At 69.3% G+C, this 57,671-nt stretch carries 46 protein-coding genes and 2 pseudogenes (1 of these 48 running past the window's edge); 38 read left to right on the forward strand and 10 right to left on the reverse strand.

Going from position 1 to position 57,671, the window contains the following annotated elements; translation table 11 throughout:
- Positions 1-2,727, reverse strand: a 2,727-nt coding sequence (eccCa, locus tag GWK61_RS10830) for a type VII secretion protein EccCa (protein WP_194907999.1), incomplete at its 3' end; no start/stop codon positions are given.
- Between the two features lie 154 nt (positions 2,728-2,881).
- Between eccCa and eccD the strand changes: the two genes are divergently transcribed.
- The 13 genes from eccD to GWK61_RS10895 all read left to right on the forward strand — a co-directional run bounded on the left by eccD (position 2,882) and on the right by GWK61_RS10895 (position 19,884).
- A complete protein-coding gene (gene eccD / locus GWK61_RS10835; protein ID WP_194908009.1) occupies positions 2,882-4,357 on the forward strand; it encodes a type VII secretion integral membrane protein EccD in 1,476 nt (491 codons plus the stop codon).
- 1 nt (position 4,358) lies between these two features.
- Positions 4,359-5,918, forward strand: coding sequence for a type VII secretion protein EccB (gene eccB, locus GWK61_RS10840; RefSeq protein WP_194908011.1), 1,560 nt, complete (start codon positions 4,359-4,361; stop codon positions 5,916-5,918).
- Positions 5,919-6,100: 182 nt separating this feature from the next.
- Positions 6,101-6,433, forward strand: a complete 333-nt coding sequence (locus GWK61_RS10845) for a WXG100 family type VII secretion target (protein WP_194908020.1) — start codon at positions 6,101-6,103, stop codon at positions 6,431-6,433.
- A gap of 74 nt (positions 6,434-6,507) precedes the next feature.
- Positions 6,508-6,810 carry a WXG100 family type VII secretion target gene (locus GWK61_RS10850; RefSeq protein ID WP_194908022.1) on the forward strand — a complete coding sequence of 101 codons (303 nt, stop codon included), beginning with the start codon at positions 6,508-6,510 and terminating at the stop codon, positions 6,808-6,810.
- Between the two features lie 49 nt (positions 6,811-6,859).
- Positions 6,860-7,366: a hypothetical protein gene (locus tag GWK61_RS10855; protein ID WP_194908023.1), complete on the forward strand. Its 507-nt coding sequence runs from the start codon at positions 6,860-6,862 to the stop codon at positions 7,364-7,366.
- Positions 7,363-9,183 carry a hypothetical protein gene (locus GWK61_RS10860; RefSeq protein ID WP_194908026.1) on the forward strand — a complete coding sequence of 607 codons (1,821 nt, stop codon included), beginning with the start codon at positions 7,363-7,365 and terminating at the stop codon, positions 9,181-9,183. Before GWK61_RS10855 ends, GWK61_RS10860 begins: the two co-directional genes overlap by 4 nt.
- A 131-nt stretch (positions 9,184-9,314) precedes the next feature.
- Positions 9,315-9,770 carry a YbaB/EbfC family nucleoid-associated protein gene (locus tag GWK61_RS10865; protein WP_194908029.1) on the forward strand — a complete coding sequence of 152 codons (456 nt, stop codon included), beginning with the start codon at positions 9,315-9,317 and terminating at the stop codon, positions 9,768-9,770.
- Positions 9,767-10,057, forward strand: a complete 291-nt coding sequence (locus GWK61_RS10870; RefSeq protein WP_194908032.1) for a hypothetical protein — start codon at positions 9,767-9,769, stop codon at positions 10,055-10,057. The genes GWK61_RS10865 and GWK61_RS10870 overlap by 4 nt, the downstream gene beginning before the upstream one ends.
- A gap of 14 nt (positions 10,058-10,071) precedes the next feature.
- Positions 10,072-14,961 (forward strand): WXG100-like domain-containing protein, encoded by a 4,890-nt coding sequence (locus GWK61_RS10875; RefSeq protein WP_194908034.1) that lies wholly within the window; start codon positions 10,072-10,074, stop codon positions 14,959-14,961.
- Positions 14,962-14,964: 3 nt separating this feature from the next.
- Positions 14,965-16,650 (forward strand): hypothetical protein, encoded by a 1,686-nt coding sequence (locus GWK61_RS10880; protein WP_194908035.1) that lies wholly within the window; start codon positions 14,965-14,967, stop codon positions 16,648-16,650.
- Positions 16,651-16,684: 34 nt separating this feature from the next.
- Complete coding sequence (locus GWK61_RS10885; protein WP_194908037.1) at positions 16,685-17,038, forward strand: hypothetical protein; 354 nt, start codon at positions 16,685-16,687, stop codon at positions 17,036-17,038.
- Positions 17,039-17,152: 114 nt separating this feature from the next.
- Complete coding sequence (locus GWK61_RS10890; protein ID WP_194908039.1) at positions 17,153-18,391, forward strand: tetratricopeptide repeat-containing glycosyltransferase; 1,239 nt, start codon at positions 17,153-17,155, stop codon at positions 18,389-18,391.
- Positions 18,392-18,573: 182 nt separating this feature from the next.
- Positions 18,574-19,884, forward strand: coding sequence for a hypothetical protein (locus GWK61_RS10895; RefSeq protein ID WP_194908041.1), 1,311 nt, complete (start codon positions 18,574-18,576; stop codon positions 19,882-19,884).
- A 64-nt stretch (positions 19,885-19,948) separates the two neighbouring features.
- On the opposite strand, the gene GWK61_RS10900 is transcribed toward GWK61_RS10895, so the two are convergent.
- On the reverse strand, positions 19,949-21,460 hold the full coding sequence (locus tag GWK61_RS10900) for an MDR family MFS transporter (protein ID WP_194908045.1): 1,512 nt from the start codon (positions 21,458-21,460) through the stop codon (positions 19,949-19,951).
- Between the two features lie 117 nt (positions 21,461-21,577).
- Between GWK61_RS10900 and GWK61_RS10905 the strand changes: the two genes are divergently transcribed.
- From GWK61_RS10905 to GWK61_RS10915, 3 genes and pseudogenes are all read left to right on the forward strand, one after another.
- Positions 21,578-22,246, forward strand: a complete 669-nt coding sequence (locus GWK61_RS10905) for a TetR/AcrR family transcriptional regulator (protein ID WP_194908046.1) — start codon at positions 21,578-21,580, stop codon at positions 22,244-22,246.
- Positions 22,243-22,462: pseudogene (locus tag GWK61_RS10910) on the forward strand (FAD-dependent oxidoreductase); the annotation flags it as partial. The gene GWK61_RS10905 and the pseudogene GWK61_RS10910, both read left to right, overlap by 4 nt.
- 103 nt (positions 22,463-22,565) lie before the next feature.
- Entirely contained in the window at positions 22,566-23,495 is a 930-nt protein-coding gene (locus GWK61_RS10915) for a DUF6924 domain-containing protein (RefSeq protein WP_194908048.1), read from the forward strand.
- Positions 23,496-23,548: 53 nt separating this feature from the next.
- Here the strand turns inward: GWK61_RS10915 and GWK61_RS10920 are convergent, their stop codons facing one another.
- Positions 23,549-24,271, reverse strand: coding sequence for a GntR family transcriptional regulator (locus GWK61_RS10920; RefSeq protein WP_194908050.1), 723 nt, complete (start codon positions 24,269-24,271; stop codon positions 23,549-23,551).
- A gap of 192 nt (positions 24,272-24,463) precedes the next feature.
- Here GWK61_RS10920 and GWK61_RS10925 point away from each other — a divergent pair, with 192 nt between their 5' ends.
- From GWK61_RS10925 to GWK61_RS10945, 5 genes are all read left to right on the forward strand, one after another.
- Positions 24,464-25,660 carry a hypothetical protein gene (locus GWK61_RS10925; protein WP_194908052.1) on the forward strand — a complete coding sequence of 399 codons (1,197 nt, stop codon included), beginning with the start codon at positions 24,464-24,466 and terminating at the stop codon, positions 25,658-25,660.
- 727 nt (positions 25,661-26,387) lie between these two features.
- Positions 26,388-28,019 carry a TIGR02677 family protein gene (locus GWK61_RS10930; RefSeq protein WP_323747497.1) on the forward strand — a complete coding sequence of 544 codons (1,632 nt, stop codon included), beginning with the start codon at positions 26,388-26,390 and terminating at the stop codon, positions 28,017-28,019.
- Entirely contained in the window at positions 28,016-29,242 is a 1,227-nt protein-coding gene (locus tag GWK61_RS10935; protein ID WP_194908054.1) for a TIGR02678 family protein, read from the forward strand. Before GWK61_RS10930 ends, GWK61_RS10935 begins: the two co-directional genes overlap by 4 nt.
- Before the next feature lie 35 nt (positions 29,243-29,277).
- A complete protein-coding gene (locus GWK61_RS10940) occupies positions 29,278-33,402 on the forward strand; it encodes a TIGR02680 family protein (RefSeq protein WP_323747498.1) in 4,125 nt (1,374 codons plus the stop codon).
- Between the two features lie 5 nt (positions 33,403-33,407).
- Complete coding sequence (locus GWK61_RS10945; protein WP_194908056.1) at positions 33,408-34,784, forward strand: TIGR02679 family protein; 1,377 nt, start codon at positions 33,408-33,410, stop codon at positions 34,782-34,784.
- Positions 34,785-35,091: 307 nt separating this feature from the next.
- Here GWK61_RS10945 and GWK61_RS10950 read toward each other — a convergent pair whose 3' ends face one another.
- Positions 35,092-35,439 carry a hypothetical protein gene (locus GWK61_RS10950; protein WP_194908057.1) on the reverse strand — a complete coding sequence of 116 codons (348 nt, stop codon included), beginning with the start codon at positions 35,437-35,439 and terminating at the stop codon, positions 35,092-35,094.
- 327 nt (positions 35,440-35,766) lie between these two features.
- Here GWK61_RS10950 and GWK61_RS10955 point away from each other — a divergent pair, with 327 nt between their 5' ends.
- From GWK61_RS10955 to fxsT, 5 genes are all read left to right on the forward strand, one after another.
- On the forward strand, positions 35,767-35,949 hold the full coding sequence (locus GWK61_RS10955; RefSeq protein WP_194908058.1) for a hypothetical protein: 183 nt from the start codon (positions 35,767-35,769) through the stop codon (positions 35,947-35,949).
- Positions 35,950-36,004: 55 nt separating this feature from the next.
- Positions 36,005-38,104 carry an FxsB family cyclophane-forming radical SAM/SPASM peptide maturase gene (locus GWK61_RS10960; RefSeq protein ID WP_323747502.1) on the forward strand — a complete coding sequence of 700 codons (2,100 nt, stop codon included), beginning with the start codon at positions 36,005-36,007 and terminating at the stop codon, positions 38,102-38,104.
- 90 nt (positions 38,105-38,194) lie between these two features.
- Entirely contained in the window at positions 38,195-38,851 is a 657-nt protein-coding gene (locus tag GWK61_RS10965; RefSeq protein WP_194908061.1) for a TIR-like protein FxsC, read from the forward strand.
- Between the two features lie 19 nt (positions 38,852-38,870).
- The gene (gene fsxC / locus GWK61_RS10970) at positions 38,871-40,058 is read left to right on the forward strand and encodes an FxsC protein (RefSeq protein WP_194908063.1); all 1,188 of its coding nucleotides are present in this window, start codon (positions 38,871-38,873) and stop codon (positions 40,056-40,058) included.
- Positions 40,055-44,125, forward strand: coding sequence for an FxSxx-COOH system tetratricopeptide repeat protein (fxsT, locus tag GWK61_RS10975; protein ID WP_194908065.1), 4,071 nt, complete (start codon positions 40,055-40,057; stop codon positions 44,123-44,125). The genes fsxC and fxsT overlap by 4 nt, the downstream gene beginning before the upstream one ends.
- Positions 44,126-44,228: 103 nt before the next feature.
- Here fxsT and GWK61_RS10980 read toward each other — a convergent pair whose 3' ends face one another.
- The 4 genes and pseudogenes from GWK61_RS10980 to GWK61_RS58460 all read right to left on the reverse strand — a co-directional run bounded on the left by GWK61_RS10980 (position 44,229) and on the right by GWK61_RS58460 (position 46,809).
- Positions 44,229-45,197, reverse strand: a complete 969-nt coding sequence (locus GWK61_RS10980) for an alpha/beta hydrolase (protein WP_194908067.1) — start codon at positions 45,195-45,197, stop codon at positions 44,229-44,231.
- Positions 45,198-45,469: 272 nt separating this feature from the next.
- Positions 45,470-45,979 (reverse strand): RipA family octameric membrane protein, encoded by a 510-nt coding sequence (locus GWK61_RS10985; RefSeq protein WP_194908101.1) that lies wholly within the window; start codon positions 45,977-45,979, stop codon positions 45,470-45,472.
- 612 nt (positions 45,980-46,591) lie between these two features.
- Positions 46,592-46,696: pseudogene (locus GWK61_RS60665) on the reverse strand (AlbA family DNA-binding domain-containing protein); the annotation flags it as partial.
- Positions 46,687-46,809 carry a hypothetical protein gene (locus tag GWK61_RS58460; RefSeq protein ID WP_267254246.1) on the reverse strand — a complete coding sequence of 41 codons (123 nt, stop codon included), beginning with the start codon at positions 46,807-46,809 and terminating at the stop codon, positions 46,687-46,689. The pseudogene GWK61_RS60665 and the gene GWK61_RS58460, both read right to left, overlap by 10 nt.
- A 301-nt stretch (positions 46,810-47,110) precedes the next feature.
- On the opposite strand from GWK61_RS58460, the gene GWK61_RS10995 reads away from it, so the two are divergent.
- From GWK61_RS10995 to GWK61_RS11010, 4 genes are all read left to right on the forward strand, one after another.
- On the forward strand, positions 47,111-49,978 hold the full coding sequence (locus tag GWK61_RS10995) for an SCO1167/SCO6262 family helicase (RefSeq protein WP_194908103.1): 2,868 nt from the start codon (positions 47,111-47,113) through the stop codon (positions 49,976-49,978).
- Positions 49,979-50,126: 148 nt separating this feature from the next.
- On the forward strand, positions 50,127-51,359 hold the full coding sequence (locus tag GWK61_RS11000; RefSeq protein WP_228562102.1) for an SWIM zinc finger family protein: 1,233 nt from the start codon (positions 50,127-50,129) through the stop codon (positions 51,357-51,359).
- 636 nt (positions 51,360-51,995) lie between these two features.
- On the forward strand, positions 51,996-52,235 hold the full coding sequence (locus GWK61_RS11005) for an AbrB/MazE/SpoVT family DNA-binding domain-containing protein (RefSeq protein ID WP_323747500.1): 240 nt from the start codon (positions 51,996-51,998) through the stop codon (positions 52,233-52,235).
- 2 nt (positions 52,236-52,237) lie between these two features.
- Positions 52,238-52,531 carry a hypothetical protein gene (locus tag GWK61_RS11010; RefSeq protein ID WP_194908073.1) on the forward strand — a complete coding sequence of 98 codons (294 nt, stop codon included), beginning with the start codon at positions 52,238-52,240 and terminating at the stop codon, positions 52,529-52,531.
- A 42-nt stretch (positions 52,532-52,573) separates the two neighbouring features.
- Here GWK61_RS11010 and GWK61_RS11015 read toward each other — a convergent pair whose 3' ends face one another.
- Positions 52,574-53,257 carry an HAD family hydrolase gene (locus GWK61_RS11015; RefSeq protein ID WP_323747501.1) on the reverse strand — a complete coding sequence of 228 codons (684 nt, stop codon included), beginning with the start codon at positions 53,255-53,257 and terminating at the stop codon, positions 52,574-52,576.
- Positions 53,254-54,099 carry a GntR family transcriptional regulator gene (locus GWK61_RS11020; protein WP_194908075.1) on the reverse strand — a complete coding sequence of 282 codons (846 nt, stop codon included), beginning with the start codon at positions 54,097-54,099 and terminating at the stop codon, positions 53,254-53,256. The genes GWK61_RS11015 and GWK61_RS11020 overlap by 4 nt, the downstream gene beginning before the upstream one ends.
- 168 nt (positions 54,100-54,267) lie before the next feature.
- On the opposite strand from GWK61_RS11020, the gene GWK61_RS11025 reads away from it, so the two are divergent.
- The 8 genes from GWK61_RS11025 to GWK61_RS11060 form a co-directional block, all read left to right on the forward strand.
- Complete coding sequence (locus tag GWK61_RS11025; RefSeq protein WP_194908077.1) at positions 54,268-54,486, forward strand: hypothetical protein; 219 nt, start codon at positions 54,268-54,270, stop codon at positions 54,484-54,486.
- 294 nt (positions 54,487-54,780) lie between these two features.
- A complete protein-coding gene (locus tag GWK61_RS11030) occupies positions 54,781-55,155 on the forward strand; it encodes a hypothetical protein (RefSeq protein WP_194908079.1) in 375 nt (124 codons plus the stop codon).
- A 92-nt stretch (positions 55,156-55,247) separates the two neighbouring features.
- Positions 55,248-55,601, forward strand: a complete 354-nt coding sequence (locus GWK61_RS11035; RefSeq protein WP_194908081.1) for a WhiB family transcriptional regulator — start codon at positions 55,248-55,250, stop codon at positions 55,599-55,601.
- A 4-nt stretch (positions 55,602-55,605) separates the two neighbouring features.
- Complete coding sequence (locus GWK61_RS11040; RefSeq protein ID WP_194908083.1) at positions 55,606-55,947, forward strand: hypothetical protein; 342 nt, start codon at positions 55,606-55,608, stop codon at positions 55,945-55,947.
- Positions 55,944-56,441: a hypothetical protein gene (locus GWK61_RS11045; protein ID WP_194908085.1), complete on the forward strand. Its 498-nt coding sequence runs from the start codon at positions 55,944-55,946 to the stop codon at positions 56,439-56,441. The genes GWK61_RS11040 and GWK61_RS11045 overlap by 4 nt, the downstream gene beginning before the upstream one ends.
- The gene (locus GWK61_RS11050; protein WP_228562103.1) at positions 56,438-56,908 is read left to right on the forward strand and encodes a hypothetical protein; all 471 of its coding nucleotides are present in this window, start codon (positions 56,438-56,440) and stop codon (positions 56,906-56,908) included. The genes GWK61_RS11045 and GWK61_RS11050 overlap by 4 nt, the downstream gene beginning before the upstream one ends.
- Positions 56,905-57,636 carry an NUDIX domain-containing protein gene (locus GWK61_RS11055; RefSeq protein ID WP_194908088.1) on the forward strand — a complete coding sequence of 244 codons (732 nt, stop codon included), beginning with the start codon at positions 56,905-56,907 and terminating at the stop codon, positions 57,634-57,636. The genes GWK61_RS11050 and GWK61_RS11055 overlap by 4 nt, the downstream gene beginning before the upstream one ends.
- Positions 57,633-57,671 carry the beginning of a hypothetical protein gene (locus GWK61_RS11060; RefSeq protein WP_194908089.1) on the forward strand. 504 nt of this gene lie beyond the right edge of the window, so only the first 39 of its 543 coding nucleotides appear in the window; its start codon is at positions 57,633-57,635; its stop codon lies off the right edge, out of view. The genes GWK61_RS11055 and GWK61_RS11060 overlap by 4 nt, the downstream gene beginning before the upstream one ends.

Consider the following 57,671-nt stretch of genomic DNA (forward strand, 5'->3'; position numbering starts at 1 on the left):
GACCTCGGCGACCGTCCGCCGCACCGCCTCCGGCCGCAACCGCGACGCCACACTGCCGACGTGCGGCAGCCCCTCCAACGCTCCCAGAGAACCGCCGAAGTCCAGGCAGTAGAACTGCACCTCGGCCGGCGTATGCGTCAAAGCCAGCGAGCTGATCAGCGTCCGCAGCAGCGTGCTCTTCCCGCTCAACGGCGCACCGACGATCGCCACGTGCCCGCCGGCCCCGGACAGATCCACCACCAGCGGATCACGCCGCTGCTCGAACGGCCGATCCTCGACACCCACCGGCGCGCACAACGTCCCCCGCCACGGCGAATCCAGCGCGAGCAGACCGTGCTCCGGGTCCTCGACGACCGGACCGACCAGCTCGCCCAACGTCACCGGGACGTCCAACGGCGGCAGCCACACCCGATGCGCGGGACGTCCGTGCCCCTGGATCCGGTCGAGCAAGACGTCGAACATCCGCGGCGCCCGCGCGTCGGAGCCGGTGCCGGTGCCGGACCCGGAACCCGAAGCGACCGGGTCTGACGGAGCAGGCCCCGCAACCGGCACAGCCGGATCGATCCAAGAAGTCCCGAACGGCACAATCCGCGACTCCCGCACCGCCTCCCGCATCACCGACCCGCTCCGCCGCTGATGCGCCCCGGACACATAGGCCGCCTTGAACCGCGTCAACGTGGACACATCAGACTTCACAAACCCATGCCCCGGCTCCCCGGGCAGCTCATAAGCGTCCGCCACCCCGATCACCATCCGGCTCTCCATAGCCGAGAACGTCCGCAGGCAGATGCGATACGAAAGGTGCGTCTCCAGCCCGCGCAGCTTGCCCTCCTCAAGCCGCTGCGACGCCAGCAACAGATGCACCCCGAGACTCCGCCCGAGCCGCCCGATCATCACGAACAGCTCGGCAAACTCCGGCCGCGTCGACAACAACTCGCTGAACTCGTCGACGACCACCAACAACGTCGGCAACGGCTCCAGCAGCGCACCCTGCGCCCGAGCCCGCTCGTAGTCGTAGACCGAAGTGAAGTTCCCCGCCGACCGCAACAGCTCCTGCCGCCGCACCAGCTCCCCTCGCAGCGCATCCTCCATACGCGCGACGAGCGGCAGCTCCTCGGACAGGTTCGTGATCAGCGCCGAGGTGTGCGCCAACCGCTCCAACCCCAGGAACGTCGCGCCGCCCTTGAAGTCGACGAGCACGAAGTTCAACGTCTCCGACGAATGCATCACCGCCAGCCCGAGGACCAGCGTCCGCAGCAGCTCGCTCTTCCCCGACCCGGTCGCCCCGATGATCAGTCCGTGCGGCCCGACACCGCCCTGCGCCGACTCCTTGATATCCAGCTCCACCGGCGCGCCATCGGCACCGACACCTATAGGAAGCCGCAGCCGATCCCGCGCAGTGCGGTGCCGCCAGAACTCCTCGGGATCGTAGGAATCCAGGTCGTACAAGCCGAGCAACGTAGGCAGATCACAGGTCGCGTCCAGCGGTTCCGGAAGCGCAGCGCCGCTCCCGATCCGAACCCGCGCCAACACCCGAGCCAAAGCCTCGGCCTGATCCACCGACAACCGATCCGGACGCCCGATCGGCTGCACGTCGTCAGTACCGTCGGCATTGCGTCGCAGCAGCCCGACACCATCGGCATCTGCCTGCAACCGCAACAGATTCCGGTCCCCGTCTCGCGACGTCGCGCCGGTCAGATCCAGCAACATCACGCCTGCGGCGTCCCCGATCGCCAGCTGCGTCTCCGGCGGCACTCGGCCGCCGTCGAGCACGACCACCCACTGCGCCGCCTCCGGATGCCCGGACCCGCCGGGCCGGAACCGCGGCCGCTCTGCCAGGTCGCCGCCCAGCATCTCCTCCAGGTCGCCGAGGTCCTCGGCGACCATGCGCACCGGGCCCGCGCCGTCGACCAGCGTCGGATGCTGCGCGTGCGGGAGCCACTTCACCCACGACCACTCCGCGGCCCGCGTCCGCGACGTGCAGACCGCGATCCGCAGATCGGCCGGGGCGTGGAACGTCGTCAGCTGGCTGAGCAGCGCGCGGGCCAGATCGCGGGCGACCACCTCGTCGCCGCGCAGCGCGATCCGCGCGTAGGACCGCAGCGCGACGCCGACCGGCAGCTCCGGGACTTCGGCGTGCGCGCGGATCAGGGAGCGCAGCGCCACCGCGCCGATCGGGTCCAGGTCCTCCAGCGGCTTGGTGTCCGGGGCGACCAGGCGCATCGCCAGCCGCTGCGGGCCGACGGCGATGCGCACGTTGCCGAAGTCGGGGTCGGTGGCGCGGCGTTCCCACAGCCGGGACGTCATCGCCAACGACCACAACGCGTCCGGGTCCGGGCTGTCCCAGTACGCGGCCTCCCGCTGCCGCGAGGCCGTCGCGCGAATTCGGGCCCGGGCCTGGGAAAGGTAGCGAAGGTAGTCGCGGCGCTCGCCTTCCAGCCGCCGCTTCTTCTCCCCCGATCCACGGCCCAGCTGCCCGACCATCATGCCCATCGTGGACATGCCGTAGAGCCCGCCGGCGAGGTACGTGGCCATGGAGCCGCCGGGGCCGGCGAACATGAAGACCATCGCCGCGCCGCCGGCCGCCATCGGCAGGTACACCAGCAGCTGTCCGAAGTTCCCCGCGACCGTCTCGGGGAGTTCCGGGGGCGACTCCAGAAGGAGATCGCCGCGGGGGCGTTCGGGGCCGGGGCGCCGGGCGGGACGGTGGAACGGTCGGGTCGTCAAGGTGTTGCCCCCATGGTCGGCGGCTCTCCGGGCGTCGCCGCCCCTCCTGCCGAGTCAGGAGTCCGCTACTGTACCGAGGCGACGGGAGGTCACAGCGTTTTGCGCACCGTGGCCGTCGCCGGACCCAGACTATTCGCAGGGGGCGAGCTAGGCCATGGAGAGCAGCCCGGCACTGTCCTTCTCAGAGACCTGCCGCATCACTGTGGTCGCGCCGCGCATGAAGCTGGACATCGCAGTACCGGCCGACGTCCCGCTGGCGGCGCTGGTCCCGACGCTTCTGCTGCACACCGGCGAGCAGGCCGTCGAAGCCGGAGCGGCGCACGGCGGGTGGGCGTTGCAGCGGCTCGGCGAGCCGCCGCTGGACACGAATGGGACCTGTGCTGGGCTCGGCATTCTGGATGGCGACATCGTCTACTTCCGGCCCCGGGCCGCCGCCGCACCGGAGGCCGTCTTCGACGATCCGGTGGACGGGATCGGGACGATCCTGCGCGACCGCACGCGGCGCTGGACGCCGGAGGCGACGCGGCGGTGCGCGCTGGCGTGCGCCGCGCTGCTGCCGCAGGTTGTGCTGTATCCCTTGCTGCATGCGGGCCCGAGCTGGTCGGGGCCGGCGCTTACTGCCGGGATCATCGCGCTGGCCTTGCTTCTGACTGCGGGGGCGCTTTCGCGCGCGGTCGGCGATAGCGTCGCGGGAGCCTTTTTCGGTGTCGCGGCCGTGCCGTTCGCTGCGGTTGCTGGGCTGCTGGCGCCGCTGGGGGACCATGCGCTGAGCGGGGTCGGTGCGGCGCATTTGGCGACCGGGGGTGCGGCGGCTTTTGCGGCTTCGGTGCTTGGGGCTTGGTTCGTTGGTGTTGGTGTTGGTGCTGGGGCTGGTGTCGGCGCGGGCGTTCGTGCTGGTGCCGGCGCTGGACCACAGCCCGAGAAGCCGCCGGCTGGCGCGACGCTGCTGGCCCCTGCGATGACTTCCGCCGCAGTGGCGCTGGCCGCATTGGCCTCGCTGCGCTGGAATCCCGAAGGCTGCGCGGCTCTCGCGGCCGCGTTGATGCTGGCCATCAGCGTCCTGATACCACGCATCGCCTACCGCTCCGCCGGACTGCCCGGCGCGGTAGTCCCGTTGAACGCCTCAGACCTGCGTGCGCAAAGCACCCCGCTGTCCACGGCAGCTCTGGCCGGACGCAGCGTCACCGCCGACCGGCTCGTCACCTCCCTGGTCGCCGGCTCGGCGCTGGCGGTGGCCGCGTGCACGGCCTTCGCGTTGCGCTGGCCCGGCTGGACGCCGCCGGTCCTGGCCGCGGTGATCGCGATTCTACTCGCGTTGCGTGCGCGGCTGTTCGGCGGCGTCACGCAGCGGTGGTGGCTGATCGGGGCCGCGCTGGCCGTCGCGATACCGACCGCCGCCACTGTCGCAGAGCGCTGGCGCAGCGGCGATGTCGGGCTCGGCGTGGTCGTGGGTGTGGTCCTGCTCGCGACCGCGGTCATCGGCCGGATCGCGGTTCAGCCGGAACGCCGCTTCGCCCCGACCCTCGCGCGCTGGGCCGACCTGCTGGAACTGACCGGCGTCATGGCGACTGTGCCGCTGGCGCTGCTGATGTTGGGAACGTTCGGCTACTTCCGGTCCCTCGGCAGCTGACATGGCGGTCCAGAGCAGACGAGACCAGGTCCTGGCGTACCGATTCCTACTGCGGCGGCGACACGCGACGCTGCTGAGCGGTGACCCGGACTCCCCAGAAGCACCACTTCGCAAGCTGAGCACGGCGACCTTCGCGAGCATCATGCTCGCGACGCTGATGGCCGCCGGTGCCGGAGTCCTCGGCGCACTCAGTCCGGGGCACAGTGCGTCGTGGCGGGACCCGAACGTGGTCATCGTCGCGAAGGAGACCGGCAGCCGCTTCATCTACGACCCGACGCCGGCTCCGCCCGGATCGCCACCCGCGCTGCACCAGATTCTGAACTACACCTCGGCCCGGCTGCTGCTGGGTTCGTCGGGGTGGAAGACGGTGTCGGTGTCGGAGAAGTCGCTGGCCGACGTTCCTCGTGCCGCCGACATCGGGATCGTCGGCGCGCCCGATGATCTGCCGAGCGCCGGCAACGTGCACGGCGGCCCATGGACCGTGTGCTCGCTACCCGGAACCAACGCTCAGAACCAGCCAGTGACGCTGACCCGCCTAACCATCGGCGCGACCGCCGACACCCCGGCCGGCGCCGCACTCGGTACCCCGCTCGGCGACCAGGGCCTGGTGGTGCAGGCCGGCGGCGGTTACTGGCTGGTCTGGCACGGCCACCGGTTCCAGATCGGCGACCCCACCGCGGCGGCCAACAGCGACACCCCGGCCCGGGTCCTCACCTTCCTTGGCTGGTCGCCGGGTCAGGCGCTGCCGGTGAGCCAGGCGTGGCTGGACAGTCTCAGTGCCCTGGCTCCGCTGCGTGCGCCGCATCTGGACAACGGCACGCCGCCGGCGAACGTGACGGTGACCGGGCAGAAGGTGTCGGTCGGGCAGCTGGTGCGGGTGCCGGCGCAGAACGGCGTGGCCGAGCGGCTGTTCGTGGTCACGGTGAAGGGGTTCGTGCAGATCGACAACCTGCAGTATCAGCTGCTTGCGACGGCCTCGGACCTGCAGCCGATGACCGGCACCCCGCTGGACGTCGGCAACGGCCAGTCCGGCGACGCCGCGACGGTGTCGTCCGGCGACGGGCAGTGGCCGCAGACGCCGCCGACGTTGGTGAACGCTGCGGCGGCTGGTCCGTCCACAGCCTGTGCAAGCACGGCGGGTGCGACTACTTCGGGTGCGACTACGTCCGGTGCCGACGGCACCATGTCTGTGTCGGTCGCCCCGGCCACGACCGGGCAGCCGGCCTGCTACCGCCTGCCGCCGCAGACGCCGTCCGCGACGTACCTGGCCGACTGCGTTGATGTGGCGCCCGGGACTGCGGCTGTGGTGCGGAGCCGGACGAACGCAGGTGTGGCAGCGGCGGTATATCTGGTCAGCGGCAACGGGGAGTACACCGCCAAGGACTCCCTCGGCCCAGATCCGGCGACCACGCTCAAGGCCCTCGGCTACGCTGCGGTGGTCCCGGTCACGGTCCCGCAGATGATGCTGGATCTGTTGCCCGACGGCCCGGCACTGACCGCGGATGCCGCGCGGGAGGCGGTTGTGCCGCCGGGGCCTGGGGCGAGTGGCTCGGGATCGTAGGGCCGGTCTGTCCCGTCGCTCCAAGACGCCGGCTCTCGCCGATCGCCGCCCGAAACCGGTTACACCCGCGTCGCCGCACGAATATCAACGCCCTGTAGGGCGACTCAGACGCCTGTGGCCTCGTATGGTATTGAGCAAATGGAACGGCGTGCGCCGGTCTGGTTCGTAATCGAGGAGGCGACATGAGCGACGGTGCGAGCGGCCTGGTCGGAGCGGATCTCCATGGGATGCAGTCGGGGCAGACCGCGATCCAGGACGCGATCGACAACCTGCAGAACCTGGCGAGCCGCCTGGACGCGGCCCGGGATGCCACCCACGGGGGTTGGCAGTCGCAGGGGGCGGACCTGATGCGCGAGGTCATGCTGGAGTTCCACAACGAGTACCAGTCCATGGTCCGCGATCTGGAGAACATCCTGCACAACATGGGTGCCAACCAGCGGAACTACGCGGTCAGCATCGAGAACGAGACCGCGGGTGTGAAGCGCCTGTCGAGTCTTCTCGGCGGCCAGGGCTGACGATTCCGCCGGGCCGGTTCTCCGGTTCGCGGCAGGCAGGCTTCTTCCATTCCATTCGAAAGGCGGGGAACACCGTGGGCAACCCGGACTTCATGAACATCCAGTACGCGACGATCTCGGACTTCGTCACCGAGCTGACCGCCATCAACACCGCGGGTCGGCAGCTGATCGAGGACCTGACCACCACGCTGCAAAGCAACACCGAGCTCTGGAACGGCATCGCGAAGCTGGGCTACGACGACGTGCACCGCAAGTGGAACGGTCAGTTCGAGCGGATGAGCACGATCCTCAGCGAAGTGCAGAGCCACGGCAACCAGACGCAGGAGCTCTACCAGGAGATCGAGGCCCAGAACATCTCCCTGTGGGGCGGTCAGTAGACCGGCGGGTCCAGCACGTCGACAGAGGAGCCGGAAGTGAGGTGGAAAGGTGACCGGCGGCAGCCCCGACGGTGACATCACCGCGGAATTCACCGCACTGCAGAGGCTGGCCGGCGGGGGGCCGGGGGCGGGGGCCGGAAGCGGCCTGCCCGCGGTCATCACGTCGCTGAGCTCGCTGCAGAAGGACTGCAGCACACCGTTGCAGTTCGCCAACGGTGTGGCGTTCCCCGACGCCGGCACGTTCGGGGACTACTACACGTCAGTGCTCGACCAGCTGGTCGGCCCGCAGCCGAACGCGGGCATGCAGCTGCTGGTCACGCACGTGACCGCGCTGTCCGACGTCGCACAGTGGACGACGACCAACTACCAGAGCGCGGCGGATCTGGAGAAGGCCGGCGCGAGCGTCATCAACGAACGGCTCAACCAGGTGCTCACCGGCCCGACCGGGACGACGACCGGAACCACCGGAACCACCGGGACAACTGGAACGACTGGCACAACCGGCACGACCGGCACGACCGGCACCACGCCGACCCAGACGGGAGGCGCGAAGTGAGCCGCCCCGACCCGGGTCCCACCTACAGCCCCAGCCGCTCGACCAGCACAGCTCCGTCGGCGGCCAACGCCGCGCTGGCCAACCAGCAGATCGAGGCGATCTTCCGGCCCAACGGCAAGTCCACCCCGATCGACGACTACATCGGCCAGCTCAACACCGTGGCGCAGAACTGGAGGATCAACGCCGGCGTCCTGCAGCAGACGGTCAGCGATCCGGCGACGCCGACCTCGATGGCTGGCCTGATCAGCGCCAACACCGGCGACCTGAAGTGGACCGGAGCGGCGGCCAGCGACTACGGGACCAAGGCCACGGCGACCGCCGCGTACGGGGACCAGATCGCGCAGACCATGCCGAAGATCCAGACCGTGCTGGCGGGCCTGGCCGGCAACCTCGGCAAGAGCAAAACCGCCTTCCAGCCGATCTTCGACGCCTGGGGCACCCCGAGTTCGGGCAGCAAGGCGGTGGTGCCGAACGCCATGGCGACAATCGTCTCGACCTGGCTGCCGGCCAACTGCATCTGGGTCCAGACCCAGCAGAGCGAGCAGTACACCAGCTACTCGGACCAGTCCGGGCCGATGAGCGTCAGCGCCATGATCTACATCCCGGCGCAGAACATGCACGCGGACCCGTCGAACCCGTACATAGCCAGCACTTTCGACCTGTACGCGCCGAACCAGAACGGCTCCGGCGACTACGGCTACTCGGGCCTGGTGTGGTGCTCCTACAACCCGAACGACACCTACCCGCAGGTCCAGAAGATCACGGTCTTCGACTCGGCCGACGGCAACAACATGGTCACCGAGAAGGACCCCAGCGTCTTCACGGCCGGGTACCTCCAGCAGCACTTCTGGCAGCAGTACGGCACGCATCTGCAGGACCTGATGACGATCACCGGGCAGCACTTCACCGACGCCCGGTCCCAGTTCCCGCCGCTCCCGCAGCCGGACAAGGCCCTGAAGCCGCCGACCGGTGACGCGACCGGCCCCGGCGGAAAGGGCGGCCTTGGCACAGGCGGTCTGGGCGCTGGTGGCCTGGGGACCGGCGGCCTCGGCACCGGCGGCAAGATCGGCAGCCCCGGCGCCACCGGCCTCAAGCAGCCCCCGCTGCCGAAGACGCCGACCGGTGTGACGACGCCTCCGCCCTACCACCTGCCGACGCCGAATCCGCCGGCCACCGGCCTGCCGGGCCCGGGCAACGGCGGCCTGCCCGGCGGCAACAACGGCCTGCCGAACCCGCCTGGAAGCGCGAACGGCGGCTTCCCGACACCGACCGGGCTCCCGAATCCGGTCGGCACACCGGGCGGCTACACCTCCACGCAGACCGCCGGCTTCAACCCGAACCAGCTCCCGACGATGACCTCGGGCCTGCCCGGCGGCGGACCCGGTGGGCTCGGTGGTCTCGGCGGGCTCGGTGGCGGTGGCGGCCTCGGCCCCGGCGGCGCGGCCACCGGCCTGGCCGGGACCGGCGGCGGCCTCGGAGGACTCGGCGGCGTCGGCGGCCTCGGAGCTCTGGGCACCGGCGGATACGGCGGCGGCACACCGACCGCCGGCGCCAACGGCGGCCTGGGCACCACAGCCTCCGGCGCGCCGCTGGCCGCCGGCGAGACCGCAGCAGCGCAGGGCGCGCTCGGCGAACAAGCGGCGATGGCCGAGGCCGGCACAGCCGGCCGCATGCCGATGATGCCGCCGATGGCTCCGATGGGGATGAACAGCGGCAACGGAGATCGCAACCGCAAGTCCTGGCTTCCAGAAGAGGAGGACCTGTGGGGTCTGGCCGAGGGTTCGGCCGCCCCACCGGTCATCGGTAGCGAGCCCTAGACGGCATAGATCAATACCGAACACAGATCAAGACAGAACAACGCCGACGGCGACCCGCCGCCTGCGACGCCCACCAAGACGTCGCAGGCGGCGCCGGGCTCGGCTCCACCACTTGGCGGAAGGCAGGCACCGTGAGCGAGTTACCGACATTCGCCACCGCGCAGTCTGTAGCGCAACTCAAGGCCCTGTATTCGCAGCTGCTCGACGAGGCCGACGACGTCAAGGCCCGGGTGACCGACTTCAAGCAGCGCAGCGCCGCCGTCGAGGGCCGGGCCCGCACCCCCGAGGACGACATCCGGGTAACCGTCGGCCCGCACGGCGACCTGCGCACCCTGGAGATCGACCCGCGCGCCTACCGCAAACTCGGCCCGACCGAACTCGCCCAGGAGATCGTCGAGCTCTGCGAAAGGGCGCACCGCGACGCCGGCGAGAAGGTCGGCGACCTGATGAAGTCCGCGCTCGGCCGCGACTTCGACGTCGAGGCGTACCTGCGCGGCGACGCGCAGCCGCCGCGGCCCTCGCGGCTGCCGTCCTCGGACCTGGATCTCGGCGACTGGCTCGACCGGCTCAAGGAGGGGAACCTGTGACCGGCGGAGGATTCACCGTCGTCCCCAGCGAGGTCCAGACCAACGGCGCCGAGTTCGCCGCGGTCGCCGACCAGGTGCGCGCGATACAGACGACGCTGCTGGCCAAGCTCAACGCCGAGGGCACGTGCTGGGGCAACGACGAGGTCGGCGCGCAGATCGCCAAGACCTATGTCGAACCGGCGATGAAGTCGCTGGAGCAGATGGACGCGGTCGACGGCGGCGTGTCCGCGATGGCCGACGCCACCGCCAGCTGGGCCAAGAGCTACCAAAGCGTAGAGAAGGCTTAGGGAGGGGCCAGGCCATGTCCGTCCCGCAGTTCGTCCCACCCTGGGGCTGGGCCCAGGAGATGCTGGGGCTGTCCTGGCCGGCGGGCGACGAGGACGCCCTGCGCCGCTGCGGTGAGGCCTGGCAGGAGGCGTGCGACTCGCTGCTGAACGCCGCCGGCTACGGCAACGACGTGGTCTCGAAGGTCAACTCCGCGATCACGTCGGTGTCCTGCGACGAGTTCAACAACTACTGGTCGAAGTACGTCCAGGGCAACGGCATCCTGGAGCAGCTGGCCGGCCAGTGCGCCGCGATGGCCAACTACGCCGACGCCGCCGCCCTGCAGATCGAGGCGACGAAGATCTCCGAGAACGTCGTCGCGGTCATCCTCTACATCCAGATCCTCGAAGCGCTCGCGGAGATCGCAGCCACCTTCGGCCTGGACACCCCGCTGGTCGCGGTGCAGGTGGCGGCCGAGCGCTGGGCGGCCCAGAGCGCGCTGCGGATGCTCATCAAGGGCCTGATAGAAGCGTTGGCGTTCACCCTGCTGCCGGACCTGATCTCCGAGACGGTCCAGATGGTCGAGGGCCACCGGGGCTGGGGCGACTACGACGGCTCGCTGCTGCTGCACGACTTCGAGCACGGCCTCCTGCTCGGCGGCCTGTTCGCGCTGCCGGGCCTCGGCGGGCAGTTCGCCAAGCGGTTCGACCTGGCGATGCCGGCCTTCGCCAAGCCCCTGCTCGACAACTCCTTCACGAACAACCCGTTCGTCCGCAAGGGCGCCGGCATGCTCTACGGCGGCGCGTCGATGGTCGGCGGCAACGCGGCGACCTACTACGCCGACCAGGGGATCCAGGACCTCGGCGCCAAGAACTGGGCGGCCGGTGAGCAGGGTCCGTTCGCGAACTGGCAGAAGTCCTTCCTGCAGGGCATGTTCCAGAGCGGGATCCACGGCGCCAAGGACCTCGCGAAGGACCAGATCACCGCCCCGCGCATGACGATCGACACCACCGGCGGCGACAACCTGCTGCTGCACCGCTACGGCGGCGCGATCGACCCGAACGGCGCGAACGGCCTGACCGTCTACCGCACCGGGTCGGACCCCTCCCAGCCGCCGACCCGCCTCGGACGCGGCAGCTTCGACGGCGAGACCGGGACCCTGACCGTCAGCGACAAGAACGGCACCACGACGGACTACCAGGCGGTGCGCGCGCAAACGCTCGACCGCGGCGGCAGCCCGACCGGCAGCGTCACGTACGCGCCCTCGGAGGGCGGCGGCGCGTACGAGCCGACCGGCATCGTTTCGCACGGCGGCGACAAAGGCCCGCTGCCCGCAGGAACATCAGAGCTTTACGACTCGAACGGCCAGTACCAGGGAACGGCAGTCCGCAACGACCCGACGCCCGACTCGGCCCCGGACTCTGCCCCCAACTCCGCGCCGGTCTACGACCCGGCCATGCGCCCCGTCGATCCCGGGGCCTCGCACGTCTTCCAACAGGGCAAGGACCCGGTGGTCGTGGTCTCCGGCGACGGGCAGACCGTGCCGCCGGGCTTCAACCGTCCGCTGGGCGCCAACGAGGCCGCGGCCTACAACTACGACACCGGGCAGCTGCGGGAGGTCTACACCTACCCCGGCGACAACCCGATCCCGCCGGGCCACCAGGCCGTGTTCAACGCGGACGGCTCGTTCCAGGGCGTCCAGCCGCTCAACGACTTCCTGCGTCCGCAAGGCGCACCGGCCGACATGGCCGCCGCGCACAGCCGCGCTGCCGGCGGGATCAGCGATCCCACAGCTGTGCCCGGCGACATCACACAGGACGCGACCTTCCACGGCCAGAACGACCTGGAACGGTACCAACAGCAATACGCCGCCGAGCACCAGCAGGCCACGCAGGCGCTCAGCGATCAAGCCCAACGCTTCGAATCCCAACTCAATACCGAGGCACAGCAGCGAGAACTGGTAGGCATCGGCGCCGTCCATGCTGCGGCGTTCACGACGGCAGGCAGCCACGGCGGAAACGGCGGCGGGCGCTCGGATTTCGGTGGCGGCGGCCCCAACCTCCCCGACCGCTCCCCACACATCACCTCCGTCACCCCCGAAGGTGACCACCACCTGCTGACCGTCACCAACGGTGAGCACAGCGCGCAAGTCCGGCTGGACACCACAGAATCCGGCCTCGTCGTGAGCACCCTCGACACCAACGGCGACATCCTGCGCCAGATGGCCGCCTCCGCAGACCCCCACTCCGGCGCCTTCACGATCTTCGCCCACTCCGACGCGGACGGCATCGTCGTCGACGGCATGCACCTGCCGTTCTCCGAGCTCGCCGACCATCTCGCGGACGTGCCGAAGGACGTCCCGATCCGGCTCTACGGCTGCGAGGCCGCCGGCGGCGCGGCCGAGCTGGCCCGGGTGTCAGGGCACGATGTCATCGCCGCCGACGCGCCGGTCTGGATGGACCACCGGGGGAACGTCGTCGCGACGGCCCACCAGGTCGACAGCGCACACGGCCCGCGCCCGGACCTGGTCGACGACGGCACCGGCACCGGGCACCTGGCCGGCGACGGCAGCTGGAAGCTCACGCACCCGACCTCCGACGGCCGCGTCGAGACCCGCGACCTGCCGCCCGGCGACCCGCTCCGTCCGCCCTCGGCGCAGTTCGATCCGACTGGCGACGTCCTCCAGCTGGCCGGGGACAAACAGCCGGCGCCCTGGGGCTTCAAAGAGCTGCGGCGCATCGACCGCGAGGGCTCGCTCCAGGAATCCACCGGCTTCGAACAGAAGCTGGGCGCCTTCGACTTCAAAGACCCTGCGGTCCTGGACCAGACTCGCAGTGCCCTGCGAGACCTGCGCACAGCCCTGCGCGCACTCAACGACAAGCTGCCGGACGAGTCCCAGAGCGCCTTCGAGCACCGGATCGACAGCCTCTTCCTCAGCGACAAGGCGGGGAACGCGGGCAACGTCGGCACACACGTCTCGGTCGACACGATCCTGGAGCAGGGCGATGTCCGGGAGACCATGACAGCCCTCTACAACGCCTTCTACATGAACTACGACCGCCCGGAGGTCTTCAAGAACGCCATCATCCGGGTCGCCGACGCCGGGGACTGGAACCGGCTTCAAGACGCCGGCGTGAACATCGAGAGCCTGCGAGCCCGCTACCGCCAGCTCAACAGCCCGCTGCGGCGCGCGCTCGGCGCCTTCGAAGCCGGGCCCCTGGGAGAGAAGCTCCTCGGAGCCGGCGGCCACCGCTTCGACCGCGACCCGGTGGCCACCGGCAACGTGATCCTCACCTCCGACCACCCGGTCGAGAACCAGCTGGCCACGATCCAGAGCCAGAAGGGTCGGAACGACCGCCCGAAGACCGAGCAGGAAGCGTTGGCACGCACCGCGCAGCACTACGAAGACCTCGGCGCTCCTCTGGGCCGGCTCTCCCGCGACTTCGTCCAGCAGCACATGGACCTGCCGGTCGACGACCCGAACGCCAAACTGCCCTGGCGCGAAGGCGTCACGGTCCACGACACCAAGAGCGCCTGGACCGACGCGACCGAAGAAGCCGGCCTGCCCACGGCCGACGGCATCTCCCTGACCACCACGAAGATGCTCACCTCGGCCGAGTTGCTGGGCCTGGATCCGGCGCAGCGGGACCAGTTCCTCAAGGGCCTGATGGCCTGGATGCTGCCGGGCCGGGACCACTCGCTCTACGAGATGGCGCTCGGCGCACAGATCGCCCGGAGCGGACCGCTGGCCGGCGGCCGGATCCGCGACGGCGTGGACCCGGTGGAGTTCTACCGGCGGGTCCTGGACTGGCACGGCGAGTCCGGGCTGGCCCCGGACGTCCCGTTGCCGCACCAGACCCACTACCAACACCTGGCCACGGATCCCCAGGGGTTCACCGAGGCCCAGCACAACCGAGCCGACGAGCCCGAGCTGAACGAGCTGGTCCACGAGATCTGGCAGCAGCTGTCCGACGGGCACATCACCGACGGCGAGCCGCCGGCCAGCCGGCTCCCGGAGCACACGCCGCCAGCCGCGCACATCCCTGAGTACACGCTGCACGCCTGGGCCGAGCGCAACGGCATCGACCCGAACGACCCCGAATCCGTGCGCGCGGCCGTCGCCGGGCTGTCCGAGGCGCATCTGACCGCGCTGGCCGTCTACACCACGCACAGCCACACAGCCATCAACCACGCTCTGACCATGGACTCGTTCACCGGATCGCTGCCGGCGTCCGTTTCGGACCGGCTGATGCGCACCGAGTTCGGCCACACGGCGCGGGTCTCCGTCGAGCGCTACTTGTCAGCCCTCGCCAAGGGTGAGAACCCGGGCCGGCTGCCGATCTCCCTGCGACCGATCGTCCACACCGGTCCCGAGCCGTTGAACAAGAACTCCCCGCTGACTCCCGAGGCCCAGCTGTGGATCGACGGCGCGTCCGACGAGCGGGCCTACGCCTGGACCGGCATCAAGGAGCAGGTGAACGAGCGGCTGCCCGCGCTGTTCGACGAGATCCGCGTCCACACCGACATGTTCATGGAGGCGCTGCACCAGCTGCCGGCGATGGGCAGTCCGGAGCACCCGATGCTGGTTTTCCGCGGCGACAAGGTCAACCTGCTGAGCCGGGGACGCTACGGCGACCAGGCCACCACCCGGCAGGTGTTCAGCCTCAGCCCGGACTTGGCCACGGCGGTCCACTTCATGGAGACCAATCCCGGCAGCGGGACGCCAATCCTGGTGCTGTACGAACTCACCGGCAAGAACGCCCGCGACCTGTCGCCGTTCACGGTCTACCGGGGCACCCGCGAGTACGTGTTCCCGCCCGGCGCCCGGACCCACCGGGTCACCGATCCCGAGCGGATCGCCGCGATCCTGGCGCGAGTGCCCGGTCTGCCCGATGGATGCGAGATCATCGTCATGGAGGAGGGCTGATCCATGACCGAGCAGGAACCCGCGGACAGCGCGAGCGGAAGCACGGCCGCCGACCGGTGGCGGATGCTGGCCCGCGTCCACCGGCTGGTCTCGGGGCTGGCCGGACGGCTGCCCGATCCGCTGATCACGCAGGCCCGGGAGTGGCTCGGCCAGGAGGACGTCGTCGGGCTCGCCGAGGTCGTCGTCAACGCCGCGATGACGCTCGGGGTGGGCGTGACGCCGCAGGAGGCCGAGGCGCTCGCCGCGCTCCCGGCCGCTCCCGGCCGCCGACCCGGGCTTCCCTCCGGGCTCCAGATCTCTGACGCCGCCGCGCAACTGCCTCCTGCCTTGGCTTTCCGGACCGGACCGCCCGCGATCGCCGACGACCTCGACCGGGCGATGGTCGCGTCGGTGTTCCGCGATCCGAAGGTCGTGGCGATCCGTCGGTCGACGAGATCCGGGACCGGCCACGGAGACCGGCGCGTGTATCTCCTGGAGGCCGCGTCCGGCGCCGAGCTGTGGCGGCTGGCGGCCGAGGCGGGGCGGGCGCTTCAGGCGCGGGGCGAGGGAGCACCGCAGATCGAGGCGTACTGGACCGGCGAGCCGCAGAGCGGATATCAGCAGGCTGCGCTGGCCGGGTCGCTGCGGCTGTGGGCCCGGCCCGAGCTGCCGGCGCGGGGCGCGTCGGTGTTCGGCGCGGCGGTCGACCGCGAGCGGGCCGCCCGGGTGACCGAGTGGTTCCAGTGGTCCGGGGAGGTCTGGGCCACGATGACCCGGCTGCACCGGTTGCTGCTGCGGCTGGCCGCGGACCTGCCCGCCGAGCGGCTGGCCGGGCTGCGGCGTTCGCTGGCCGAGGGCGAGTTGGCGGCGTTCTCCGTCGGGCTCGTCTCGGTCCTGGCCTCATCCAACCTGGCGCTGACCTCGGCGGAAGTCGCGCTGCTGCGCGAGATTCCCCGGCAGATCGCGGAACCGGGACTGGACCTGTCGGCGCTGGACCGGGTCCCGGTCAGCGTCACCGACCCCCCGAAGCCGGTGACCGCCTTCGACCTCCGTCCGGCCCCGGCCCCGGACCAGGGCTTGGACGCCGGTCCCACGCTGGTGCTGATGATGGCCTCGCAGCCGGGCGTGATGCAGGTGTGGCGGGCCTGGCGGGGCGGCGGCGCGGCCGTGATCCCGGTGTTCCTGATCGAGGTCGATCCGGGGTCGGCTGCCTGGGACGTCGCCCTCGACGCGCAGCTGGCGCAGGCCCCGGCCGGACCCGCGCAGGTCGAGGTGTTCTGGAGCGGCGAGGCCCTGCCGGAGTTCCACCTGGCCGCGCTGAAGGACGCCGACCCGCTGTGGATCGCCACGCTGGAGGAGTCGCCGCACACCGGCGGCATCCGGACCACCGGCGTCTACGACTTCGCCGACGACGACGGCGTGCCGCGCTTCAGCGCCGACCACGTGCGGCTGCCCGACCGGGCCGAATGCGATCGCCTGGCCGCGCGGATGATGTCCGGGGACGTCGTGGTGTCGAACGTCGCGGCGGCCGAGGACGTGATCGATCCGGACCGCGGGCACATCGTCCCGCAGGAGCACCGGACCGACGGGGAGTGGATCTGGCGCGCGTCGGCCGCGTATTACCTGGCCGAGTACCAGCTCGCGCCGCATCCGGATCTGCTCGCGCACCTGCGGCGGATGGAACGAGGAGCGGACGTCGCCGATGCCTGAGAAGCTGGATATCGCACATGGGGGGCGATCCCCTGTGCGTATCGCCCAAGTCCCGGTGGACAGCGGCATCGTCGGCCCGGTTCTCGAAGACAGTGAACGCGAGCGCGTCGCCGCGTTCCTGGCGGCCGGCGCGCCGATCCTGATGACCACGGCCCTGAGCCCGGACAAGCTCGATCCGTCGCGCGGCAAGGTCGTCGGCGCCTCGTTCCGGACCGACGGCACGTGGATCTGGAGCGACACGCTCACGTACTACGTCCGGGTGCACGGCCTGGCGCCCGAGGACGATCTGCTGGTCTGGATCAGAGGGCTGAACTACCGGTGCACGACGCCCGACAAGGCCGCGATGGACGAGGCGCTGGACGCGTTGTACGCGTCGTTCAGTTCCTGATTCCGCGACACGCCCCAGCACGCGGGGAGGCGTCGTCCTGCGCATTTCCCGGATGGCGGAGCGCTACGGTATGTGCGCGTAACGGACATACCGCCCGCCTGAAGGGATGCCGCCGTGAGCCAGCCGACACCCGCGCAGCTGCCGTCGATCCTGCCGGGGCCCAGGCCCGACGGCCTGGCCGGGGCGGCGACCCCCGAGGAACGGGGCCTGGCCGACACGGCGGCGGCGTTCCGCCTCACCCGGCGCGCGTCGATCTGCCTGTGCATGATCGTGAAGAACGAGGCCGCGGTCATCGAACGCTGCCTGGCCTCGGTGCGCGGGCTCGTCGACTACTGGGTCGTCTCGGACACCGGATCGACCGACGGCACCCGGGACCTGGTCCGCGCGGTGATGGCGGACGTCCCCGGCGAGCTGCACGAGGATCCGTGGCGCGACTTCGGCCACAACCGCTCGCTGAACCTCGAACACGCCCGGGGCAAGGCCGACTACCTGCTCCTGATCGACGCCGACATGGTCCTGCGCCTGCACGGCGAACTGCCGGAGCTGACCGCGGACTCGTACCTGATCCGGCACGGCGGCGACCAGGAGTACCGCAACAAGCGGCTGGTCCGCGGCGACCTGCCGTGGCGCTACGTCGGCTCCACCCACGAATACCTCACCGCCGACCGTGCCGACCACGCCGCCCACACCACCCGGGAACTCCACGAACTCCACGAACTCCACCTCGACGAGCTGGTGGTCGAGCACTTCGCCGACGGCGGCTCGCGCGCCGACAAGTACGAGCGCGACATCCGCCTGCTGTCCGCGGACCTCGAACGGGATCCGGGCAACACCCGCACGGTGTTCTACCTGGCGCAGACGCGGCGCGATCTCGGCGAGCGCGAGGCGGCGATCGCCTTGTACCGGCGGCGCGTGGAGATGGGCGGCTGGCCCGAGGAGCTCTACTTCTCGCTGTTGCAGATCGCGGAGCTGACCGCAGACGTGGGCGACTGGCCGCGCGCGATGGACGCCTTCGTCCAGGCCTGGGAGTACCGGCCGCAGCGGCTGGAGGCGCTGTACGAGCTCACCTCGCGGCTGAGGCTGCGGTCGCAGTATCAGGCTGCTTACTCGTTTGCGAGCGCCGGGATCGGCGAGCCGCAACCGGACGACGTGTTGTTCGTACGGCCATGGGTGTACCGGTGGGGGCTGCTGTTCGAGCTCTCCATCAGCGCGTACTGGGTCGACGACTTCCTCGGGTCGGTGCGGGCCTGCGACATGTTGCTGGAGATGCCGGACCTGCCGGAACCGCACCGGGAGCAGACGATCGCCAATCGCGAGATGTCGTTGCGGCGGCTCACCGAATCCCGTCGTTGATATGAGGAATGCGGTGCGCTTTCGTGGGCTGAGCGCGCCCTGAGCGCGGCCTGACCTCGGCAGATCGGCCGAGCGAGTGAGGAAGACGGCGATGCCGTTTCGGTCGAACACGTCCTCGGGCATCCAGAGGCCTGAGGCCAGTCGCCGATTTTCAGATTCACTCCGGAAAGGGCTACTCCAGCATGCCGCAAGACTCTCAGAGGTCGGTGGGGACGCTCCAGAAGTGCGTCATGGTGACCACCGGCCTGACGGTGCTCGCCGGTGCGACGCTGACCGTCGTCGGCGTCCAGCACGGCACGGCGCACGACCACCACACCCGTACGGAGGCCGCGGCGAGCACCGCGCCGCTCAGCGCCGCCGCGTTCTCGGCGCGGCCGGCGGCACGGGTCGCGGACCGGACGACGCTCAGCGCGGCCGTACACCCGGCACTGCACCAGGCGGCGGTCCGGCACCCGTACACGCCGAAGGCCGACGGGATGCCGCTGCCCTCCCCGCAGCCGCCGCACGTGTTCGTGCCCCGGCGGCACTTCGTGCACCACATGACGCACCAGCCGTGCCACCACAGGCCGCACGAGAAGTGCGAGTGCGTCGGGAAGCAGGGGCCTGCCGGTCCGCGCGGGCCGAAGGGAGCTCGCGGGCCGATGGGGCTGCGGGGTGCTGCTGGTCCGGCCGGTCCGGCTGGTGCGACCGGCGCGACGGGGATGAAGGGTGACCCCGGTGCTGGCGGCCCGGCCGGTGCTGCCGGCGCTACCGGTTCTGCTGGACCGGCTGGTCCTGCCGGCCCGGCTGGCCCCGCTGGCGCGACCGGTAACCCTGGACCGGCCGGTCCTGCGGGTGCTATTGGTCCCGCCGGCCCTGCGGGTGCTGTCGGTCCCGCCGGCCCCGCCGGTGGAGTTGGTCCCGCCGGTCCCGCCGGTCCCGCCGGTGCTGTCGGTCCCGCTGGCCCCGCCGGCCCTCAGGGTGTCCCCGGAACTCCGGGCACTGCCGGTCCCGCCGGCCCTGCCGGCGCTGTTGGCCCCGCCGGCCCCGCTGGCCCTGCCGGAGCAGCCGGAGCAGCCGGAGCAGCCGGAGCAGCCGGACCCGCTGGTCCAGCCGGCCCTGCCGGTCCGGCCGGCGCGACCGGCCCCGCCGGCCCGGACATCGACATCGCCTTCCACAGCGACGAGTTCGCCGAACAGGTCACCCTGAAGAACAACACCCTGAACTACCGCCAGATCGACAACAGCGTCCGCGGCGCCGCCCAGTCCCTGAGCACCGGAGCCCTCGCCTCCGGCTACCCGGGCACCACCGCCGACCCGGTCGTCGACGTCTCGGAAGCCATCCAGCACGACCACCTCTACGTCAACATCGTCACCGCCGGCGGCCACGCGGCCGAGCTCGTCTGCAAACTCAACGGATCCAGCGGCCTCGACCAGGGCGCCACCCCGACCGTCGCGTGCAACCGGGCCACCTCCGGGCCCGCCGTCTACTGGGTCACCATCCCGTTCCCGTAGACCGGACCGCGCAGCATCCGGCCCCGTCGCACCAGCGGCGGGGCCGTTTCACGTCTCAAACTCCTTACGCCTCCACAGACGCCGAGGCCAAGCGTTCCGCGGAAGCCTTCCCCGCATCCGCCTCAGGCGCCCGCTGCGCACCGGGCAGCCACAGCGACAGCAGCACCGCGACCGCGGAGAACCCCACCGACCACCAGAACGCCGAGTGGAACGCGTTCACCGGCGTCCGAGGATGCGCCGCGATCCCGCTCTGAAGGATCACCGCCAGCACCGCGGTCCCGAACGAGCCGCCGATCTGCTGCGCGGTCCTCGTCAGTACGCTGGAATGCGGGATCTGGTGCTTCTCCAGCCCGACGTACCCGGCGACCATCACCGGCATCGTCACGGCCCCGAGCCCGAACCCGCGCAGCACCATCCAGCCGGCGAGCTGCCATTCGGCCGTGTGCGGACCGGCCAGCGCGAACGGGACGGTCGCGACAGCCACGACGGCGAAGCCGCCCACCGCCAGGACGCGCGTGCCGAGCCGGTCGATGGCGCCGCCGGTGACGGTGCGCGACAGGATCGTGCCGATCCCCTGCGGCACCAACAGGATGCCCGCGGACAGCGCCGAGGCGCCGCGCACGTCCTGGTAGTACAGCGGCATCAGGAGCATCGCCCCGTACAGCGAGAAGCCGGAGAAGAACAACACCGCCGACGACGAGGCGACCGACCGCCTGGCGAGCAGCCGGATCTCGACGAGCGGACGGCTGGCGCGCAGCGCGTACCCGACGAACGCGGCGAGCAGCGCGCCGCCCTCGATGAGCGGGAGGATCACATCGGTCTGGCCGAAGCCGGAACCGGTGCCCGCGTTGGCCAGGCCCAGCAACACGATCGAGGTCCCGGGCGCGAGGAGCAGGAGCCCGGGCACATCCAGCTTCGCCTTGGTCCCGGCGGCCCCCGAACCCGGCGCGGGCGCGTCGTCGAGCTTCAGGTAGCGCCAGGCGAGGAACATGCCGACCACGCAGAACGGCACGTTCACCCAGAACATGTAGCGCCACGACAGGTGCGTCAGGATCGCGCCGCCGATCACCGGACCGAGGATCGGCCCGAGCAGCGCGGGCAGGGCGACGTAGGTGACGAGCCGCCCGAGCGACTTCCCGCCGGCCGACTGGAAGATCAGCGTCGTCATCAGCGGGAGCATGAGGCCGCCGCCGAGTCCCTGCACCACCCGCCAGCCGATCAGCGAGTCGACGTTCCACGCCAGGCTGGCCCCGACCGAGCCGACGAGGAACACGGCCAGGGAGAACATCCACACCCGCTTGCCGCCGAAGCGCTGAAGCCCCCATGTACTCAACGGCACCGCGATGCCGAGCGCCAGGAGATAGCCGGTCGCCACCCACTGGATGGTCGAGACCGAGGTGTCGAGCTTCGCCGAGAGCGTGTGCAGGGCGACGCTGACGATCGTGGTGTCGAAGATGACGGCCATCGCGCCGACGATGAGGATCAGCGCGGTCTTGACCGCCGCCGGATCCAGTTTCCCGTCCGCGTCCCCACCCTTGTCCCCGGGCTGCGTCGCCGTCCTTGCTGTCTCTGACATGGCTGTCCCCTCACTTCCGCTCCGCTTAAGAGACGGATACCTCTCTTAAGGAGAGTAGCCCGACCCGACAAGAAATGGAAGCGACTCTTATTTTCGTTCTTCGCTAAGCTGAGGACCGTGACCGACCAGGCGCACGCGACCGACCGGACGCACGAGACACACCAGCAGCCGCACCAGACACACCAGCCCCGCCAACGCCGCCGTGGCGAGGAACTCGAGGCCGCCATCCTGGACGCCGCGTGGCAGGAGCTGGTCGACGTCGGCTTCGCCCGCCTGACCATGGAGTCGATCGCGGCCCGCGCCAAGACCGGCGTCGCAGTCCTCTACCGCCGCTGGCCCAACAAGGACGACCTGGTCCTGGCCGCCATCCGGCACTACGGCGCCACGCACCCCGTCGACGTCCCCGACACCGGCACCCTGCGCGACGACATGATCGCCTTCCTCACCGGCATCGGCATCGCCCGGGTCGGCTTCGTCGCCATCGTCGGCGCCACCTTCGCAGGCCTGATGGCCAGCGCCGGCATGACCCCCGCCGACATCAGGGAGCGACTGATGTCGGACAACTCCCGCTGGTCCGAGCAGATCCTCACCCGCGCCGAAGAACGCGGCGAGATCGACCTGGCCACGATCCCCCCGGCAGTCCTGGCCATGCCCTTCGACCTGATGCGGCACGAGATGCTGATGACGTACAAGGCGATCCCGGTGGAACGCGTCACCGAGATCGTGGACGACCTGTTCATGCCGTTGGTCCGACTCAAGTCAGGGAAGAGCGAGCCGAGCGAGTGAGAGTTCTGATCATCGGCGGCGGCATCGCCGGCACGGCCGCCGCGCTGGCCCTGCACCAAGCAGGCTTCGAGCCCACCGTCTACGAGGCGCACCCCGACAACGGCGAGGACCTCGGCGCCTTCCTGACGTTGGCCAGCAACGGGATGCGCGCACTCGGGCAGATCGGCGCGGCGGCCCGCGGTCGCTGAGCTCGGCTTCCCGCTGACGCGCCTGCGGGGCAGCCCGGCTGACGTCGGAGAAGCATCTGTGTCAGAGCTATGCGACACAATCGCGTGGTTCTGCCAGAGCCCGACCTGCCCCGCTGAAATGGAGACGCCCCATGCCGTTCCCGATGCTTCCCGTCCCGGCGCCGGGCGAGGTGCTGCTCGTGAACACCTGCTACGAAGACGACGGCACTCCCCTGTGGGACGCGATCCTGCAGACCCTTGGCGGGCGCCGTGACGGAGACCTGCTCGTACTCGGCGACATCCGGCTGCGCCTGACCGAGAACCCCGGCTGGGACTACCTGCACGGCGGCGACTTCCCCGGCCTACTCCCTCCGGGATTCGACGCCCCGGTCATCGCGCAGGCGGACATCTCCGCGGTGTACGGCGGCGACAACCTGATGCTCATCGACCTGCGCGAGGTCCCGGGGCGCGGCGTGCGCGTCCCGACGGCGGAGCTCGGGCGCGTCCTTCCGGGGCTGTACGACGGCACGGTCAGCTTCGACGAGCTGATCCGCGGCATGGACCTGTGCGGCACGTACCTCGGCGACGCTGGCGAGCCGACGAATCCCACCCCGACCGGTGTGGTCCGGACCTCGTTCCCGCAGCTGCCCGTCTATCCGCTGACGCTGCTGGTGCGTACCGACTTCGAGAACCACGAGGGCTGGAACAGCCTGCTGTCCGCGCTCGGCGACCTCGACGAGGACAACGACACGCACGTCGACTTCGACGACACGGGATCGGCTGGCCTGGGCCTCACCGCCCGGGTCGTCGACGACCCCGCGTTCGAGTCGCTGCAGCCCGGCCAGGTGCCGGCTCTCGTCCCGACCGTGGGCAGAAACGACCAGCACACGACCATGGTCGCCCTCGCCGACGCGCAGACGCTCGGCGATCCGGTCCACCGGCTGCTCGTCGTCGACCTCTATGACACGCCCGGCCAGTCGATCCGCATCCCGCTGGCGGGTGCCGGATCGCTGGCCGTCAACCTGGAGATCGCGAACATGGACTTCTACGAGTTCGAGAACTACGAGGGCTGGAACGGCTGAGCCTGATCCGTCTTCCCGTGACGCAGACGCGGACGCGCACGCGCACGCGGACCTCAGCCGGGAGTGAACACCAAGTCGGAATCGATCCGATAGCGGTCCCCGCGGTACACCGCGCGCGTGTACTCGATGATCAGGTCCCGCGAGTCCCGGGTCGTCACGTCGAACAGCAGCGCCGGGCTGTAGGGCGGCACCTCCAAGTGCTCTGATTCGCGCTCATCGGTGACCGTGGCCTCGATCGACTGCGCGGCGCGCGCCATCGTGATGCTGTACCGGGAATGCAGCAGCTGGTAGAAGGAGCCGCGCTGGAAGTCATCACCGGTGATGCCGGGCACGTACTTGTCCGGGACGTGGATGCGCTCGATGGCCAGCGGGGCGCCGTTGACGATCCGCAGCCGCTCGACCTTCACCAGCAGCTCGCTCGGTGAGACGCCGAGCGCGCGGGCCAGCCGGGCGCCAGCGCTGGCCCGTTCGAAGCCGAGCGTGCGGCTCTCCCACACGCCTTCGGACAGCGGCACCCGGAACGAGTTCGCCACGCCAGCGGTCGGGGCCAGCGGCTGCGCGACCTTCGAGGGTGCGGTGAAGGTACCCCGGCCCGGGCGGCGGATCAGGACGCCCTCGTCGACGAGTTCGTCGACGGCGGCGCGCAACGTCGGCCGGGAAACGCCGAGGGTTTCGCAGAGCTCGTGCTCCGACGGCAGCGCGTCGCCGGCGCCGGTGGCGGCGGCCATCGTGAGGATCGCCTCGCGGGCGCGGGTTCGCTTGACGGCCGATCGCATTGACAAAGGGTAAGGCTTCGTCGCGTCCGGCGCCACGATCACCGACCATCACCTGGCGACCGTTGAGTCTGGTAAAGACTCTTGACTTGACCTTTTGTCAGCTTAAGAATGACCGGCGTGACATCAATGAAGAACAGAATCAGGAGACTGGGGCTCGCAGCCGCCACGGCAGCCGTCGCTCTCGGAACGGCGATGGCGACCACAGTCACAGCCACAGCCACGCCGGCGTCCAGCACGCCGACCAGCACCGCAAACGGTTACCTCTTCCTCGACCAGATGATGGACAAGTACGCCACGGGCAGCACGGCCCGGTTGGTGCAGAGCTTCGTCCCGGACTCGGCGATGGGCTCCTTCACCGACTCCGTCACCTACGACGACGCGCTCGTCATCGACGCCCTGCTGGCCCGCGGCACCGCCGACGACCTGGCCCGCGCGAAGGTGATCGGCAACGCCCTGCTGTACGTGCAGGCGAACGACAAGTCGAAGGACGGCCGCATCCGCGCCGCCTACGCGCCGACCCCGCTGACCTCGCCGAGCAAGGTCAGCGCCACCGACGACACCAGCGACGTCGGCAACATGGCCTGGGTCGGCCAGGCCCTGGTCCAGCTCTACGCCAGGACGGCGAACGCCTCCTACCTGACCGGTGCGACAAGCGTCGCGACCTGGATCCAGACCAACGCGTACGCCATCAACGGCCCCGGCGGATACACCGGCGGCTCCGACTCCAGCGGCAAGCTGACCTGGAAGTCGACCGAGCACAACCTCGACGTGTACGCGTTGTTCACGATGCTGGCGACCAAGACCGGCGACAGCACCTGGACCACGCGCGCGGCGCACGCCAAGTCGTTCGTCGCCGCGATGTGGGACGCCACGAACAGCAAGTACTGGGTCGGCACCAACCCCGACGGCACCAGCCTGAACAAGGGTTTCCTGCCCGAGGACGTCAATACATGGACATACCTCGCGTTCAAGGACCCCACCCGCGCCGCCTCGATCGACTGGGACGTCACCAACCTGGCAGCGACCGACGGCGCCTTCAGCGGCGTCAGCTTCGGCGCCTGCGACAAGTCCAAGGTCTGGTTCGAGGGCACCGCGCACCTCGCCGACGCACTGGCGATCCGCAACGCCAGCGGTGACGCGACGAAGGCCCAGAACTACCTGAACACGATCCAACTCGCGCAGACGACGGCGCCGCACAACAACGGACGGGGCATCGTCGCCGCCTCACACGACAAGCTGTCCGACTGCGACTCCGACTACTACTACGCGGCACCCCACACCGGCGCCACCTCGTGGTACCTGCTAGCAGCCACCGCGACCGACCCCTTCTACCTGCTGCCGTCGACCTCCATCGGCAACGACTTCACGCTAAGCGCGGGCCCAGCATAGGCAACGACCACCGCAGGCTCGGCCGCGAACACCACAGCAACCACCGCACTCACCTCCGGCACCGTGGAGCCGGTGACGCTGAGCACCTCAGGCTGCCAGTCGGCCCCGCCGTTACAGCACGACAGCGACCGGCGGGAGCCTCGCAGGTCTACGACTCCGACTGGAAAACAACCTCTGACCTGCACCTGAGCCGTCGCAACATGATATGCGGAGCTCATCTTGCAATACTTGCCGGCTGTGCCGATAAGCATCAGTTGCCTCGACTGACTGTTCTGAAAGTGGAGCTGCTCTCGCACTACTTGAACGTCGCCGACCTGCTGCTCCGCTAAATCTCGACCGCTGCGGTCACGAGCGCGCAGTACACCCGGCCGTGACTGTGGCTCGACGCTCGGTCACTGCTCTGGCCAGCCAGTGTTCCTGCAAACGCCTCTGCGGTTATCCACAGGCTCCCACGGCGGTCTTGCGGCCGATCGGGATGTCTCGCGACAGTTGATCTATGAAGCAGGTCATCGAGCGACAAGAGTCTGCCGCCGGCAACGGCGCTCCATGCTCTGTACGGCACCGCAACGCAGGAACGCCGTCTGCCGCCCGTCATCGATCGCACTCGCCGACCACCGGGGACCGTCCTGTGTTCACCGAGGCGGAGCTGGTCCGAAGTGAGCGGACAGCATGTCCTATTACCCCGTTTGGGTCAGAACGGATCCGTCACGATGTCACAATGGACCCCGTGAACGATGTGTGGACGCCGCAGCCGTTCGCCTACCTCGGCACGGCGAACGTCCGGCTCTACGCGGCGGTCCTCGGCGTGTTCGCGCTGGCCAAACAGCGATTCACCGTCCATCTACGGCCGGAGGACGTCCTGACGGACTGGCCCCGGGAATCCGATCGGACCGATGCCCCGGCCGACGGCGCCGTCGCCGGGCCCCTGCCCCTGCCCGATGCCGAATCACTCGTTCAGGCCCTCGACAAGCTCGTCGAGTGGGGCAATCTGCGCTCGGACGCCGACACCGGCCGGGTGAGCACGGTGGAGGATTTCAACCGCGCCCGGAAGATCTACCAGCTCACCCGGCACGGCCAGGCCGCTCTGGCCGCGATCGATCACTACGAGCAAGCGCTCGGCCAACGCGGACGGTTGCAGACGGTGGCCTTGGCCGACATCGCCGAGCAGTTGACCGCGCTCCTGGTCCACGCCGAAGGTCCGGAGCCGCCGGACCAGACCGGTGCCGGTCTCCTGCTGTTCGCGCTCACCGAGCGCTTCACAAGCTTGGCCGACAATGCCGAAGCTTTCATGTCTTCGCTGCGCAGGGCCGTCGATTTCACCGACGGCGACGAGGATGCGTTCTTGGCATACAAGGACCGGCTGATCGAGTACATCGACAAGTTCATCGCCGATCTGGCCAACCGCGGTGCGCAGATCGCGGGCCTGATCGAGCGGATCGAGACGGCGGGTATAGGCCGGATCCTGGATGCCGCGGCCCGCCGCGACGCAGTGGACACAGTCCCCGATCCCGACGTGGACACCGACACGCACGACAGCTACACGATGGCCGTCCACATCGCGACCCGCGACTGGGAGAACCGCTGGCGGGGACTTCGTGAGTGGTTCGTCAGCGCCGGGGCGCGACGTCCGTCACAGGCCCGGCTGCTGCGCAACGCCGCGGTCAGCGGTATCACGAACCTGGTGAGCACGGTGACCGCGCTCAACGAACGTCGCGGGGGACGTTCGGACCGGTCGGCCGACCTGCGTGCCCTGGCCCGGTTCTTCGCCCAGGTTCCGGACGATGCGGCGGCGCACCGATTGTGGCGAGTGGCGTTCGCCCTGGCGCCGGCCCGGCACCTGACCGTCGACGCCCAGACGGAGGAAGCCTGGGAAACCGCCGAATATCCGCCGGGAACCCCATGGGCCGACGCCGAACCGCTGCGGATCAGCCCCAGACTGCGCGAGACCGGCTCCTATGAGCGCCGAGGCTCCCCGAATCGCGCGATCGACCGGGACCTCGGTCGCCGCCGGCTGGCTGCCAGAGTCGAGCGTGAGGCGGCTGAGATCGCCGAGGCTCGCCGCCTGCTGGCCACGGACGGTCCGGTGTTGTTGTCGGAGTTGGCCGGCCCGGACGGCCTGGATCCCAGAGCGTTCCGGCTGTTCCTGTCGGTTCTCGGCGACGCGCTGGCCGCACGCCGTCCCGGAAGCACCACCACGACCGCCACCAGCGGCGACGGTTCGATGGAGATCCGTCTCAAGCTTGTGGACGCCGACCGGGTCGTCGTGGTCCGTACTGCTGACGGCGTCCTGTCCGGCCCGGAACATGTCGTGGAGATCGTCGACCTCACTGCGCGAGATCGGCGGGCCGCAGCGCGATGACCGGCCCGACACCGACGACCGCGACGGCACCGGCGCCGTTCCCCGACCACGACGTCGAACGCCGGAGAGCGGCCCGCGCCCTGCTGGCCCACCCGCTGCTGACCACGCGCGATGACGACTTCCGCCTGGTCCGCAAACACGCGGCCGAACTCGGGGGATGGTTCGCCGACCAGGCCGGCTGGCGGCTGACCGTGGACGCCGAGACGGCACGGCTGGTCAAGAAGCCGGCCGCGCTGGACGACGCGACCCGGCCGGCCCGCGCGCCGAAGACCAAGGTCCCGTTCACGCGCCGTCGTTACGTCTTGCTCTGCCTCGCCCTGGCCGTGTTGGAGCGTTCGGAATCGCAGACCACGCTCGGCCGCCTCGCCGAGGGTGTGCTGACCGGCGCCACCGACCCGGCGCTGGCGCAAGCCGGCATCACGTTCGGCATGGCTCGCCGCGAGGAGCGGGCGGACCTGGTCGCGGTCGTCAGACTCCTCCTGTCCTGGGGCGTACTGACCCGGGTGCAGGGCGACGAGGAAGCCTTCGTCGCCGACAGCGGCAACGACGTTCTCTACGACGTGGACCGCCGGGTCAGCGGCGGACTGCTCGCCACCTCGCGGGGCGCGTCCACGGTGACCGCGGATTCCTTCGAGGAGCGCCTGACCGCCCTGGCCGCCGAACCGCTGCCGGAGACAGAGGACCTGCGCCTGCGTTCCCTGCGCCACGCGATGACCCGCCGCCTGCTGGACGACCCGGTCGTCTACTACGCCGACCTGACCGAAGCCGAGCGTGCCTACCTGGTGAACCAGCGCGTCACCATCACCCGCCGCATCACCGAACTGACCGGGATGATCGCGGAGATGCGCGCCGAAGGCATCGCCATGGTCGACCCGGACGACACCCTCACCGACGTCCGGATGCCCGAGCAGGGCACCGACGGCCACGTCACACTGCTGATCGCGACCAAAATCGCCACCGACGGCACAGCGCCGACCCTGGCCGAACTCACCGGATTCGTCCGAGCACAGGCCAAGACACACGCCTCGTACTGGCGGAAGACCGCCACCGAACCGGCCGCCGCCGCGGATCTGGCCGAGCAGGCCGTCGCCAAGCTCGAAGCCCTGAACCTCGTCATGCGTCTGCCCGACGAACACAGCCGGACGCGGATCCACCCCCGGTCCGCGCTGATGCGCTTCGCCATGGCCGAACCCACGATCAAGAAGGCCGAAGACCACCCGTGACCGTCCCGACCGCGCTTGCTGCGCCTCGACTCCCCGTGCCAGGCCGTGATCGTTGGCAGCCCCTGCGCGCGGGCCTGATCGACGTGTTCTACTACGACGCCGAGGAGTTCCGGTTCCATGACGGCCGTCTGCTGCTGCGCGGCAACAACGGCACCGGCAAGTCCAAAGTCCTGGCGCTCACGCTGCCGTTCCTGCTGGACGGCGAGCTGACCCCGTCCCGTGTCGAACCCGACGGCGACCGCGCCAAGCGCATGGAGTGGAATCTCCTACTCGGCGACAAGCACCCCCACGACGAGCGCCTGGGCTATACGTGGTTGGAGTTCGGCCGGATCGGCGAGGACGGCGTCGCGCGGTACTGGACGATCGGCTGCGGCCTGAAAGCCGTCCGGGGCCGAGGCATCGCCGACCACTGGTTCTTCGTCACCGAGCACCGGATCGGACCGGATCTGCCGCTGCGCAACGAGCACCGGGTCTCCTATTCCCGCAAGAGGCTCGAAGAGAAGATCGGTGCGCATGCCGTGTTCACCACCGCGAAGGCCTATCGGCGCGCGGTCGACGAAGCGCTCTTCGGCCTGGGGACGGGGCGCTACGAGGCTCTCATCAACCTGCTGATCCAGTTGCGGCAGCCGCAACTGTCGAAGAAGCCGGACGAGAAGCTGCTTTCGAAAGCGCTCACAGAAGCGCTGCCGCCGCTGGCCGACGCTCTGATCGGTGAGATCGCCGAGGCCTTCCGCGGCCTGCAGGACGAACGCGACGCCTTGGCCGCGCTGACCGAGGCGCAACGCGCGGCCTCGGCGTTCCTGGTCCATTACCGCCGTTACGCACAAGTCGCGGCCAAGCGGACCGCTGCCGGAGTCCGGCAGGCGCACAGCAAATACGAACAGCTGGGACGCGACCTCGGGGCCATGACGGCCGCACGGGATCAGGCGCACGCCACCGTCACCGCCGCGGAGGCGGAACTGGTCAGCCTGGGTGAGCAGAAAACCCGGCTGAGCGCGCAGAAGGATGCTCTGAACCGCGACCCCGCGATGGACACGGCCCGTGAGATCGAACGGCTGGCACGCTCCGCCGCAACGCTGGCCGGCGTCGCCGGCAGCCGGGCCGACGACCGTGACCGGGCGGTACGCGACACCGGAACCTGGTCGGCGCGCGCCGAGCGGGCACGCGTCCGCGCCGACGCAGACACCGACGCAGTCGAGAATCTGCACCACAAAGCAGCAGCCGCAGCCGAGGCCGCCGGCGTCGCTCACACCGTTGTCCGTACCATGCAGCCGGCAGCCGGCAAGCCGGCGGACGACGTCTGGTCCGCGCAGCAGTCCGCCGACTCGCTGATCCGTAATCGGCACCAGGCGATCAGCGGTCTTCGTGAGCTGCACGGGACCGCGGAGGCCGCCGGCCGCGCCCTCGGCGCCGCGCGGGCGGCCGCCGAGGATGCCGCCGGCGAGGCGACCGCCGCGGCCGAACGCGCCTCGGACGCTGCCGACACCGTGATCGCGAAGGGCCGGTCACTGGTGGACGCGTGGGAGTCCTGGAGCGCCGGTTGCGCCGAGATCGTGCTGCCCGACCGAGAAGCGGCGCTATCCGAACTGGAGCTGTGGGTCACCACGGTCGATGGGCCCGATCCGGTGGCGCAGCGGGCTGAGGAGGCCGCCAGGCACCACGAGGCACGGCTGAACCGGCGCGTCGCAGACATCGACAGCCGCCGAAAGCAGGCAGAGCGGGAGCGGTCGGCGATCGTCGAGGAGGTCGAGCGCCTACGTCGGGGGCACCACGACGCTCCGCCGATCCCGCACACCCGCGACGCGGACACCCGCGTCGGCCGGCCCGGTGCGCCGCTGTGGAAGGTCGTGGACTTCCACGAGCACGTCGCCGACGCCGACCGGGCCGGCCTGGAAGCGGCGCTCGAGGCATCCGGGCTGCTGGACGCCTGGGTCGCCCCGGACGGCCGGCTCCTCGACGCCGTCGGCGACACCGTCGTGGCGCCGATCGGACCCGAGCCGGACGCCGGTCTCACCACGGTTCTGCGGCCGGCGATCGACGCGGCTGATTCGCAGGCCGCGGCGTTGTCCGAGTCAGCAGTCGCATCGGTCCTGGCCGGGATCGGAGCCGTCGCGGCCGGGGCGGCCGAGCCCGGCCGTCACACGTGGGTGAGCACGGACGGGCGGTTCCGTCTCGGTGCGCTGCGGGGCGCGTGGCACAAGGGATCGGCCGGCCACATCGGCGAGGGTGCCCGCGAAGCCGCGAGGCGGACCCGGCTGTCCGAGCTGGATCGGCGGATCGATCGGCTGACAGGCGAGATCAATGCTCTGATCGACGAGTCCGAAGCCGTCGTGCGGCGACTGGCCACTGTCGCCGGCGAACTGCGTACCCAACCGTCCGACGCCGAGTTGCACGAGGCTCACGTCCGCGCGGCGATGCACGCCGAGGCGGCCCGGATCGCCGCGCGGCGGCACGAGGAGGCACAGGCCGCGGTCGAACCAGCGGTCGAGGCCGCCGCTGAGGCCGTCTCATCCGTCCTCACCTTCGCCGAGGACACCGGACTGCCGCGCGAGGCGGCTGCCCTGGACGCCGTCGCCGACGCCCTGAACGACTATCGGAACATCCTGTCGGCCCTCTGGCCGGCGCTCACCGCCGCTTCCCGCTCTGCGGCGAACGCTTCCGAAGCCGAGACCGAGCACCGGTCGGCCGCCGCGCGCCTGGCCGATGCCGACGAGGCACAGGCCCGGGCCCGGCACGCCGCCGAAGCGGCGGCCGAGGAGCATCGGACACTCCTGGCGACGTCCGGCGCGGCGGTGGAAGAGCTCTATCGCAGGCTCGACGAGGTACGCGAGGCGCTCATCGCGGTGGAGTCCGCCGCGACGTCGCTCGGAGCCCGCCGTGAGCAGGCTCTCACCGAGCGCGAGCGCGCTGAGGGACGCCTTCAACAGCTTCAGGAGACCATCGCCGAAGCAACCGTGGTTCGCGACGAGGCGATCGCGACCCTGCGCCGCTTCATGACCACCGGCCTGCTCACGGCTGCCCTGCCGGAGCTCGAACACCCTGATCCGGCTGAGTCCTGGGTTCCGGCCCCGGCCGTGGCCCTGGCCCGCTCCGTGGACGCCGCCCTGTCAGCCCTGGACGACAGCGACGGCGCTTGGGAGCGCGTGCAGCAACGTGTCTCGCGTGAGCAGCAAGAACTGTCCGGTTCCCTGGCCCGTCACGGTCATCAGGTCGCGATGACGCTGTCGCAGGACGGCCTGATGGTCGTGGAGGTTCTCTTCGCCGGCCGGGTCCAGGATGTGCCGTCGTTGGCCGCCGCGTTGGACGCGGAGGTGGCTCAACGGGACCGGCTGCTGTCGGCCAAGGAACGGGAGCTGCTGGAGAACCACCTGGTCGGGGAGGTCGCCGGCGCCCTGCAGGAACTGATCACCGAGGCCGAGGGCATGGTCGCGGCCATGAACCGGGACCTGGAGTCCCGCCCCACCTCCACCGGCATGGCTCTACGGCTGGTATGGCGCGCCTCCAAAGGCGCGCCCGACGGATTGGAGGCAGTCCGGACCCGGCTGCTGCGCAAGGCGGTGGACGCCTGGAGCCCGGCCGACCGCGCGGTCGTCGGCGATTTCCTCCAGCGCCGCATCGCCGACGACCGCGCCGCCAATCCGGCCGACACCTGGCACGACCAACTGGCCCGTGCTTTCGACTACAGGACCTGGCACGTCTTCGCCATCCAGCGCCGCACCGACGGCGCCTGGACCTCGGCTGCCGGACCCGCCTCCGGCGGCGAGCGGGTCCTGGCCGCCTCGGTGCCGCTGTTCGCCGCGGCGTCCTCCCACTATTCGTCGGGGCACCCGCACGCCCCGCGCCTGATCGCCCTCGACGAGGCCTTCGCAGGAGTCGACGACGACTCCCGGGCCAAGTGCCTCGGCCTGCTCGCGGCCTTCGACCTCGACGTCGTCATGACCTCCGAACGCGAATGGGCCTGCTACCCCACCGTGCCGGGGATCGGCATCGCCCAGCTGGCCCGGCACGAGGGCGTCGACGCGGTCCTGGTCACTCCGTGGCGCTGGGACGGACACGATCGGATCCGGGAACAGCGCCCCGAACCGTACCTGCCACCCCAACGTGCCCGGGATACCGCCACACCGTCCGGCGAACCCGGCCCGACCTTGTTCGACGTCTGAGCCGCATGGCCGACGACCGGGTGGAGTCCGCCACCGTCGACACCGCGCGCCTGCACCGGCTGTTCGGAGCGCCGGAGCTGGAATGGCTGGTGAAACGGGTCGAGGAACGGATCGCCGGCGGGATTCCGGCGGCCGAGGGAAGCGCGACGCTGGCCGCACCCACGCCCGAACAGCGCCGCGCCATAGAACGGCTGCTCGGAAGGCCTCCCGGCCGCGGCAGGTCGCTGACAGTGCGGCTGTCTGACGTCGATTCGGTTCTGAAGGACTCCGGGATCTGCCCTTCCGGTCTGGCCGTCGCCGTCCAGGCGCTCCGCGGCCCGATCCCCGTCCGCCGAGATGTCGAGTCGGCCGCACAGACCGCCTGGGAATCCGCGCACGAACCGCTGGACCGTCTGGTGGACGCACGCCCCGAACTGGCCGCATGGCTGAATCGTGCCCGCGCCGCAGGCCTGCTCAAGAGGCAGGCCACCGACCCTTCGACCGGCACCGAACTCGCCCGGCGGACGGCACAGGTACTGGCCCTGCTGCCGCATCCCGGCATCGTGCGGCCGATCCTGGCAGCCCGCGCCGTCGGCGACGCGCACGCCCTGGACGACGGCCGCCCGCTCACCGCACTGGTGATGAGTGCGGTCCGATCACTGGCCGGCCTCGCGGTCGCGGACACGGCCGACGCCGAAGGCCGCCGCCACGCCTGGGCCACGGTCGGCGTCGCCACCGACGACCTCTCCTCCCGCGTCCTGGTGCTCAACATCCCACCCCCCGCCGAAGAGGGCTTCCTCACCCGGATCCTCACCCTCGCCGCCACCGCCGGCGAACCACTGGTACTGAGCCTGCGCCACCTCGCACACCTCACGGACGCGACGTCCACCGCCTCCACAAGCACCCATGACCTGCCGGGAACCGTCATCAACGTCTGCGAGAACCCAGCAGTGGTCTCAGCGGCCGCCACCGAGCTGGGCCCCGCCTGCCCGCCCCTGATCTGCCTGGAGGGCAGCCCCTCCGTGGCCGCGACCCGCATCCTCCGCTGGCTCATGCGACGCGGCGCCTCACTCCGCTACCACGGCGACTTCGACTGGGGAGGCACCCGCATCGCCGCAGGCATCTTCGCCCTGGCCGCCCGCACCGAAGCCACCGCCACCCCCTGGCGCTACGATCACGCGGCTTATCTCGCCGCAGTCGCCCAAGGACTCGGCACACCCCTCCAGTTCGCTGAGCCCCGTGACACCCCATGGGATCCAGAGCTGCGACACCACATCGCAACCCAAGCACTCCGTGTCGAAGAGGAACACGTCATCGAGACGCTACTGTCCGATCTTGCTGACCAGTCGGCCACACCAAGCGCCAAGCACATCGGCGTTGCTCGGGCGAATACGTCTGACTGACTGCGACGGGTGCCTACGTGTTCGCGGAATTGATCACGAAATGAGACGGGGTCTTCCGGATAGCCGGAAGACCCCGATTCATCCTGATGTGTGGAGCCAAGGGGTCCGGCAATATCCTGACTCATCTATGCCCTGACCTGGGTCGGATCGATCCGGCAGCATCGATCCATACACATGCCGCCACCGATGCACCACCGGCCACGGGACGGGATGCGACAGCTTGGACCCGAAAGCGCCAGTGGCTGTTTGCGGACCTCCGTCGCTCCCGGACCTGGCGGTGCAGGCTTTCAGAGCGTCACCGCGGCTGTCAGCTACCAAACAAAGGCCTGAATTCCTCCTCGAGGATCTCTGCGCACTCCTGATCATCAACGCTGAGCGCAGTCCGGCTGCGTCCCGCGAGAACAACGAGGTCAGCGCACGTATACGAACGCGCGTTAGCAAGTTCGACCAGCGCATGAAACTTGGCCTCGGCCGCTGCGTTGTCCGACTCCGCCGCGACACCTGCCGCAAGACTGCGGAGCTGCCGCCGCCACCCGATCGTGATCAAGTGACGCCACCAGCCGACAAGCTGCCCCGCGGCGTCGATACGCTCCTCCGCAACCTTGGTACGCAACAAGGTGAGCTGGCCGGCGAGGCGTTCCAGATCAGCTGGCATTACGCGCCCGTCTTATGGCCACCAGGGCAACTTGAGAACCAACGGCCAGGGTACGTGGGTGTCGTTGACGACAAGCACCGCGTCGTCCTCTCGGGCCCCTGCGGTTCCGTCAGGTCTTGATTGTGCGCGTAAGGCAGCCGCGGCGTCGCCGAGACAGCGCAGCTTGGCCGTCGCCCGCAACCAGCGGGGTTAATGAGACCACTGATATTCTCGGCACGCCGCAGACTCACGTGACGCACCGTACCGCACCGCTCTCACCTTGCCACCGTTCGAAATCGGCGCAATGCTTCCCAGAACGGAGCACCAACCGCAGCTCAGGGGGATCGCATGAAGACGTCCGACCGGCAGCCTCAGACCAGTGCGCTCGAGATGTTGGTCTCGAAGGTCGCCGACCTGAACGGGGTTCCGATGCGGCGGCTCCTCGCGGAGCGCACACCGGCGGAGCGGACGCTGGTACTGGACGGCGCCGTGAAGCAGGTACCGGTGGCAGCGTTCGACGCCATAATCTAAGCGTCAGGCTGACCTCGCCTTGAACGGTTCCGTGAGGCCGTTCTCGTTGTTCGTGGTGAAGATCCAGAGTCGGTGCAATCTCGCCTGCGCGTACTGCTACATGTACGAACACGCAGATCAAAGCTGGCGGACGCGGCCCGTCGCCATGAGCGACGAGATCGTCGCGAGCCTGGCCGCGCGCATCGGCGAGCACGCCGCCACGCACCGGCTCCCGGCGGTCGGGGTCGTCTTCCACGGCGGGGAGCCCCTGCTCGCCGGCGGTCCGCGCATACGATGGATCGCCGAGCGCATCCGTGCGGCACTGGCGCCGGCGACGCGGCTCGAACTGCACCTCCAGACCAACGGCGTGCTTCTCGCCGCCGCTCACGGCGAGGAGCTGTGCCAGACGCTCCTCGAAACCGGCATCAAGGTCGGCATCTCGCTGGACGGCGACCGTGACGCCAACGACCGACACCGCCGCCACCACAACGGGGCGAGCAGCTTTCAGGAAGTGGTGAGCGCGGTCCTCCGGCTCGGTTCCCCTCGATACCGGCGAGCCTTCTCAGGGCTCCTGTGCACGATCGATCCGAAGAATGACCCGGTGGAGAGCTACCAGGCGCTGTCCGGTCTGGATCCCCCACGCATCGATTATCTGTTGCCCCACGCGAACTGGGACGTGCCTCCTGCGCGGCCGGCAGGGACCGGCACGACACCCTATGCGGATTGGCTGATCGCGGTACACCGCCGTTGGTCGGCGGACGGGCAGCGGCTGCCCATCCGGGTGTTCGACTCGATCCGGTCGGCGCTGGTCGGCGGCGAGAGCCTCAAGGAAGCCCTCGGCACAGAACCCTGCGACCTCGCCGTAGTCGAGACCGATGGATCGATCGAACTCGCCGACTCTCTGAAGACCGCGTACGACGGCGCCCCGCGCACCGGCTTCCACATCCTGAAGCACTCGTTCGACGAAGCGGCCGCACATCCCGGGTTCACCCTTCGTGAGGCCGGCGCGGCAGGGCTCTGCCAGACCTGTCGACAATGTCCTGTCGTTGACGTCTGCGGCGGCGGACTGTACGCACACCGGTATAGCAAGGGCAACAGCTTTGACAACCCATCGGTGCACTGCGCCGATCTGTTGAAGATCATCACCTATATGAAGGAGACACCGTCTTCGGACTCGGGGAGAACCGGAACCGTCGCGGCCCATCAGATGTCGGGAGACTGTTTCGACGGCCTGGCCGCGGGGTTCGGCGACGTCGTCGCGGTCCGGCAACTGGCGGCCGCCCAACAGAGCATCAACCGCGGACTCCTCGACCGCGTGTTGACGGCGTCATGCGAACGCGGCGAATACTCCCGGCAGCCCTGGCAGGCCTTCGACGCCCTGCAACGCGATGATCCAGACGCGTACCGCAAAACCCTGCTAAACCCGTTCCTCCGGGTCTGGGCCTCGCGTTACCTCGACGCCACGCTCGGGCCGGCGGATCAGGAGTACCTGAGTTTGTCAATCTCCGATCATCCTCACCGTCCGCAGCTCACGGCCGACGGACTCACCGTCACGCTCGACAACGTCGACCCCTGCCTCGACTGCTATGGGAAACCGCTCATCGACCACCTGGATCCCGCGGCAGTCGCCGCCTGGCAACACATGTTTGCTGAAGCCTGGCGGCTCATCGTCACTGAGTACTTCGACTACGCGCCTGCCATCGGAGCAGGGCTGTCGACCATCGTTCCGCTCATGCCCCAACCCGGCGTGCAAACGAGCGCGACCGCACGCCAGGCATTCGGCGCGATCGCGATAGCGCTACCGGACACCGCAGATGACCTGGCCTTGTTGATCATCCATGAGTTCCAGCACGTCAAGGCTGGCGCCTTGATGGACATGTTCGACCTCTACGATCCGACATCGCCGCTGAGGTTCTCCGTTCCGTGGCGCCGGGACGAACGACCACCCGAGGCGGCGCTCCAGGGCCTGTACGCCCACGCCGCCGTCGCCGACGTCTGGCGGACTCGATGGCTGCGCGCCTCGAACACGGAGTCGGAACGGTCCAGGTCCGGAATGCGGTACGCGACGTGGCACCGGGCCGTCGCGCAGGTCGCCGACGCTCTCCAGGCGTCAGGGGTGTTGACAAGGCTGGGCGAACGACTCGTGACAGGCCTCGTCGAACGCGCTAATCAATAACCCCGACCGGTTTCACAGAATATTGCTTCACTCCTCACGAAGGGTACACTCCGCAGTGCGTCGGCCCGGCTGGTCGGAAGGAATCCACAAGTGGCAGAGGAAGAAAGGGAGCGCCTTGCCAAGGCTCCCTACTTTTTCCTGAGCTACGCACGGATGCCTCCGCACAACGACACCGGCACATCGCGCGGCGAGGCCGACAAGGACGTCATCGAGTTCTATCAGGACCTGTGCATAGCGATCCGCCACCTGGCGGTCGTCAAGCCGGGCGCGCAGGCCGGCTACCTGGACCGCGCGATGGGTACCGCGACCCAGTGGGAAGTCGCGGTCCAGGAGGCTCTGGCGACCTGCCGGACCTTCGTCGCGCTCTACAAGCCGGCCTACTTCGAGAGCAGCTGGTGCGGGCGGGAGTGGGCGGCGTTCGAACGTCGGCAGCAGCTGGCCCGGCAGGCGGGCTCGATCGCCTACGACGCGATCATCCCGGTGCTCTGGGCCGATGAGGGCAGCTTGCCCGATCCCCTGCCCAAGGCAGCGAAGCCGGTGCAGTATGAAGACGCGGGGCAGCCTTCGAGTTACCGGCTCCAAGGACTCTGGGAGTTGCGTTTCGGGATGTACGACCACGACTACAAGCGGACCACGATTGCGATTGCCCGCACCATACTCAGGATTGCCCGGTCGACGCAGATTCCTCCCTGCGACATCACGGAGTTCTCGCAAGATGACAATGCCTTCAGTTCGGTATCGGAATGACGTGAAGGGACAGAAGGGTATGGCGGGCTCTCGACAGTCCGGTGACGAACCGTCCGTCCACGAACCGCTGTTCTTTCTCAGTTATGCGCGCCCGCACGAAGCCGAGGCGGAGCGCCCCCGGGAGGAGCTGGACCTCTTCCTGACGTTCTTCGACGACCTCACACAACAGATCAGTACCCTGCTTCCCCGCAAGCGTCCCGGCGACCTCGGCTACGCCGCCCCCGCAGACGCGCCGGAGCGGCCCACGCTCCAGGCCCTGTCGGTGTGCCACGTCTTCGTCCCGCTGATCTCCCCGCAGTACTTCAGCACCCGGCGCTGCGGACTGGAGTGGTCGGCGTTCCGCAAACGGGTCAGGACGCGGGACGTCGGGCTCCACTTCGTCCCGGTGACCTGGGCGCCGGTGGAGCCGGCGGACATCCCGCCGGACGTGCTGGAAGTCGACTTCCACACCCCGCGCGAGGGCCGGGCCGACATCGCCGAGGGCTTGTACCCGCTCATGGTCGACCGCGCACCGGGCAGCGACTACGACCTGGTCGTCAGGAACGTGGCCCGGACGATCAGCTGCGTCGTCCGGGAGCACCCGCTGCCGGCCGGCGTGCTGCCCTCGCTGCTGGGACAGCAGAACGCCTTCCGGGCCGCGCCCACCCGTCTGCTGCTGCGGATCGTGATCCTCGCCCCGACCCGGGACCGCTCCCCGAAGGGCCGGACGGCCGACGGCCACTACGGCGACGCCCAGACGGACTGGGCCCCGTACGGCGACCGCCGGGACCGCACGCTCGCCGCGGACGTCCGGACCATCGCCGACCGGCTCGGCTACGCTCCGGAGATCGTCGGGTTCGACGACGTCGCCCCGGCCCTGCTGGCCGGCACGCTGTCCAGCGCGCCGACCGTCCTGCTCATCGACAACTGGGCCCTGCTCGACACCGCCTGGCGGGACCAGGTCGCAGCGTACGCGGACCCGGCCGCGAAGCGGCCGGACTGGGAGACGTTCATGGTGGTCCGGGACGACCACGATCCGCAGACCCGGCAGCGCGGCGCGGACCTGCGGGCCGCGGTGGATGAGACACTCGCGGCGAGCCTGCGGGCCATGCAGACGGTCGTCGAGCACGCGGCGTCCGGGAACGGCCCGCGCGAACGCTTCCCCTCGCATTTCTCCACCGTGGCCGAGTTCGCCGCGGGCCTGTTCCGGTTCCGGAGGTCCCGGTGACCGACGGCGCACGGATCGACACTGCACTGGTCGACGACGACGGAGGTGTGACCATGACGGGCTCGGACGCCGCCGGTGGCCGGATCGTGACGTTCTACAGCTACAAGGGCGGCACCGGCCGGACCATGGCGCTGGCGAATGCGGCCTGGATCCTGGCCGCCGCCGGGCACCGGGTCCTGATGATCGACTGGGACCTGGAGGCGCCGGGCCTGCACCGGTTCTTCGAACCCTTCCTCGGCGACGAGCGACTGCGCGACGTCCCGGGCATCATCAACATGATCGACCAGTACTGCGACTCCGCCAACGCCCGGCTGACCGGCGAGGACGGCGCGGCCGGCGGCGAGGTCGACCCGGTCGCGTGGTGGGCGGAGAACGCCCACGTCGCGGAGAACGCGGTCGAGCTGGACTGGGACTTCGAGTTCGGCGGCAGCCTGCACTTCATCCGGGCCGGCCGCACCGCCGCGGTGCACTCCGCCGGGATCTCGGCCATGGACTGGTACACGTTCTACCACCACCTCGGCGGGAACGCGTATCTGGAGCAGATGCGGCTTCAGCTCAAGCAGGCCTACGACTACGTCCTGATCGACAGCCGCACCGGGAACAGCGACATCGAGGACATCTGCACCAAGGACCTTCCCGACGACCTGGTCGTGTGCTTCACCCTCAGCGGCCAGAACATCGACGGGACCGCGGAGATGGCGACTGACGTCGACGAGATCCGAGGCGCCGACCGGCGGCGGCCCCAGGTCCGCATCCTGCCGGTGGTGACCCGCGTGGACGACTCGGACTCCGACCGGCGCGACACCGGACTGGCTGTGGCGCAGGCCCGGTTCGCCCCGTTCGTGAACCGGATCAGTTCCCATGACCCGAAGACGTACTGGAACCTCGCGCAGATCCCTTACAAAGCGCTCTACTCCTACGAGGAACTGCTCGCCGTCTTCGGCGACTCCCCCGGGAACCCGCAGTCGGTGCTGGCCGCGGTGGAGCGGCTGGTCGGACTGATCACCGAGGGCCAGGTGACCTCGCTGGCCCCGATGGACGAGGGGCTGCGGCTGCGACACCGGCAGAAGTTCTTCCGGCGCGCGCCGGTCGCACTGGCCGACGTCTGCATCAGCCACCTGGCGGCCGACCGGACCTGGGTGGCGTGGCTGCGCTGGCTGCTGCGCGGCGCGGGCCTGGAGACGTCGGCGGACGAGACGTCCGCGGCCGACGGCCGGGCCCTGGACCCGCTGACCGCCGAACAGATGCGGTCGGCCCCCTACACCCTGGTTCTGGTATCCGGTGCCTACCAGCAGTCGGCGCTGGGCCGGTCGGTGTGGGCCAGCCGCAACAACGACGTGCCGACCCAGCTCGGCAAGCTGGTGGCGCTGCACGTGGAGCCGCCGGTGCCGGGCAGCGCGCTGCGCTGGTCGCCGGCGGTGGAGACCGTGAACCGCACCGAGGTCGACGTGGCTGGCGCGCTGCTGGCGGCACTCAGCTCACCGATGACCGCCGAACAGGCACTGACCGAGGCCGAGCGGATCGCACCCCGGGTCCGGTACCCCCGCTCCCGGCCCGACCACTGGAAGGTACCGAACCGGGTCGTCCGGTTCACCGGGCGCGTGGACAGCCTGGACCGGCTGCGTCAGCAGCTCACCACAGCCACCGGGGGCGACATGACGCACGCGGTGCTCGGCATCAGCGGCATCGGCAAGACGGCACTGGTCGTGGAGTACGCCCACCGCTTCCAGCACCACTACGACGTGGTCTGGTGGATCCGCGCCGAGCACCTCAACTTCGTCACCGAGGACCTCGCCGAGCTCGCCAGGCGGCTGGGCCTGGAGGTCCAGAACGTCGGCGAGGCCGCCGACGCCGTCCGGGAGGACCTGCGTGCCGGCCGGCGCGGCGGGCGCTGGCTGCTGGTGTACGACAACGCCGAGGACCCGGATCAGCTGCTGGACCGGATGCCCTCGGCCGCGAACGGCCATGTGCTGGTCACCTCGAACAATTCGAAATGGGCCAGCGCGGTGGCTGCGGTGGAGATCGAGGTATTCGACCTCGCCGAGAGCATCGACCTGCTCACCAGTCTGGTCCCCGGGTTGTCGGAGCAGCACGCCGAACTGGTCGCCGTCGAGGTCGGCAACCTCCCGCTGGCCGTCGAGATCGCCGGCTCCTGGCTGGCCGAGACGGGGATGCCCGTCGAGGCCTACCTGGAGCTGCTGCGCAGCGACCCCGCCGCGACGCTGGAGCGCGGACACGCCTCCGGGTACGACCGCTCGATCATCACTGCCTGGCGGCTGACCGTGGCCAAGATCGGCGAGCTGTCCCCGGGCGCGGAGCGGCTTCTGCAGCTGCTGGCGTTCTGCGGCCCCGAACCCGTCGCGGCCAACCTCGTGTACGGCGACGCCATGAGCCGGGCCCTGCTGCCGTATGACAGCAGGCTGCGCTCCGGCAAGGGCCCGATCGGGCAGTATGTGCAGTTGCTCAACAGCTTCGGCCTGGTCACGGTGCCGCGCGGCACCGACAAGCCGCTCCAGGTCCACCGGCTGATCCAGCAGGTGGTCCGGGACACGATCCCCGATCCGGCCGACCGGGAGACGCTGCGCCGCGCGATCCACGAGGTCCTGGTCGCCGCCCGGCCGCCGCAGGGCGACGTGGACAACGCGAAGACCTGGCCGGTCTACGCCGAGATCTGGCCGCACCTGGTGCACTCCGAGGCGCGCCGCGGCAGCGCCGAGACCCGCCAGCTCTACGTCGACCGGGTCCGCCACCTCCGGTTGCGCGGCGAGCCCGGCCGGGCGGCCGAACTGGCCGAGGAGACGGTCGCGCTGTGGGAGGCCGATCCGGACATCGGGCCGGACGACGCGCGCAACCTGAGCATGCGCTTCGAGTTGGCGACCGCGCTGCGCGCGCTGGGCGACCCGGCCCGGTCCCTGGAGATCGACACCGACGTCCTGGCCCGCCAGCGGTCGCACCCGGACCTGGGGCCCGAACACCTGGCGACGCTGATGACCGTCGGCGGACTGGCCTCCGACCACCGGGCCCTGGGCCGGTTCCAGGAGTCACTGGCGCTCGACCGCGCGAACCACGCCGACTTCCTCACCCACATCGGCCGGGACCACCCCCGGACCCTGCTGGCGGCCAGCAACCTGGCCGTGGCGTTGCGCGCGGCGGGCGAACCCTTCGAGGCGCTGAAAATCGACCGGCAGACCCTCGAGGATCGCCGGGACGTTCTGGGCGAGACGGACTTCCTGACCTTCAAGTCGGCCATCAACCTCGCACGCGACCTGCGGGACTGCGGCGACCGCACGGGCGCCCTGGAACTACTCAAGGTCACCTACCGGGACGCCCGCGAAGCCCTCGGCGACGACGCCCCGGCCACCATCGAGGCAGCCCGAGCACTGTCCACCAGCTACCGCAAGGCGGGCGACTACACCGAGGCCGGCAAGCTCCTGGACCGGCTCCGCGAAAAGCTCGGCGCGCCGGAGTCCGTGCAGTCGGTGCCGCAACTCGGCTACGCGCTGAACGCCGCCGCCCACCGCGCCGGCAGCGGCGACGTCCAGGGCGCCCTGGACCTGGCCCTCACGACGCTGAAGAAGTACCAGGCCAGACAGCCCCATCACCCCGACACCATGACCTGCGCCAACAACGTCGCGATCTACCTGCGGCGCCTGGGCCGCACCCAGGAGTCGCTCGACCGCCTACGCGGCACCTTCTCGGAGCTGACGGCGGCGCTGGGCCGAACTCATCTCAGTACCCTGGGGTGCGCCATCAACCTCGCGAACGCCCTCGCCGAGACCGGCCACCTCGACGAGGCCGAGAAGCTGTACCTGGCGACGGCCGAGCTCCTGCGGACGGTGTTGGCGCCGGCCGAGCCCGGTGCCCGCGAGAGCCATCCCGATCTGCTGGCGTGCCAGGCCAATCTGGCGGTCACCTGGCACGAGACGAGCCGGGAGGAGCAGGCCGAGACCGAGCGGGCGAGGGTACGCAAGCTGCTGGCGGCGACCCGCGGCGAGAAGCACCCCAGCACGGCACGGCTGGACCGCTGGGAGCGCGCCGACCGGGAACTGGACGCGACGCCACTGTGAGCCGCGGGCGACGTCAAAAGATTGAGATCAAACAGATTGGCCGGCTGACATCGGGGAGCTGAGGATGGCGTCGTCGGGACCCCGGCTTCCGGCGTCGCGGCCGTCAGCGCCCTGACGCGGCACCTGCCCGGTTCGCCGTGTTCGCCAGCCAGCGCAGGATCCGCGGCATGGCGGGGATCGCGCCGAAGTGGGCGGTGTCGAGCGCGAGCATGGTCGTCGCGTTCTTGATGTGGTCGGCGAGCCAGTAGAAGTGGTCCATCGGGGAGAACGTGTCCAACTCGCCTTGCCACAGCAGGGCCGGCACATCGATGTCCGATACCTGGAAACCCCAGGGTTTCACCAACGAGACGACGTCGTCGAACCAGCCCTGCAGCCCGTGGTCGCGCCCTCCCGTGTCCGCTTCCTCAGGGTCGAAGGCCGCGTCGAAGTTCTGCACGAGCATGCGGCGCACGCCGGTCTCCCAAACGATCCGGCGATCTCCCGGTGACATTTCCGGGACCAGTGATCTGATCATTTGCTGCGGGTCGGAGTTCAGGGCGGAATGGCGCTCAAGCAGTTCTTCGTGAAGGGATCCATGGTCCTCGGCAGCCAGCGTGAACGCGTGGATGTTGGACTGCGTCATCCCCCCGAACCAGTCAAGTTCCGCAGGGTCAACGTCGAAGGGTGCGAGGCTTACCAGGATCGCCACGTTCTGAACCCGATCCGGCAACAGCGCGGCGCACGCCATGGCGTGCGGACCGCCTCCGGAGCGGCCCATGACGGAGAACCTCTCGATGCCGAGCGCGTCGGCGATCGCCGCGACATCGGCGGCGGCGTGGCTCACGCTCCGGCCCTCCAGCCGACCGGATCCACCGTATCCGGGCCGGTCATAAGCGATGAGACGAAGGCCCGAATTATACAAGTGATTGACAAGGGGACGTGGCCCCCGGCGACTCCCCGGCATGCCGTGCAAATAAAGGATTGGATACCCGTCCTCGGGGCCCCAGGACTCCACAGCGAGTCCCCGGCCGCCCTCGGTCACCACTGGCGTTCTCACTCGCAGCCTCCCGAGTCCGGTGCCGACCGTAGCCATCGCACCCTGTTCGCAGCATGGCGCAGGACATCACGATTGTCATTACCGAAAAGCGCGCACTGGTTATGCGTGCTTCCACGAAGACACGCGAGAGCCTAGCGGAGGGATGCTCGGCTGTGGCACATGTTGAAAAAAGGCACGCGTGGGTTTCACCCCTCCTCGACCATCGGCTATCCGTTGTTCAACCAGCATTGCGATCATGACGCGGTTCGTCAGGCTTCTGAGGAACCGCGCGCGGATCCATGAGCTCGGTCACTGCGAGTGCCGACATCTCAGAACATGACCGCGAGGAAGGCCCCGAGGTAGACGATGCTGAACGTGAGGGGCACGGACTGCTCGACCCAGGTCAGCCGGGGATAGCGCTGCTGCCCCCGCGCCGCGAGCACTATCTGCCACTCCCGCACGTAGACGAACGCGGGCAGCCGTTCCTCCAACGCGTTGATCACGACGAACTTGGCCGCGTTCAACTGCTTGTACGAATGGATGAGCACAAACCACGCCAGGCACTCCACCAACAGGATCACGAATCCCGGCACCGCCACCCATGCCGAGACGCCGCGCGTCCGGTGCCCCCGGTAGGCGGCGCCGAGCACGGCGACAACGCCCGTGTTCAGCGTGAGAAAGAAGGTGTTGGCGAGGTTCCGGCGCGCACTCAAGCTGTCCGACATCGTTACGCAGAGCTTGTACTGTTCCAGGACCGCGTTCTGGTACTTCTCGCCGGACCCCCCGTAGTCGTCAGGACCGATCGCGACATTCCACACAGCATCCTGATTTCCGGACATGGCTCCATAGTGCAACCCTTGCCCAGCGCGGTACAGAGGCAGCCGTAGGGGCGAAGCCCCTAGGTTCTGGGTTGAACCCGCCCTGGACCATGCCTGGACCGGCAGTCCCACCGCCCTCCACGCCGCTTTGCGGTCAGTGGCGCGGAAGGGTGCTCGTTCGGTCTCGCCACGGCGATGTCGCCGAAGCCCGCCGGGTGGAGATGCAGCGCGACTGCGTCCGGTTCCATCGCTGAACCGTGGTCTCGGACGGGTCCACGTTGGATCCGGCGTTCGAACGAAGCGACTACGAAAAGCGGCCCCGACCTGTGGGTCAGAGCCGCCACCAGCTGTTCGGGAATTGACAAATATGTTTGATAGTAGAGCAACTGCGGCTCGAACCGCTGTGAGCGGACGCCGGCCGCCATCCCGGACCCGGTCGAGAGTTTGCTGCGGTTCGCGAGTAGGACTGACACCTCGTAGTCCGGCAGACGCCTGTCGCCGTCGGCGACACGGAGCTTGGAACCGCCGTACGTACCTGGTGACCGCTTGTGGCAGGGACGCTCGTCCCGAGGCGTCGGCGGAATCTCCGCGATGACGACGGCCTTGCCGTCCGCAATGGCTGTCTGAATCGTAGATCCCGACCACCGCGAAGTTGTGTTTCTCATCAACGCCGAGAATCAGCGTCCCGCCCCGGGCGTTCGCGAACGCGCTGACTGTCTCCCAAGTCGTTACCGGCAGACCGCCCTGAGCCCGACGTCCAGGGCCTGGCGGCCGGCGAAGCTCAGGCCGCCGGCGGCGAAGGCGGCCAGCGCCTCGCTCGCGTTCACGACCACCCACATCTGTTGGACCATGCTCGACATCTGTTGGCAACAGATGTCGAGCATGGTCCAACAGATGTGAGGTCACCGCGTCGCGAGCTCGGACTGCTCGGCGAACACCGGCTCGCCGAGGAGTGCGATTTCGCAGCCCCACGCGGATCGACGCGCGAACAGTACTGCCCCGGGCGACGGCTTGTACCGCACCACCCCCCGCCCTGCTCGATACGATATTGGTGCCGCCCGACCATACGATCCGCAAAGGAGCAGCACGGTGACCCGGAAGGTCGTCATCATCGACGATGACGGGCGCGAGGAAGCCGAGAGCGCTCTCGGCTTGGACCAGCAGATCATCGCGTCAGCCCCGGCGCTACTGAGACGCGCCGCGGTGTTCCTCCCGGCCGACCCGCCTCGCCACGGCCGGATCGCGTTCCTGCCGGCTGCGGATGCCGGGGTTCCGGCACTGCCCACGGCCAAAGTGGACATCGTCGAGTACGCCCGTTTGACCAAGACGGGAAGGCCGCGGAATCATCCCAAGATCGGAGTGCGCACCGTTTCGGCGGAATATCTGTCGGTCGAGCAGGCGATCCCGGTGCTGATCCAGGCATGCAAGTTCGCGCGCGACTCGCCGGAGTCCGCCCTCGATCCGGCCGCGGTCTTCTGGGGCACCGCCGGGCTGTTCGCCCTGCGCCTCATCGCACGCGGCCGGATCCTGCCGGGCGTGTCGTCGGCGGGCATCGACGCCTGGCGTGTGGGCCCGCTCGATCGCGAAGATGCCGAACACCTGCGTGCGCTGGCGACGTTGATGCCGCCGGTCGCCCGCGCGGTCCCGCTGCCCGGCGACGGCGGCGAGGTCCTGCTGTCGAAGGCGGAACCGCTGCTCCGGGCCTTCCTCGACGCGGTCGCCGACACCCTGCCGCGCACCCCTGCCGCCCCGACAGTCGCACACAACAGCGGCAATGCGTTCACCGCACAGCCTGCCGTGCACATCCCGGATCAGCGCCGCTGGGCGTCGGAGGTGGCGGCGGGCATCGATGTCGGCGTCCGGGTGTCGCTGCGGTTGGAGACCCCCGCCGATGAAGGGGCCTTCCACGCAGTCACCCAAATCCACAGCCTCGCCGATCCGACCCGGGTCGCCGATGTCGGCGCGGTCTGGCGAAGCCTGGCCGCCGGACCCGATACGGAGGCCGGGGCGCGCACGCAGATCGACGTGTTGCTGGTGCTGCGGCGCGCGGCACGAGTGTGGGAACCGTTGGCACGACTGCTGGCCGCGCCGGTCCCGGCATCCCTCGGCCTGAGCGACGAAGAGGTCTATGAACTGCTCGGCGCAGCCGCTCCCCGGCTGTCAGCCGCCGGAATAGACGTACACCTGCCCAAGGAGCTGGCGCGGAGCCTGAGCGCACAGGCGGTCGTGGTCGCTCCGAAACGTCCCGGATCGGACCTGCGCTCGTACTTCGACGCCGACTCGCTCCTGGCGTTCCGCTGGGAGCTCGCCCTGGGCGGCGAGACACTGACCCCCGCGGAGATGGACCGCATCGCCGAGGCGACCAGGCCGCTGGTGCGGCTGCGTGACCAGTGGGTGCTGGTCGACGAGGCGCTGGCGCGCAAGGCCAGGAAGCGGGAGCTGGGCCCCCTCACGGCGATCGACGCGCTGGGAGTCGCGTTGACCGGAGCCGCCGAGGCGGACGGGGAATTCGTCCCCGTCGCCGTCGACGGCTGGCTGGCCGATCTCCGGTCTCGGATCGCGGATCCCACGACAGCCGACCGGGTCGTGGCGCAGCCGCCGGCTCTGCGGGCCACGCTGCGCGACTACCAGATGCGAGGTCTGGCCTGGCTGGACCGGATGACCGCGCTGGGATTGGGCGGATGCCTCGCCGACGACATGGGGCTGGGCAAGACCATCACCCTGATCGCGCTGCAGCTGCACCGCCAGGCGAACACCGACACCGCGCGCCCGGCCCTCGTCGTGTGCCCGACTTCGCTGCTGAGCAACTGGGAGAGGGAGATCGAGCGCTTCGCGCCCGGCACTCCGGTGCGCCGCTTCCACGGACCCGAACGCGACCTGGACGCCGTCGGCGACAGCGAGTTCGTTCTGACTACTTACGGAACCCTGCGCGTCGACGCCGCCCGGCTCGGCGAGATCGACTGGGGCCTGCTCGCCGCCGACGAGGCCCAGCACGTGAAGAACCCGTACTCGCACACCGCGAAGGCTTTGCGCGAGATCGGCTCCCAGGCCCGGATCGCGCTGACCGGCACCCCGGTGGAGAACAACCTCTCGGAGCTGTGGGCACTGCTGGACTGGACGACACCCGGACTGCTCGGCACGCTGCCGACCTTCCGCTCCCGATACGCCAAAGCAGTAGAGAGCGACCGCGACCACCAGACGACCGAGCGGCTCGCGACCCTCGTCCGACCGTTCCTGCTGCGTCGGCGTAAATCAGACCCCGGCATCGCCCCTGAGCTGCCCCCGAAGACCGAGACCGACCACCCGGTGGCACTGACCCGCGAACAAGCGGCGCTGTACGAGGCGTTCGTCCGCGAGATGATGGCGCAAATCCAGCGCAGCGCGGGCATCGAACGGCGCGGACTGGTCCTCAAGCTGCTGACAGCGCTCAAGCAGATCTGCAACCACCCGTCCCAGTATCTGAAGGAGAGCGCGAACCAGCCGCTTACCGGCCGCTCAGGAAAGCTGGAACTACTGGACGAACTCCTCGACACGATCCTCGCCGAAGACAACGCGGTGCTCGTGTTCTCCCAATACGTGGCGATGAACCGGCTCATCGAACGGCACCTCGCCGTCCGTGGCGTCGCCACCCAGTTCCTGCACGGCCAGACTCCGGTCAAGACACGCGACGAGATGGTCCGGCGTTTCCAGAGCGGCCAGGCCCCGGTCTTCCTCCTGTCCTTGAAAGCCGCCGGTGTCGGGTTGAACCTCACCCGGGCAGGCCACGTCGTCCACTACGACCGTTGGTGGAATCCAGCTGTGGAGGAGCAGGCCACCGACCGCGCCTACCGGATCGGCCAAACCCAACCGGTCCAGGTGCACCGCCTCATCACCGAGGGCACCGTGGAGGATCGCATCGCCGCGACGCTGAAGGAGAAACGCGACCTGGCCGACGCGGTCCTGGCCGGCGGCGAGGCAGCGTTCACCGAGCTCTCCGACGCAGAACTCGCCGAGCTGGTGACGCTGAGGAGGGGCCGATAAAATGGCCGCAAAGAGATCCGGCACGAAGGCCGCCGCCGGCGACCGCAGCCGGACGTTCCCCTCCTTCCCGCCGACCGTCGGCTCCCGCGGCGCCTTTGCCGAGACCTGGTGGGGCCGGGCCTGGGTCGAGGCGTTGGAGAACACATCCATGGACTCCGGGCGCCTCACCCGCGGTCGCACCTACGCACGCCGTGGCGCGGTGGAGCCGATTACCGTCACGCCAGGACTGGCCAAAGCGAAGATCCATGGCAGCGCGCCAAGGCCTTACTCGTCAACCGTCGCCGTAAAGCAACTCTCAGACACCGACTGGAACCGGTTCCTCCACACCGTCGCCGCCCGCGCAGCGCACATCGCGGCGCTCCTGGACCGCGACATGCCACCGGACCTGGTCGACGACGCACGAGCGGCCGGGGTCCAGCTACTGCCCGGTGTCGGCGACCTGTCGCCGAGCTGCTCCTGCCCGGACTCGGGCTGGCCTTGCAAGCACGCCTCTGCGCTCTGCTACCAGATCGCCCGACTCCTCGACCTTGACCCGTTCGTGCTGTTCCTGCTACGCGGACGCGGCGAGCACGAGCTGATGGACGAGCTTCGTGCCCGCAACGCAGCCGCGGCATCCGCCGAAGTCGCCACCGCGACCGGTGGCGATCTCCACTCAACCGAAGCAGCCGACTTTTCCCGAGCAGGGACGACCGGCAGGGAACGCGCAGCGGATGTCTTCGCGGCAGCACCAGACACAGCGGACGTTTTAGCCACACTCATCAGCATGGAATCGGGCGTCCTACCAGACTTTCCTGGACGCCCGCCGATTCTCGCGGCATCCCGCGAACCAACAGGAATCGACCAGACCGGCCTGGAGTTGGTCGCCATCGACACGGCGCAACGATCTCACGGTCTGCTGGCTACGTACTCAGCCACCGATGAACCAGCGCGGACCCCCATCCTCCCCAGACTGTCACCCTGGCAGGACGCCGTGCGCATGCTGGCCGCACGCCTCGACGACGAGTCCCTGCGCGCACGAATCGCCGAAGCCTACGACACGAGCGACACCGACCTCAGTATCGCAGCCCTGGCCTGGCACCAAGGCGGCCCGACAGGACTCGACACCCTGGAGAAACCGTGGTCCCCGACCGCCACTCAGAAGTCCAGAACACACAAGGCCCTGGAGGACTACGCCGAGGACGGTACGCCAACACGCCTGCGACTGTGGCGCAACCGCTGGACCGCCGACGCCAAAGGCGTGCAGATCCGCCTGGGTACCGACAATCGCTGGTACCCCTACCGCCGAGACCCCGAGAACAACCGCTGGTGGCCGGAGGGACCTGCGGAGACCGATCCGGCGGCCGCGCTCGCGGCTCTGTTGGCGGCTGAGTATGGACCATGAGCCCTACCCGCCATCAGGCGGACCGCAGCGAACCCCATCCACCCGCCGAAACGCCACCACCAATACACCACAACATCGCAATCCCGTGACCTGCAACATGTCCGGTCAAGGCGCGATGCCCAGCCGCTCCGGGCCCAAAAAGGGCCCTGAGCTGTAGGTCAGAACCGCACGTCCGCCGTTCGAAGAACCTGACGATCGCAGCAGATGAAGCCCACGCGGGTTCCACACCATCGGTCCAAAAACAGGGTCTGACCTGCGCCTAAATATTAGTCATATGGTATGTGGAGCCAAGGGGACTCGAACCCCTAACCCCCTGCTTGCAAAGGATCTCAGGGCCCTAACTCACGTCGTTCGGGGCCGTTCGGGGCCAGGTCAAAGCGTTCGCCATGGTTCGCCAGTGAACGAGCAGGGCCGCTGCGGAAGTCACTCAGTTTGTCACCCAGTCGGCCAGCCAAGGCCGGTTTGGAGCCCGCCGCCGCGCGGCTTGATTTCTGCTTTTCTGCCTGGAAGACTTCAAGAAGTCACCAACGGATCCCATCTTGGGAGTGCGCCAGCATGAGCAACATTCGAAACCGGTCCGCACCCAGGAAGCGGACGCCGCACCGACCGTCAAGCGTCCTACGAGACAAGGGGGTCGTGACGATCCCTCAGGCCATCCGTGAGGAGCTTGACCTCTCCACTGGGGACGAGCTGCTGATCTCCGTCGAGGGGGGACGAATCGTCCTAGAGCCCGCCACGTTGATCCCTCGGGATCAGGCTTGGTTCTGGACCCCGGAGTGGCAGGCCATGGAGGCAGAGGCAGAGTCCGACAAGGTCGCTGGACGAGTCGAGCGGTTTGCGAGCGACGAGGAGTTCCTGGCCTCGCTTGAGGAGTAACCGTGCCAACGTGGGACAAGCTTGCTTCGTTCAATCGAGATTACGCGAAACTCGGAGATGACGAGCGGGCAGCGTTCAACAAGGCTATAAGGAAGTTCGTGGAAGATCTGAGAGCGGGTGGAGCCTTTCGAGCCAGCTTACGCGTCAAGAAAATGACCGACGCTGGCGAGATTTGGGAAATGACCTGGGCCAACGATGGCCGAGCGACGTTCGAGTATGGCGACGAGGTGGCACCCGGCGAGCGGCACATTATCTGGCGTCGCATCGGAACCCACACGATCTTTACGAACCCCTGACAGCAGTTTGTCCCGATGCCCCGTCGGATCTTCGACGGGGCATTACGGTTTCAAGAGACTATGCACAATATCATTCATGTCCGTCACGATGACATCCGCGCCTGCGGCATTCAAGGACTCGCGCTTCCCTGGCTTGTTCGCATAACCGATAGAAGCCGACCCGGCGGCACGTGCAGCATCGATGTCCGTCACGGAATCGCCGATGAGCACGCTCTGTTCCGGGTTCTGCCCAGTGGCCTCAATTGCAGCAACTAGCAAGTAAGGGCTCGGTTTCAAAAGGTTGGGGTCCGGGCTGCGCCGCGCAGATACATAGCTAACGTAGCGCGCTAGGCCGTGGCGCCTTAGATACGCCTCTACAGCGCTCGCGCCATTGTTGCTGACGACAGTCACCATCTTGCCCGAGCGAAAGCAAGCGGCGATGGCGGCGTGAGCGCCCCGGGTCGGCTCGGCAACCTCAACGGCTGCCAGCTCTTCAGCATGGAACTGCTGGCGCACTTGCTCTCCTAGCGCGGCCGGGAGCAACGGCGCCGCATACAGAAACAGCATGGGATCCGAAGCTTCTTCTAGGTCGGCCGGCAACGCGGCTGCCGTCTGAACAAGCTTGCGCAGCCGGTCAGCGACACCTGGTGCTGGCCGACCGGAGAACACGCTGCATACAGGTCCGTCGAAATCAAACATGATGTGCTTGGAGCGATGAAGAATACCCGTCAGGTCATTGCCGTTCACTGGACGACCACCCCACGCCCGACGCTCGACCACATCCCGTCGAACCACGTCTGTGCTTGTTCCACAAACTGACTGTCTTTGGAATCCGTATCCTCGCTCAGCGAGTGGTGAAACAGGATTGAGTTCTTGCCCATCGGGTCAAAGATTTCTCGCTGCTCCCCGTTGATCGGAACCGAGTGACGAACTACTGGGTAGAAGCCGAAGAAGGCTTCTTCCTTGTTGAGGATGTAGAGCTTGAACAGCGGCACGCCGCCGTAGACTTGGATCTCAGCAGAGGTCTTGCCCACAAGCCCAAGCTCCGCCAGCTCTGCGACCGATTCGGTGATTCCCTGCGTGTTGCGGAGCATGATTCGGTTCATGCGCTCGCGGATATCTGGGTCGTCCGCCAGATCTTCGGCTCGGCAGGGAAGCCCCATCGGAATCGTCATGTCAGGCAGCAGTATGCGGATGCTGATCGACTCTGGCGTGAGTCGGCCTTCCCGGATTCTGTCTAGCGGCTCTTGGACCGCCCCGAAGAGGGTCTCACCCGAAAAACCTGCGAAGTCAAGGGTGACCGCCGGCGCCGCGAAAGCCCGTTCAATGTGCGGTCGGAGACCAACCGGCCGTTCGGCGCGCTCGCGGACGAAGACACCGCTCCCCTGGCGCGACACGATCAAGCCTTCCCCCCGGAGGATGTCCAGACCGTTCTGAACGGTCTGCCGCGCGACGCCGTAGCGCTTTGCCAGCTCAGCGCCTGAAGGCAGCTTTTCGCCAGGAGCAAGTTTCTTGGTCAGGATCGCCGCACGCAGCTGGTTGGCGATCTGGATATAGGGCGGACGCGGGTCGTCCTGGTCGATGCTCATGGCCACAGTCTACGGAAAAATACCAGGTCATCTAGGTATCTAGGCAGCTGTTGACATGACTAGGCAACCTAGCCTATCTTCCTGACTAGGCAAGCTGGTCAACTCCGGCAAGCCGGTAGCACCGGAGAGCAACAGGCGATTCCGGCCGTCACAGTCTTTGGAGGATCGATGTACCCGAACGCTCGTACCCGCTCGCAGTCCTGGACCCGCCCCGGCATCTACGTGGCCGTTCGCCAGTTCAGCGGCGTCGAGGTCCTGGACGGCCGGCGCCGCGGTGTGCAGGTGTCCCGGCACACCATCCACGGCACCGCCGCCGAGCTGCGCGCCCTGGCCGCGCAGATGATGCGGGCGGCCGACCTGGCCGAGGCTGTCACGGCCCAGTCCTGACGTCCTGCCGACCCTGGCCGGCCCGCCTGTTCTGCGGACCGTGGCCAAGGCCGACAGGCCGCAGCCGGCGCAAGCCGTGGCACTGCATTGAGAACTGAACAGAGACCAGCCTGAGGTTCGAGGAACCGGCGTCGAAACACGAGTGGCGCCAACGGTCCCGAAGAACTGTTCAGGCGGCAGAAACCGCAGCGTATGTGCTGCCTGCCCGCCACGGACCGCATCCATCGGGTCCGTGGTCGGCGGAGAACACAGGACCCTGATGGTAGGACGAAAGGCACTCCCTTGAAGCCGGACATGACCCAAACGCCCCTGCGCGTCAGTACCCACCCCCTTTACCTGATCGACCTGGCCGGTGACCGGCCGATGCTCGCCTGTCCGGCCTGCCGGACCTGGCTTGTCGTCGCCGACGGCATGTTGCCGCCGCATCGCAGCGACCACCAGCCCGACCAGGCCGAGCGCGACAAGACGGCGCCGCGCCGGCCGCGCTGTGTGGCGTCTCGCCGGCCGGTGGTGCTGGACCTGTCGCCGAGCACCTGGTCGAGCAAGTTCGCGATCGGTGTGCGAGACGCCGGGATGCGCCGCGGAAACCGGGTGTTCGCTGACCCGCGCTCCGAGTCCAGCCCGCAGGTGCCGGTGCCGACTCCGGTGTTCAGGCTCAGGCGAGCGTAGCGACGACCCGACCCAGACACGATCCAGCCCGGTCAGGCCCGATGCCTGGCCGGGCTTTCTCATGCCCTTTTCCAGATCCAAGGAGGCCAGGAATGAACCGTGCTTTGCCGTTGCGCCGCCCCGGTGCCGGCCGCATCGGACACCCGATCCGCGGCGCCGTCGCCGGTGGCCAGCCCGCCGGAACCATCGCCGAGCACCTGGGCGTGGACGCCCGCGGCGCCGGGCCGCTGGCCGGGGCCGCGTGCGCGTCCCCGCTGCTGGACCGCAACGCGATGTTCCCGGACAAGGGTGACCGCGCCGGGGCCGACTTCGCCCGCGAGGTCTGCGCGTCCTGCCCGGTGGACAAGGCCGAGTGCCTGGCCCGGTACGGCGACTTGTCCCACGGTGTCGTCGCCGGTCTGACCGTCCGCGAGCGGCGCGCTCTGCGCGTCGCCGACGGGCGGTGACCCGATGAGCGCCCTTGCCGTGCTCGCGCTGGTGGCGGCGGTGATGTTCGTCGTCATCCGCGAGCGGCGGATCTACAAGCGGAACAAGGCCTGGCACGCCACGGCCGTGCAGGTGGTGGCGCCGCCGCCGCCGCGCTGGTGGCAGCCGCTGCTGGCGAACCTGGTCGTCGGCGCGCTGATCGCCGCCGCGGTACTGGCGCTGCTGCGCTACACCCCCGGCGACGGCACCACGCCCGGCCCGGCCACACCGCTGGACGGCGGAACCGACGGCACCGGCACGCCGAACCCGGCCAGCCCGACTTATACCCCCACTTCGCATTCGAGTCCGAACGGAGGATCCCGATGACCACGAACACGAACACCGCCGGCGGCGAGTCGGCGGCGATCCGGCACGTGCGTGACGGCTACCTGGCCGATATCGCTCGCCGCGACCAGATGATCCGCCACCACACCGAGGCCGCCGCGCAGCTGCGCGCCGACAACGCCACCGACGCCCGTCACGCCGAGGTCGCGGCGGCGCTGATCGCGCAGATCGACGCCGACACCCTGACCCGCGCCTGGGCGCCGGTCAACGAGATCGACGCCGCCGCGCTGGTGGCCGACCACGTTCTGATCGCTGGCATGCCGCGCACGGGCAAGGCCGGCGCCGGTCGCGCGCTGCTGCTGGCTGCGCTGCACGACGCGGTGACCGACATCACCGTGACCGACGGCAAGGCCGCCGCCTCCCTGGTTCACGACCACCACCCGGGCACCGACCGCTGCCCGGCCTGCATGCTGACCGGCGCCGGCGATCTGGCCGCGCTGGATGGCATCAGCACCGGAACGGGGGCGGACCGGTGAACCTGACTGCCGCGGCCGTGATGGCCGTGTCCTACGTGGCCCTGATCGCCGCGCACGAGGTGGGCGACCACTGGTTGCAGACCCCGTGCCAGGCGATGACCAAGGGCGGGACCGGATGGGGCGCCCGTGGCGCGTGCGCCCGGCACGTGCTGACCCTGACCGCGACGAAGGTCGCCGCCCTGCTGGTTCCGTTCCTGATGTTCCACCTGCCGATCCGCCCGCTGTGGTGGGCCGTCGGCCTGGGCATCGACGCCGTCTCGCACTACTGGGCCGACCGTCGCACGACGCTGCGCCGCCTGGCTGAGCTGTGCGGCCCCGGCAAGACCGCCTTCTACGGCCTCGGCGCCCCGCGCCCCGGGCACGACGACAACCCCACGGTGGGGACCGGCGCCTATCTGCTTGACCAGTCCTGGCACAAGCTCTTCCTGTACGTCACGGTCCTGATCCTGACCGGGGGTGCCCGATGACCACGATCGGGATTCCCGGCTTCATGCGCCCCTGGACCGTGCGTCACGAGGGTTATGCCCCGGTGGACGTCACTCCGGTGGAGCTGCGCCCGGAGAACCTGGCCGCCGCGGTGGCGGAGGGCTGGGCCGAGCCGTTCGCGACCCCGGGCGAGATCCGCAACTGGTACTCGCGGGTGGCCGCGGCGGTGGTGCCGTTCACGTTCGATGCGTTCGGGTGGCCACTGAACCCGACCGGCCGTACCGACCGGTGCGGCCGGAACCTCGGTAAGTGGGGTGAGAACGCCGCCGCCGACCCGATCGTGGTCGCCGGCGCCAGTGCGGAACGTCGGGTGCTACTGATCCGGCGCTCCGACATCGGTGTCTGGGCGCTGCCCGGCGGGATGGTGGACCCCGGCGAGTCCGCGCCGCAGGCCCTGACCCGTGAGCTGCGCGAGGAAACCGGCGTGGACCTGGCCGAGTTGACCGCGGAAGTGATCTGGTCCGGGTACGTCGAGGACTGGCGCAACACGGATTACGCCTGGGTGTGCTCCACCGCGGCGCTGTTCCAGTTGCCCGCCGCAGTCACCGCGATCGCCAGCGACGATGCCACCGCTGCGGCCTGGTTCTCGTTCACGAGCATGGCTTCGCTCGCCGCCGACGTTGCCCGCGCCGGTGGGCAGTTGTACGAGGCGCACCGGCCGATCCTGGCCACCGCCTTGCAAACCCTGAGTGAGGGGACGGGGCAGTGAGCTTCCGGACCCGCGCCTACGACGACGAGACGGGC

The sequence above is a fragment of the Catenulispora rubra genome (assembly GCF_015356825.1).
Classification (GTDB): Bacteria; Actinomycetota; Actinomycetes; order Streptomycetales; family Catenulisporaceae; genus Catenulispora; species Catenulispora rubra.

Coding starts and splice junctions, on each gene's coding strand:
- eccD (WP_194908009.1), top strand. CDS start 2,882: ATGGAGAGCAGCCCGGCACTGTCCTTCTCAGAGACCTGCCGCATCACT.
- eccB (WP_194908011.1), top strand. CDS start 4,359: ATGGCGGTCCAGAGCAGACGAGACCAGGTCCTGGCGTACCGATTCCTA.
- GWK61_RS10845 (WP_194908020.1), top strand. CDS start 6,101: ATGAGCGACGGTGCGAGCGGCCTGGTCGGAGCGGATCTCCATGGGATG.
- GWK61_RS10875 (WP_194908034.1), top strand. CDS start 10,072: ATGTCCGTCCCGCAGTTCGTCCCACCCTGGGGCTGGGCCCAGGAGATG.
- GWK61_RS10880 (WP_194908035.1), top strand. CDS start 14,965: ATGACCGAGCAGGAACCCGCGGACAGCGCGAGCGGAAGCACGGCCGCC.
- GWK61_RS10895 (WP_194908041.1), top strand. CDS start 18,574: ATGCCGCAAGACTCTCAGAGGTCGGTGGGGACGCTCCAGAAGTGCGTC.
- GWK61_RS10900 (WP_194908045.1), bottom strand. CDS start 21,460: ATGTCAGAGACAGCAAGGACGGCGACGCAGCCCGGGGACAAGGGTGGG.
- GWK61_RS10915 (WP_194908048.1), top strand. CDS start 22,566: ATGCCGTTCCCGATGCTTCCCGTCCCGGCGCCGGGCGAGGTGCTGCTC.
- GWK61_RS10920 (WP_194908050.1), bottom strand. CDS start 24,271: ATGCGATCGGCCGTCAAGCGAACCCGCGCCCGCGAGGCGATCCTCACG.
- GWK61_RS10925 (WP_194908052.1), top strand. CDS start 24,464: ATGGCGACCACAGTCACAGCCACAGCCACGCCGGCGTCCAGCACGCCG.
- GWK61_RS10935 (WP_194908054.1), top strand. CDS start 28,016: ATGACCGGCCCGACACCGACGACCGCGACGGCACCGGCGCCGTTCCCC.
- GWK61_RS10945 (WP_194908056.1), top strand. CDS start 33,408: ATGGCCGACGACCGGGTGGAGTCCGCCACCGTCGACACCGCGCGCCTG.
- GWK61_RS10950 (WP_194908057.1), bottom strand. CDS start 35,439: ATGCCAGCTGATCTGGAACGCCTCGCCGGCCAGCTCACCTTGTTGCGT.
- GWK61_RS10955 (WP_194908058.1), top strand. CDS start 35,767: ATGAAGACGTCCGACCGGCAGCCTCAGACCAGTGCGCTCGAGATGTTG.
- fsxC (WP_194908063.1), top strand. CDS start 38,871: ATGGCGGGCTCTCGACAGTCCGGTGACGAACCGTCCGTCCACGAACCG.
- GWK61_RS10980 (WP_194908067.1), bottom strand. CDS start 45,197: ATGGCTACGGTCGGCACCGGACTCGGGAGGCTGCGAGTGAGAACGCCA.
- GWK61_RS10985 (WP_194908101.1), bottom strand. CDS start 45,979: ATGTCCGGAAATCAGGATGCTGTGTGGAATGTCGCGATCGGTCCTGAC.
- GWK61_RS58460 (WP_267254246.1), bottom strand. CDS start 46,809: ATGGTCCAACAGATGTGGGTGGTCGTGAACGCGAGCGAGGCGCTGGCC.
- GWK61_RS11000 (WP_228562102.1), top strand. CDS start 50,127: ATGGACTCCGGGCGCCTCACCCGCGGTCGCACCTACGCACGCCGTGGC.
- GWK61_RS11020 (WP_194908075.1), bottom strand. CDS start 54,099: ATGAGCATCGACCAGGACGACCCGCGTCCGCCCTATATCCAGATCGCC.
- GWK61_RS11025 (WP_194908077.1), top strand. CDS start 54,268: ATGTACCCGAACGCTCGTACCCGCTCGCAGTCCTGGACCCGCCCCGGC.
- GWK61_RS11030 (WP_194908079.1), top strand. CDS start 54,781: ATGACCCAAACGCCCCTGCGCGTCAGTACCCACCCCCTTTACCTGATC.
- GWK61_RS11035 (WP_194908081.1), top strand. CDS start 55,248: ATGAACCGTGCTTTGCCGTTGCGCCGCCCCGGTGCCGGCCGCATCGGA.
- GWK61_RS11040 (WP_194908083.1), top strand. CDS start 55,606: ATGAGCGCCCTTGCCGTGCTCGCGCTGGTGGCGGCGGTGATGTTCGTC.
- GWK61_RS11045 (WP_194908085.1), top strand. CDS start 55,944: ATGACCACGAACACGAACACCGCCGGCGGCGAGTCGGCGGCGATCCGG.
- GWK61_RS11055 (WP_194908088.1), top strand. CDS start 56,905: ATGACCACGATCGGGATTCCCGGCTTCATGCGCCCCTGGACCGTGCGT.